Below are 57,671 nucleotides of genomic sequence, written 5' to 3' on the forward strand. Positions count from 1 at the left end.
ATAAGATAAGTACATGGAAAAGGGACCAAGTCCACTACCTAATATGTCTCTTGTCTCCTGTTGCTGAATCAAGCTGAGCCACATATCAAAATCACCACCCGCCTTCTGCCAAGCATAGATATTGCCGCTGCTCATACGTGAACCATCTTGGTCAATCTCTGCTAGCATTTCCAAAAATGCTGCCTTATCTTGTAAACTTGGACGTCGTAATTTCATCATTTCACCCTTTCTAGGTTAATCCAATAGCGCTCAGTCTCCCCAACCCGATTTTCCAACTGCCCACCTTGCGACAAAATCGTACGGCGACTGGCTTCATTATCCACATGACAGGTCACAAGTACGCGAGAGATGTTTTTGGACCGCGCTTCTAGCAACCCTAAGCGCAACTGCTCCTTGGCATACCCCTTCCCACGCTCGCTAGGGCGAATGCTGTAGCCGATGTGACCGCCGTGTTGTAGTAGTTTGTCATTTAACCGCAAACGAAGATTCAAAAAGCCCAACGCTCGGTTGCTATTGTCAAAAAAGACGTCCTGGATATAGGGCACAAAGCCAGTAGGAAGACCCAGCCCAATTTCCGTAGCAGCATTGCTTTCTAACCAGTTTTCATAGTCGAAATCCTCTCCGCCAAAAAAGCCATCCGTAGGACTATTCACACTACGAAATTCCCCTATCATCTCTACAATAGCCGCTTTATCTGCTAGCGTTAGTCTTCTTAGTTTCATCGACTCCTCCTTACGATACGAGGCTGGGACAATAGTGTCCAGCCTCGCTTCTTTTATAGATTTAACAGTTTGACGTATATCAATAGTCAGTGAAGTAACTATTGATACCTGAGCCTAAAAACTGAAAAGCGAAGCTTGTATGGCTTGTAGAATGCTGATAAATCAACAATCTATACGTAGGAAACTAACGTCGCTAGTCCTATTTCCAACCTCTCACAATTCTCAATTGTGTGAGCTAGTCAACTTGCGGGGTATTAACAGTCCAGTGGACTGTTAATACTTGAGCCTAGAAATGAGAAAGCGAAATTGACAAAATCGATTTCTTCGAAATCACGATTTTTGTCCCACTCCCATCATTATTTCCCTTGTTTTTTCAAAAATTGTTCCCGCAACTGGGCAATCTTATCTTTTTTATTCATCCCGCCCTTGGAATGCTTTTCGTGATAGCGCTCGACAAGTGCTTTTCCTTTATCGTCTAGTTGGTATTTTCCCATCTTAATCTCCTTTTATCTTTATCGTTGAGCCGTTCATGTGTTTGACACGCGCGGCTATTTCCTTGTGACGGCCATTGACCATAGGTCTCGCCTGCGGATTGCCTAAGTAGCCACAGGTCCGCTTGACCACATCGACCGTTTTCGGGTCTGTATTGCCACAATTTGGACACTTAAAGCCCCGCTCAGTCGGTGTAAAGTCCCCCTCAAAATGGCATTCATAACAGCGATCAATCGGTGTATTGGTCCCCAAATAACCCACACGGTCATAGGCAAAGTCCCAAACAGCCTCCAAGGCCCTGGGATTCTGCTGCAAGACAGGGTATTCGCAATAGTGGATAAAGCCACCTGTTGCCCCCGCCTCTGGATAATCCTTTTCAAATTCTAGCTTTTCAAACGGCGTTGGATTTTTCCGCACATCATAATGGAAGGAATTGGTGTAATATTCCTTATCCGTAATGTCCTTGACCAAACCAAATTTTTCTCGGTCAAGTCGACAGAAGCGATCTGTCAAACTCTCAGACGGCGTTGAGTAAATCGAAAAATGCACATCGTACTCATCCGACCACGCACCCACCTGCTCTTTCATGACCCGAATAATGTCGAGGGTAAATCCCTTGGCAGCTGGATTTGTCTCCCAATCGCTTCCATAAAAGACAGTCGCAACCTCATATAAACCGATGTAACCTAGAGAAATCGTTGCTCGGCGGTTGGTGAAGAGTTGTCCCACCTCATCGTTCTTCCCTAACCGATTTCCAAAAGCTCCGTACTGGTAAAGAATAGGAGCATTAGCTGGTTTCGCCTCCATGACTCGGTGCATACGGTAGACCAGAGCGTCTTTGACAATCCCCATCCGCTCCTCAAAAATATCCCAAAACTTGAGTATGTCACCGCCAGATTCCATAGCAATCCGAGGAAGATTGAGGGTCACGACTCCAAGATTCATCCGACCAGAATTGACTTCTTCGCCCTGTTCATCGACCCATCCTTGTAAGAAGGAGCGACAACCCATGGGCGCCTTGAACGATCCTGTCAAGTCAATAATTTTGTCATAGGACAAGACATCCGGATACATTCTCTTAGTCGCGCATTCCAAGGCCAACAGCTTGATGTCATAGTTGGGACTTCCTTCTTCCAGGTTGTGCCCACGTTTCAAGGTGAAAATCAACTTAGGGAAAATCGCTGTCCGCTCTTCACTACCCAAGCCCTTAATCCGAATCCGCAAAATCGCTTTTTGAATTTCACGTTCAAACCAAGAAGTCCCTAGACCAAATCCCAAAGAGGTAAAAGGCGTCTGCCCATTTGAGGTAAACAAGGTGTTGATCTCATATTCCAAGGACTGCATGGCATCATAGATGTCTTTTTTTGTCTTTTCACGCGCATAGTCTTCCTGTTTTTCAGGCAAAACCCACTGGCTTGCATCCTTCAAATGCTTTTGGTAATTCAATTCTGCATAGGGAGCCAGCAATTCATCCACCCGGTCTGCCGTACAGCCACCATATTGGCTTGAAGCAACATTGGCAATAATTTGCGAAATCTGCGCTGTCGCTGTCTGAATCGACTTGGGACTTTCTACCTCGGCATTGCCAATCTTGAAACCATTGGCAAGCATCCCTTTGAAATCAATCAAACAACAGTTGGTCATGGGCGTATAAGGGCTATAATCCAAATCATGAAAATGAATGTCTCCCTTTTGGTGGGCATTCGCTACATGAGATGGCAAGAGCTTGAGCCCGATTGACTTTCCGACAATTCCTGCTGTCAAATCACGTTGGGTGTTAAAGACATCACTATCCTTGTTGGCATTTTCGTTGACCACTGTCTGATCTTTTGTCAAGAGCTTCTCAATGGTAAAGTTGATGTCCATAGCCTGGTGGCGCTCAAAATCTCGCTTGGTCCGATACTGGATATAAACTTCTGCTAATTCATACAGGTGAGATTTGAGCAATTCCTGCTCCAAAATGGTCTGAATTTCATAAATCTGAATATCCTGATGAAACCTACGACCAATCTCTAGCAATACAGCCTCTATCACCTGTCGGAGTGCAGCTTCCGAGCAAGGATGCTCTAGCTCGGCGTTCGCCCGACCAAGAGCCGCTAAAATCTTATCCGCATCAAAAGCAACCATCCGTCCGTCTCGTTTTAAAACGAGCATGGTCTCTACCATTCCTATTCTTTCTTTATTTAAGGAAACCATTTGCTCCTCCAATCTACTCCTCCATTATAACACTCTCAACAAAAAAATCAACATCTTGTGTTAAAATTAGAAAAATTATATTTCAAACACAAGATATTGATTTGTTATTTTAGTTTATAGAGAGTAAAATGATCCAGCTCCAAATTCTCTTCTTGGTAGGATTCTTTTAATTCTTTTTGAACATCTGCTAACAAAGGAAGGTCACGATGGACAAGGATATAAACTGGATGATTTTGCGTGATTGCTTGAGCTAAAATCAAGCGATTCTCCGCTGTATCTCCGTAAAGGCTCGGAGTTAGCAGGGCACTTGCTGACAAATGACCACTTTCCTGATACAAATGCGCTGTCTTGTCCCACGCATAGATGCGATCCCCACTTTTGGCTTCTGCTTTAATATAAGCCGCAGCTTGTGCACGTTCTTTTCCCTCACTGACTAGAAAAGCATAGTGATTGGCAATAGGATAAACGATCAAGTAGAGGAGAGCAAGGACTGGTAACAAGAGATTTTTCTTAAAATAAGCTCCAAAAACAGAATGGGTTTGCTCCGCACGGCTGCTATGTCGTCCGCGCTTGGCATAACCCTCTTTCCCCAGCCAAATGGCAATGAGCACCATCAAAAACGGAAGAACAGGTAAGAGATGATAGGCTCCATCTTCTGGCAAGAAGAGCGAAAAGAGAAGAACAGCCACCACTGCAAGACTAGAAAAAATCTGCAAAACAATTTCTAGCTCTTTTTTTGCGCCCGACAGAGAGCCCACAATCGCTGTAAAAACTCCAAGCCCCATTCCCAAACCAAGGTAGAGAGGAGCATGGTTAAGCACATGACTACCCACACTCAAACTCTCCAAAGGATAGGTAATCTGACTAATGGCAAGACCGAATGTGCCATTTAAAACGGTGATATAACCCAAAGGATAAAAGACAATCGAAAAGCCTAAAATGCTTGCCAACCATTGATAAAGACCATGTGCGAATTTCTTGCTCCAGATATTGTAGACCATCAGAACAAGAAAGGCTAAGGTCGCAAACATGAGAGCAGTAAGAGGATCTAGTAAAAAGAGAGCAGCAAGTAAGGCTCCAAAACCTACAAAACTCTTATCTTCGGCTTCTCCTGCAACATAACGTAAGATAAAATAAATGCCTGCAAATACGACAGGAAAAGCAAATAAACTTGCATAAAATCCGCCCAAACCTAAACCCAAAGCCAGTAGATAAAACAGATGTAAAACTTGTTTTGCCAAGTTCTCCTTATGCATGAGCTGGTAGGCAATCTGAAACAGAAAACGTCCTGCAAACCACAAACAGATAAACTGCACCACTGCCATGACAATCGGTCCAAAAGCAAGATTTGACAGCCAATTTAGTAAATAATAGAGCAAGCCACTCGTGCCATAGATCTGCCCATACATGACGTCTCCTTGCGCCATAGCCCATCCTGCATAGAGATTTTGCGACTGAAGATTGGTCGCAAGCGAACTCAAAAATGGATTGGCAACACTAAAAACACTAAGTAAACCACTCCACAAAAGAGGAAGGGAAAAGGGCGGAGTTACTGGCTCCTTGAATTTAGGCGCTTCGTGCTTCTCCATCTCCATGCCTTCTAGCAGCTTTTCTCTATCGATTTTCTTATCGTACATACAGGACTCCTTGATTTATTCTTTTCTAGTATATCAAAATCACGCCTATCTGTCAGCTTGTTTCCGAAACTCTCTATCTAACTCTAGTAACAAGGCATAACGCTCCACCTCATAAAAGGAGTGAAACACCTGCTCCTCATACCTTTTCAAAAATTCCTGCTCTTCCTTGGTCATGGCAAATTCTCCTTTTCTAAACTATTCGAAAAAGAAAGAAAAAAACTGCTGTTCCTAGCAGAAACAGCAGTCAAATAATATCCTATTACAACATCGGTGCAAATAATTGCACAATATCTTTTATCAAGCGTTGGTACCAGCTGGTATGAATCGTGTGGGGATAGATTTCTTGCGATACTGCAAAAATTGCTGCAAAATCTGCTTTTAAATCCTCCATGGCAGGACTTTGATACATAAGCACTGCATTTTCATAATGATGCACCAAGCTACGATAATCAAAGTTAATCGTCCCCACCACTGCAAATTCGTCATCTGCTACCACATGCTTACTATGGATAAAGCCAGGCGTGTATTCAAAAATTCGCACACCCGCCTCTAAAAGATCAGGATAGGCCCCTCGTGTAACCAGCTGAATCAAGCGCTTATCAGGAATGTAGGGCGTTACAATCCGCACATCTACTCCTCTCATAGCAGCATTTTTAATATCCTCTGTCAAGTCATAGTCAATAATCCAATACGGGCTCGTAATATAGACATAATCCGTTGCCTGACTGATAATATTTTGATAGACTTTCTTGCCGACCTGCCCTTTATACATGGGCTTTGGTCCGCTCCCATAGGGAATATAAAGCCCTTGGTTTTCCACCGCTTGATTGTCCAGATGGTATTGGTCAAAGTCCGTGATTTCCCCACGGTTGACATACCAGTTGTTGAGAAAGAGACGGGTCATCGCCTTGACCGCTCGACCATCCAAGCGCACACCGCCATCTTTCCAATGCCCAAAGCGCTCGATATGGTTGATGTATTCGTCCGCTAGATTGACTCCACCTGTATAGGCAATCTGCCCATCAATGACTAAAATCTTGCGGTGATCACGGTTATTATAAGCCACGGTCATTCGTGGAATCACCTTGTTAAACTTATGGGCATTAATCCCCATGCTGCGTAATTGCTTGGGATAATCCCCTGCCAAGGTCGCCATACAGCCAATATCGTCGTAGAGCATCTTGATTTCCACGCCTTGAGCAGCCTTTTCCTTGAGAATCTCCAGGATGCTATCCCACATCACGCCCTCATCAACGATATAATATTCCAAAAAGATGAATTTCTCTGCGCGCCGTAAATCCTCTAAGATAGATTCAAACATCTCCTCGCCCAAAGCAAAATACTTGGCAGAAGTCCCGTCATAAACATCTGCATTAGGATCCATAGAAAGTAGCGACTTGATAATTCCATAGGCAGATTTATTTTCCTGCTTGAGCTCTTCTCGTAAATGCTTACTATTGTCCTCACGAAATTTCATCTGATTGAGATTATGGAGCTGCTTGAGCTCAGTCTTTGACAAACGCCTTTCTCCAAACATGAGGTACAAAAGAGGTCCAATAACAGGCGTAAAGGAAACTAATAACCAGGTTACCTTGCTTTCCGGCGTCATGGAACGATTGACAATAGATAAAACGGTCGCTGCACTGAGCAGAATCACTAAAATAATCCACAACAGCGGAGTCAGTCTTCCCAAAAGAAAGAATAGCCAAAAAATCAGAGCCAATTCTGCTAGCATAATGATAATACTAAAACCATATTTAGACATCAGTAGTCGAACTTTTCGAAAATTCATTGCTTCCTCCTTCTCGCTCATCTTATCGTTTAAAGTCATTTCGTTTTGATTTAGTACGGTGTAATAAGTCGCAGGCAGAACCTAGGTTAGACAAGAGAGTGGGACAAAAGTATCCAACCTTGTTACATTTTATAGTTCTAACAGTTTGGCGCAGTAGTTGTCTGATTTGTAGAATGTTGATAAATCAACATTCTACAAATCTAGTCAACCTTGCGGGGGGTGGGAGTAAAATAAAGAAGTGAGGCAAATCGATTTCTGTCCCACTCTCCTATTTCCAACCTCCAATAGTCTAGGAGACTGTTGGAGCAAGACGAGTTAACGACGTAATAAACGAACACTAAATGACTATATCTCACTACACATCGCTATATCCTCTAGTATAACGAGGTCATTTTCAGAATGCAAGCCTATTTTTGAAAATCATTTTATTTTCAGGTATAAAAAGAGGGAGTTTTCATCATCACGTTCCCCCTCTTCTCCTTATCCAGATTATTGCTTGGTTAAGACAATAGTATCTTTATCAAAGTCTTGATCCAATTCCTCAATCGTTAACTGATTACCATTGACAAGGTAGCGCTCTACGTCATCTCCAATGATGATTTGTTGATTCGCTGCATCTAATCTCACTTGCTTGATTTCTTGCTCACCGTCACGCTCAACCTTGGTCCACGTTCCTGTCTCCCCAGTCATCACCAAAGTAATCTCATCTCCCTCGTCCATTCCTTTATAGGTACCGTCAATACTAGATGGTTGAGCAGTTGCTTGGCTAGATGAGCTAGCAGCTGATGACTCACTGTTTACCATAGAGCTTGATATAGCCATTGAACTAGATGTAGAAGTCATCTCTGAGGAGCTCGCACTCGCTTGATTAGTTTGAGCTGGCTGATTGGCTTGATTTGAGCAAGCTGCTAAAACCACCATTCCTGCTAAAGATAGAAGTGTTGCAATCGTTTGTTTTTTCATGTTCATATAAAAATCCTTTCATCAATTAGGAGACTAAGCCCCTATCTTTATTATACCTATCTCACTTTCCTACCGTCAATCTTTTTGCTTAAAATAGTAAAAAAGACCTAACTTCTGAGATAAAATGAAGTGAACCTAGGATAAACAATACCTGCTGTTCATCCCTAGTCCTGCGAAATTCCTCTATGAACGCAGAATAAGACGGCACAAACGGCAATTTTTCCACATCCTCTGCTTGAAGCGCTCCATCTTCTGCAAAGGTTGTGACAGAAAGGGAGGCTTTAGGAAATGTTTTCTGTAAATAATCTATCATGGGTCTGTACTCTTTGCGTCGAAGAGCACCAAACAACAAGGTTACCTGTTCCTGTGGATAAGTCGAAATAACTTGTGCCACGCGCTCCAAAGCTGCCACATTGTGGGCACCATCCAGATAGATATTAGTTTCAAAGTACTCTAGGCGCCCTGCCCAGCGAGTCTCCCTCAAAGCTGATTGAACTTTTTCCACATGTATTGGGAGGGAATGTGACTCCATAAACGTTAAAAAAACTGCTAGAGCCAGAGCCGCATTTTCTTCTTGATGAGTCCCCCTCAAGCCCAAAGCAGGAATCGAAATTCTTTGATTCTCAGCCGAGAATATCCCATCAATCAACTGAAAATCTCTTCCATATATCTGTAAATCTGTGGATAAATCTTGTGCGACCTGTTGACAGACGGCTAAAGCCTCACTTGGCAAAGGACCTATCAAGGCTTGCTTGCCTGCCTTAAAAATCCCTGCCTTCTGCCGTGCAATTTCTTCCACAGAATTTCCCAAGGTTTCCTGATGGTCTAATCCAACTGAGGTAATCAACGCCAGCTCTCCTGTAACAATGTTGGTCGTATCAAGCAGCCCGCCAATACCCACTTCTAAAAGCACCACATCCACCTGCTGCTCTTTGAAATAAAGAAGCGCCATCAAGGTCAGAATTTCAAAAAAAGAGAGGCAATCCTGACTTTGCTGCAAAATCACCTCCATCTCCTCTACACGCCGCGCTAGACGAATAAAATCCTCATCTGAAATCGGCTCACCATCAATGCAGATTCGATCATGAATGCTCACCATATGAGGCGAGGTAAACGTTCCTACTTTCTGACCATGGGCGGTTAATAAAGACTGTAAAAAGGCGATTGTAGAACCCTTGCCGTTCGTTCCAGTCACATGGATAATCGGATAGGCTTCATCTGGCTCATCCAGCAACAAACGGGCTTGCTGAACTCTCTCCAAGCCTTTTCGAAAATTTAAACCCACACGGCTGTATAACCATTCTTCTATTTCTTGCATAAATTTCCTTTCAAAAAAAAGAGCGGGATAGTCTCTTTTAAGTGACACTAACGACCGCTCCTTTCTATCATCTGCTACTTGGTTAGCCGACAAAGTCTGTCGAACTCACCGAACTGCCCTTTCCTATTTTCCAGAAAATGGGCTACTCGCTCTTGCTTATTTTCAGGAGCGAGGCTAAAAACGTCCCCTGGATTGAATATTCCCTGTCCTTGTAAGTTTCTGGGTACAGGGGCTAAAAACGTCCCCCGGACATTCCTGTCCTTGTAAGTTTCTAGGGACAGGGCTAAAATAGCCCACTGGATTGAATATTCCCTGTCCTTGTAAGTTTCTGGGTACAGGGGTTAAAAACGTCCCCCGGACATTCCTGTCCTTTTAAGTTTCTAGGGACAGGGCTAGAAACATCCACTGGATGTTTTTACTCCTCCATAAAGCTGTTAAAGACTTCTTCAATCATATTCCACTCATCTTCTGAGTCTTCTGGGATTGGTTGAAGTTCACCTTCTGTGCCGTCTTCGTTTTCAACGAAAGAATAAGCTTGAATTTCTACTTCACCATTTTCGTCTTCTTCTGCATTTGCTGGGATGAGAAGAACATAGTTCTTACCAAATTCTTCCTTACCATCAATCGTCAAAAGGATTTCAAACAAGGTTTCATTGCCTTGCTCATCTACCAATGTAATCAATTCACGTTCTTCGTGATTATGGTCATGATTGTGATCGTGTGCCATAGTGTCTCCTTCTATCTTTAAAAATTTCTATCTAAATAATTTTGTAAAATCAGCTGGGCAGCTAATTTGTCAATGACTTTTTTGCGCTTGTTGCGGCTGACATCTGCCTGCTCAATCAACATACGCTCGGCAGCTACTGTGGTCAAACGCTCATCTTGATACTCCACTGGCAGATCAAACAACTCTGTCAATTTTTCTCCATAAACCTGACTGGCTTCCACGCGCGGACCGCTCGTATTGTTCATATTTTTAGGTAAGCCTACCACAAAGCGATCAACCCGATACTCTTTGACAAGCTCACTGATGCGCTCAAAGCCAAATTCACCCTGCTCTTCGTCAATCGAGATGATTTCCAAACCTTGGGCTGTAAAGCCAAGCGGATCACTGATTGCCACGCCAACTGTTTTAGAGCCGACATCCAGTCCCATAATTCTCATTATAGATCGATCCCTTGCCCTTTCAGATAGTAGCGCACCAATTCTTCTACAATTTCATCGCGCTCATACTTCCGAATTTGATTTCGTGCATTATTATAGCGAGGAACGTAGGCAGGATCGCCACTAAGTACGTATCCCACGATTTGATTAATCGGATTGTAGCCTTTATCATTCAAAGAAGTATATACATCTGTTAAGGTTTCACTAATCTCTTTCTTATTTGAATCATCAAGATTAAACCGTACTGTTTCGTCTGTAAATCCCACAATTACACCCTCTTTCATTAGAATATCTCTATTATAGCATATTCACAGCACTTTCACAAACCAAAGGGCACGCTTTCTCAGACTTTTCCACAGTCAAAAGCCACAAAGCAAACGCTTGGTTCTTTCTTATTCCCCTAAGTCTTTCTTCGCTTTTTGCAACTGCTCTCTAACTGAAGCAAATCCTGTCCCTCCATACGAAGTTCGTTTTTCCACAGCCACTGCCGCATCAAGCACTTCATAGACATCCTCCTCAATTAGGGGCGAAATAGCTTGATAGGTCACTAAGGGCACATCCTGCAAATAATGACCTGATTTGATACAATCAAGCACTAGCTTTCCGACAATTTCATGGGCCTTACGAAATGGAATTCCCTTTTTCGCCAGATAATCTGCTAATTCAGTCGCATTTGAAAAATCTTGCTGGGTCGCTGCTTTCATCTTCTCACCATGAACCGTCATCGAATCAAGCATCCCTGCCATCACAGCAAGGCAGGTTTTCACAGTTTTAACCGTATCAAATACGCCTTCCTTATCCTCTTGTAAATCCTTATTATACGCCAATGGGAGGGATTTCAACACTGTCAACAAACCAACTAAATTCCCATACACACGCCCTGTTTTGCCACGAATCAACTCTGCCATATCTGGATTTTTCTTCTGAGGCATGATAGATGATCCTGTGCTAAAGCTATCTGAAAGACTCACAAAACCGTATTCATGGCTACACCAATGAATGATTTCCTCACAAAAGCGGGATAAGTGCATCATCAAGATACTGCTATTGGATAAAAATTCCAAGACAAAATCCCGATCACTCACCGCATCTAAAGAATTGGCATAATTCTCTCGAAAACCAAGAGTGCTTGCTGTCTCCATACGATCAATCGGAAAAGTCGTACCCGCCAAAGCCGCAGACCCCAACGGAGACATATCCGTATGCTCCAAATTCCACGAAAAGCGCTCCTTATCTCGCTTCAACATCTGATAATACGCCAGCAAATGATGGGCAAAACTAATAGGCTGCGCATGCTGCAAGTGCGTGTAACCTGGCATAATCGTCTTCATGTGCTGATCAGCTAACTTTACCAAAACTTCTTGCAAAGCAGTAATCTTCTCTAACACCTGCTCGATTTGATCCTTGAGATAAAGATGGAGGTCTGTTGCCACTTGATCATTTCTCGAGCGCGCTGTATGGAGTTTTCCCGCCACAGGACCAATCGCTGCTGCCAAGAAACTCTCGATATTCATGTGAATATCTTCATTGACAAGCGAAAACGCCAACTCTCCCTTTTGACATTTATCAAGGAGGACTTCTAAGCCTTTTTGAATGGCTTGACTCTCTTCTTTCGCTATAATCCCTGTCCTACCAAGCATCTTGACATGAGCGAGACTTCCCTTGATGTCATAAGGCGCAAGCTGGTAATCAAATGGAATACTTGCCCCAAATTCTTCCACCCAGCTTTCTAAAGAAGCCTCAAATCGACCGCCCCATAATTTTTCTTGTTTCATCTCTTAATTTCCCTTATTTGTCGCATTTTGAACTTCTGCATGCACCTTGGTTGGTAATCCCCAGAGCTTGATAAAGCCAACTGCCGCATCTTGATCAAACGTATCTGCACTAGTATAAGTCGCTAGATTTTCATCGTATAAAGAATAAGGAGATTTCCGTGCAATGACCTTCGCTGTCCCTTTATAGAGTTTGACCTTAGCGACCCCTGTCACGTATTTTTGGGTAGATTTGATATAAGCAATCAAGGCCTCTGTCGCAGGATTGAACCACAGAGCATTGTAAATCAAATTGGACAACTCCTGCTCAATGATTGGTTTAAAATGAGCCACCTCACGAACGAGGGTCAAATCCTCCATCTCTTTATGAGCAGCAAGAAGCGTGACAGCTGCCGGACACTCATAGATTTCTCTTGATTTAATACCCACCAAACGATTTTCCACATGGTCAATCCGACCCACACCATGCTGACCTGCAATAGTATTTAGCTGGTGAATCAAATCTGCTAATTTTAATGGCTCGCCGTTTAAAGCAACAGGTACTCCTGATTGGAATTCTATTTCGACATATTCTGGCGTATCAGGAGCTTGCTCAGGCGCGGTTGTAATTCCGTACGCTTCCTCTGGTGCTTCATTCCATGGATTTTCCAAAACACCGCACTCATTGGCTCGTCCCCAGAGATTTTGGTCCACCGAATAAGGATTGTCCAAATCCGCTGGAATCGGCACATCATTTGCTTTAGCATATTCGATTTCTTCTTCCCGTGACCATTTCCATTCCCGCACAGGAGCAAGGACTGTGAGATTCGGATCAAGCGCTGCAATAGCCACCTCAAACCGCACTTGATCATTCCCTTTTCCTGTACAGCCATGAGCGATATAACTAGCCCCTGCTTGATGTGCCATCTCGACTAATTTCTTAGCAATCAAGGGACGGCTAAGAGCGGACACTAAGGGATATTTTTGCTCATACATAGCATGAGCTTGCAAGGCTACAAGGACATAGTCTTCTGCAAACTCATCCTCTACATCGATGACATGCGATTCGACGGCTCCCACTTTCAAGGCCTTATCATGAATAAAATCAAGGTCTTTTCCCTCGCCAACGTTCAAGCAAACTGCAATGACATCATAATCTTTCTTCAACCAAGTAATCGCAACGGAAGTATCCAAGCCACCTGAATACGCCAACACCAATTTTTCTTTTGTCATATCCCTACTCCTATCCTGTATTTTTTAAACATTATAAAGCATAAAAAAACATAAGTCAAGGATTTTTGGTAAAATATGCAAAAAAAGAAATTTTTCTGCATATTTTAGTTGTTTAGTTTTGATTTAGTACGAGACAACGAGTCGCAGGCAGAACTGGGATTAACTGGAGATTATTTCATAATCCTTATTTCCCACCTTCAACAGTCCACTGGACTGTTGAAGTAAAACGAGGTAACGACGTAATAAATTGAAACTAAATGACTATATTGCTGTTTTTAATCAAAAAAGCCTATGACAGATAGTCACAGACTTGCTATTCATCTTTAGTTAGGCGAAACGCTCGCTCCACCGGCTACTTGGTTGGTGATGTAATCAGCTGGCGGAATCTTAATAAATTCCTTCAAATTCAAACCTTTAAGCAATTCTAGCTGGCTTGCTTTGTCAATATCTAAGGTTTTGAAATCCAGCTTATTGACTCGTTTTAGCTGATTTTCATTGATAATCTCAATAGTTGCCGTAAATCCTGGTAAGTCTTTTGCCTTTGTAAAAGCCTCATCTTTGCTGAGTGACTCATCAAGCAACTTTTGAGTCTCAGGAATCCCAATCTCTGCAATAGCCTTTTTAATATCATCATTAGCTGGCGTGATTTGCTCAATCACCAATTCTAAGAATTGATTGTCCTTATAAGTCACAACCTGCTTTTGCTCTACTCCTTCAGCAGTTTTGGGGAAGGTGAGTGTTTTGGTAATCACGGTATTTTTTTCTGCATTTTCAAATACAGGTAAGGTCGTACTAAGAGGATCCTTCTTTGTTCCCTCTTTGGCAGCTTCTTTTTTTTGCCCACATCCTGTCAAGACAAGAGCGACAAGTCCGAGTAATACAATTGTTTTCTTCATATCTATGACACCTTTCTTACCACTCATTTTACCACATTTCTCCAGTTTTTTGGAATATTTTAGCGCAAAATGTCAAAAAATGGCTGTGAACTTTCATCTGAAAAGAACACAACCAATCCTCTATTATAAAGCTGCTCGAAGACGAGCCTCTGCATTTTCAACATTACGCACCGCACGCGGTAAAAAGGCACGGATATCATCTTCCTTATAGCCGACTTGCAGACGTTTGTCATCGACTAAAATCGGACTTTTCAAAATACGAGGGGTTTCCATAATCAAGTCAATCGCCTCGTTCACACTCAAATCCTCAATATCAACACCAAGGCTCTTTGCATAACGGTTTTTCGAAGAAACAATACTTGCCACACCATTTTCTGTCTTGATGAGGATATCTAGTAATTCTTCTTTGGTAATTCCTTCTTTTCCGAGGTTTTGTTCTTTATAGGTCAACTGATGGGCATTGAGCCAAGTCTTTGCTTTCTTACAGCTAGTGCAACTTGAGACAGTATAAATTGTAATCATGTAAGTACTCCTTTCGCTACACGCTAACAACACTATACTACAATTATACCACAAATCCTATCCGTCTTGCGACCTATTTTTCAATTTATTTACGATTTTCGGCTATTTTTTGACTATTTCTTGTGGTAATCGTGGAATTTTTTACTAGATATTGTGTTTTTAGGATAATTCTAGCATATATCTATTTGTAAAAAGAGCTAGCTTGACAGCTAACTCATTCTTTTTAGTCTTCAATTTCAATCGCGTCATCCAATTCAAGGGTGATTTCTTCGGTATCTTCTACCTCTTCGACTTCTACTTTTTCCTTGTCTTTTTTGCTCGCTTTTTTAGATTTTGTATCTGTTTCTCCTGCTTCTGAAGCATTTTCAGCTGGCTGTTCTGCTCCTGTTGGCATGCCGTAGTGTTCACGGACTAGGCGGTCAATTTCCTCAAAGACTTCTGGGTGTTCTACCAAGTATTTCTTAGCATTTTCAGAACCTTGACCAATCTTATCATCCTTGTAGGAATACCAAGCCCCTGATTTCTTGATGATATCCAAGTCTGTGGCAATCTTGATCAGCTCACCAGTTCGTGAAATACCTTCTCCATACATGATTTCGACCAAGGCTTCTTTAAACGGTGGAGCAATCTTGTTTTTCACGACCTTAATCTTGGTTTCTTTTCCGACATTGACATCTTTTTCGTCACCCGAACCTTTGATTTGGGTATTTCCACGAACATCTAGGCGGACAGACGCGTAGAATTTAAGGGCACGTCCACCAGGAGTCGTTTCTGGATTTCCAAACATAACGCCTACTTTTTCACGCAATTGATTGATGAAAATGGCAATCGTTTTGGTTTTATTGATAGAGGCAGACAGTTTACGCATGGCTTGGCTCATCATCCGTGCCTGCAAACCAACATGGTTATCCCCAATATCCCCATCAATCTCAGAACGTGGCACCAAGGCTGCGACCGAGTCGATAACCACCAAGTCAATAGCCCCTGAATCAATCAACTTCCCAGCGATTTCTAGTCCCTGCTCTCCTGAATCGGGCTGCGAAAGGAGCAATTCGTCAATATTGACACCAAGAGCTTGAGCATAGGCTGGATCAAGCGCATGCTCGGCATCAATAAAGGCTGCAATCCCACCTTCTTTTTGCGCTTGGGCAACAGCGTGAAGGGCAACGGTTGTCTTACCAGAAGACTCTGGTCCATAAATCTCGATAATACGACCTTTAGGATACCCCCCAGCTCCAAGAGCAATATCGAGAGCCAAACTTCCTGAGCTCATGACTTGTACTTTTTGCTCTGCACGTTCGCCAAGACGCATAATCGCGCCCTTTCCAAAGTCTTTTTCAATGTTTTTTAGAGCATCGTCCAAGGCTTTTTTTCGTTCATCACCAAATTTTTTGGTGATTTCTTCTAATTTTTTCTGTTTTTTTGCCATGATTGGTCTCCTTTTTCTTGCATAACTCTTCTATTATACCAAATCATTGGTATTTAATAAAGTTTTCCGTACGAGGTTTAGGGCATGTAAGACAGCGATATAACGAGTATCTTGCCGACTTCTTCCTGCGATTGTCACTAAAGTAGCCAGACTCTCTCGCTCGGTAGAAAGACCGATAAACACAGTCCCCGCAGGATGTCCTTCTAGACTATCTGGACCTGCAACACCTGTCAAACTCACTCCGATATCACTATCCGTTAGCCGTCTAGCCTGCTCTGCCATTTTTTCAGCTGTAAAGGCAGACACAACGCCATGAGTCTCCAAGTCTTTTTTAGGAATCCCTAGCATCTTGCTCTTTTCTTCCAAACTATAAGTGACAAAGCCACCCTTGAAAATCTGCGAAATGCCAGCTTGGTCTGCCAGACTAGCTTGGAGCAGCCCTGCTGTCAAACTTTCTGCAGCTGTAATGGTCAGATTTCTCTCTTTCAACAAAGCAACTGTCTCTTGTAAGAGAGAATTTTCCTCTCCATAGCCGTAGAGACAAGCAGCTACTTCGTCGTAAGCAAGGATTTTATCCTCTAGTTTATCAAGTTTTTCTTGAGCAAGTGCCTGCGTTTTTGCTTTCGTCGATAAACGCAAGGTTACCTCGCCCACCTTGGCATAAGGAGCCAATGTCGGATCTGTCTGCTGGTCAATCAAGTCTGCTAAAATCGTCACTAAGCGACTTTCTCCAATGCCAAAGAAACGAAGGATGCGCGAATACAGCTCCTCTCCTTGATCCAGCAAGGGTAAGAGTTCCTTAATCACCATAGACTTAAGCTCACTCGGCGGACCAGGTAAGACCACATAGGTCACACCATCTGTTTGAAGAAGTCCTCCTACTGCAAGACCTGTGTGATTTTGTAGCGGGGTGCTGCCTGAGAGAATCTGGGCTTGTCGCTCATTATTTGGCGTTCGAGCTTTAGAAGGTCTGTCTGCAAAAAAAGCGTCCAGTTTTTCCATAGCTTTTGGATCAAACACCAAGTCACATCCTAAAAACTTAGCCAAGGTTTGCTTGGTCAAATCATCCTCAGTCGGTCCTAAACCTCCTGTCAGAATCACCAAGTCACTCCTACTTTTAGCAATCGCTAACACAGACAGGAGCCGCTCTTCATTGTCTCCGACCGCTGTTTGAAAATAAACATCAACCCCAATCCCTGCTAGTTTTTCAGATAAAAATTGGGCATTGGTATTAACGATTTGCCCTGTTAAGATTTCTGTGCCAACCGCAATGATTTCTGCCTTCATAAAACCTCCTACCTGCTTATTCGTAAAAATTGAAAATTATATTATTTCCTTTTGATTTAATACGAAGCAACGAGCCACAAGCATAACTAGAGTTAGCAAGGCAAGTTAGCAACGTAATAAATGAACACTAAACGACTATATAAATCAATGATCTACTCAAACTTTCTTAGCTCATAATCCAACATGGTTACGATTTCCCCACGTAAATTCTTTGCCCCCTCACGGCGTCTAGCCAGAGTCATGCCTAACTTTTTCATCACTTTCTCACTGGCACTATTTCGAGAATCACAGGAAGCAGTTAAGACTTTTAAATCGGCAATTTGCCAGAATAACTCCTTCAAAGCCAGGGCAGCTTCGATGGCATAACCTTTATGGTGATAGTTTGCATGTAAGGTATAGCCAATGGTCGCTGACTCTTCTTCCTCATTCAAATAGAGGACAATATTGCCAATCATTCGTTGCTGTTCTTTTAGCTCTATTGCGTAACGACCAAGAGGACTTGCCATATTGTACATGACGAGGCCTTCCAAACTTTCCTGCTTGTCTTTATGCGCATGGTAATTATACTTCAAAAGCTCATCGTCAGATGTGAACGCATGATAGTCCTCCAAGTCTGCTACTGTCATTGGGCGCAGTAGCAAGCGCTCGGTTTCAATATGGGTGTGCTGAGCAAAAGCGACCAAGGGTTTTACAGTTATTTCATTCATCAATATCTCCTTTACAAAAGCACTCTACTTCATGGTCATTGACAAGCCCTGCTGCCTGCATGTAAGAGTACACACAAACAGGTCCGACAAAGGAAAACCCTCGTTTTTTCAAGTCTTTAGAAATTGTCTCAGACAACACTGTCTTGTTAGGGACATCTTTATAGTCCTTTAAAGGATTGTCAATCGGTGTAAAGTCCACCCAAGACCAGAGATAAGCAGCAAAAGTGCCGTATTCTTTTTGCACTCTTCGAAAGGCAGCAGCATTCTGCCGTGTTGCAAAAATCTTAGCCTTATGGCGGATAATGGCTGGATTGTCAAGGAGCTTTTCTAGCTCATGATCTGACATTTGGGCGACTTTTTCCACATCGTAGTTGTAAAAGGCTTCTCGGAAAGCAACTCGTTTATGGAGCACGGTCTCCCAAGACAGACCAGCTTGGTAACTTTCCAAGCAAAGGAGTTCAAACAACACCTGATCATCTTTAACAGGTCGTCCCCATTCCTCATCGTGATAAGCGACATACAAGGGATTGTTTTCCTTGACCCAACCGCATCGTTTCATCTAGCTCACCTACTTTACAAGCATTTTAAGGGCTGATTTGATGTAGTTTTCAGCCGTATCGGTCGTTCCTTCAAAGAATTTCTTAATCTTCTTGAGTTCTGTTGCCTTATAGCCCAGTGCGAGCATCGCTTCCATGGCTTCTTCCAAGGCTTGATTATCATCCTTTTGAGGAGTTGGACTTTTCTCGCTTTGTCCGGCTACGCTTGAAACCTTACCTTCCAAATCCAGCACCATCTGCTGAGCAGTTTTCTTACCAATCTTTGGAAATTTGGTCAGATAAGTGATATTTTTCTCATCAATCGCACGCACCAATCCCTCATTATCATCAGCTGCAATAATGGCAAGAGCTGATGTCGGACCAATCCCTGAAACGGAAATAAGACTGAGAAATAGACTTTTTTCGTCTTCTGACAAAAAGCCGTACAAGGTCTCTGCATCTTCTCGTACTACTTGATGAACATAGACTTGGATGTTTTCTTGAAGCTTATCTGAATAAGCATAGGGATTTGCGACATTGAGCAGATAGCCAATGCCATTCACCTCTACGACAATATATTTCGCTGTAATCTTTGTGATAATTCCTTTAAAATATTCGTACATGTTTCCTTACTTTCTATGTAATTTCGCTGCTTTTACAATCAAACCAAGACTGACTGCGACAATAACCATAAAGCTGATATGTAAGCCAATCGAACCTGTCACAGCAGTCAAAGACACCATCATACCGGCTAGGATATTTCCCAAAGGCTGCGCCAAAGACATAAATCCCGAGTAGGAACCAAGCTTGTCCTCGTCCATCATCTCGATCCGCAACAGTTGACTGGCTGGAACCTGCAACATCTCGCCTATCGTGTAAACCACTGCTGCAAAGGCAATTCCAAGCAAGGTCTGAAACTGCATGGCCAGAAAAATCCCTGTCGCAAAGATCAGAAACCCAATCACATACTGGGGCAATACAGGCATTTTCTTGGTCCATTTGCCCACACGGGTCATGAGAAAGACCACCATAAAGGTATTGATAAAGACCGATAAACTCAGCATTTTAGGACCTGTAATCGTGACACCAAACAACTTCGTTACTTGAAAATCCTGAGTATAATGGATGGGTAGCCACGTGTCAATCTGCAACCAAATGCAGGCTGATCCTACACAGCCCGCCACATAGAGGAGAAAGACCTTATCTTTCAAGATTCCACCGTAGTTTTGAAAGAGATCAAAAACCCCTGTACCGTGTGTAAAGTCCACATCTGCTGGTCTTGTTTCTTCAAAGTTTTTCCACATGTAGAAAAAAATGAAAAGATAGAGCAGAGTCATAGCAAGGAGCAACTCGAAAAAGTGACTTTCGTAAAAGAGACCAGCTAAGGCAGAACCCAACATAATGGCAATATTGATTAACCAATAGCTAATCGTATAAACAAACTGCCGATTGCTCTCATCTGTCAAATCAATCAACATGGCTTCATAGGCAGGCTGCGAAAAGTTGTGCATAGCTCCTACCAAAAGAAATCCAACATAAGTGAAGACTGGCAAGGTATGATGAGGGATATTTGCCAAAAGAACCACAACAAAGCCTAGACAAACACCTAAATTTCCAAGGTCAGCCACCTTTTTTCGCCCCATAGAGTCTGCCATGTGTCCGCCGTACAGGGTTGACACGAAGTTGACAAGCTGGGTGACAATCAGCAAAATTCCGGTCCAGAAATTCCCAAAATAATGGGAATAATAAAGTGCCATAAAAGGGAAAATGGTATTTCCCAACATGGCGGATAAAAATTTGAACCCCTCACGGATTTGAATCTGTTTGGGCAGGGCAAAAAACTCTTTCATAACCATCTCCTTAATGGCTTAATACTTGCCTAACTCCCGAAGACTCGTATGATTTTCCTGAATCCGTCGGAACATTTTCTCCATATCTGACTTAGTAAACTGGACCAAGACCGGACGACCATGCGGGCAATTATAAGGATTATCACACTGAGACAGCTGATAAATCAAATCACGCGCAGAATGGTCATCCAGAGAATGATTTGCCTTAATCGAACGTTTACAACTCATCATAATCGCTAGCTCAGCCCGATATTTCTTAATGGACACTTCCTTGGTCAAAAGAAGCATGTCGCACATCTCATAGACGCCTGTCTCAATCTCTTCTTCCTTAAACCAGATAGGATGCTCTCGAAGGATAAATTGATTTTCTCCGTAACGCTCTAAGAAAATCCCGACTTCTTCTAAAAGGGGCAAGCGCTCTTCTAAGCGAATCATGTCATCAGCTGGAAATTCGAATAAATAAGGCACTAATAATTGCTGCTGACTACTGTCAACATCACCAATCTTTTCACGATAGTATTCATACTTGACCCGTTCCTGAGCCGCATGCTGGTCAATGATATAAAGCCCTTCCTTGCCTTGAGCAAAGAGATAAGTCCCATGCATCTGCCCAAAAAATTCCAATTCTGGGAAGGTTGAGGTCTCTTCATGACTCAGCTTAACAACTGCTTTTTCAATGCTAGCTTGGTCTAGCTCTGGATGATCCAGTTGACCATAATCAGATGTTTTTCGCTCGGCAAACTTAATGGAAACAGGTCTGTCAACTTCCTTGTCAGCATTGTCAATCTGCTTGTCAGACTTGTCAACTTCTTTTAAACCAAGCGGTTCTTCTGCTACTTCTGGTTGCGTAAAAAAGTCCGAGCGTTCCTTATCATAGTAGAGTCGATTTTCTTTTAATGGAAGAGTTGTCTGCTCTGGCTTTTCCAGTCGTTTAATAGTTGATTTTGCGAGATTTTCTAAGGCATCTGGAATCAAATCCTGCTCTTTTAAACTCGCTGCAATGGCACTTGAAATCAAGCCCATCAGTTCCTTTTCTTTGGAAATCCTGACCTCTTGCTTAGTCGGATGGACATTGACATCGGCTAGATAAGGGTCAATCTGGATGTTGACAACCGCAAGCGGAAAACGCCCAACCATGAGCTTGCTGCCATACCCATCTAAAATCGCTCGATTGAGCAAGAAATTCTTGATATAACGACCATTGATGAGAAGAGTGATGTAGTTGCGATTGGCTCTTGTCAGCTCTGGAAGACTGACAAATCCATTCACTTCAAAATCCAAATCCGAAGCTTCAATCTCAACCATTTTCTTGGCTGTCGCAAGTCCATAAATCCCAGCAATAGCTTGCTTGAGATTACCTGTTCCTGCGGTTCGCATGAGCTCACGCCCATCATGAATAAGAGTAAAAGCCACTTCTGGATGCGCTAAGCTCAAACGATTCATCACATCGACAATATGAGACAGCTCTGCCTGCTGACTCTTGATATATTTAAGACGAGCTGGAGTGTTAAAAAAGAGGTCTTCGACCGTGATCTTTGTTCCGACAGGACTGGTAGCTAGCTCACAAGACTCCACCTGCCCCCCACGAGCAATCAACTTTGTGCCATGACTTCCAGCCTCAGTCGCAGTGACAATCGTCAGCATACTGACAGAAGCAATCGAAGGGAGAGCCTCGCCACGAAAACCAAGAGTCCGAATCCGAAACAAATCCGCTTGATTTTTTATTTTACTCGTTGCATGGCGACGAAGAGCAAGCTCGACTTGGTTATGGTCAATCCCTTCCCCGTTATCTGTAATTTGGATTTTTTTCAGTCCTGCTTCTTCAATCTCCACTGTAATCTGCCGACTTCCAGCATCAATAGAGTTTTCCACCAACTCCTTGACTACACTGGCAGGTCGCTCAATCACCTCACCAGCCGCAATCTGATTAGCAAGGACTTCTGGTAATTCGATAATAGTTGCCATAGTTTTTATTTTCACCCTTTCTAAAGGTTGATAGAATAGCCTTTTGATAAATCTATCTCTTTCATTTTCCTAATTTGTCCACCTTTTTGTGAACTAAAGTGAATTGATAGCTTTCTCAAGATATGAAACAGACTCTTTTTCTTTGTCTTTGGATAGATGAGAATTTCTCCATTTCTCTAATGGCTCTATTATATCACAAAATAAAGGTCCAGAAAAAACTGGACCATTTAGTCTTTAGTCTTGATAAAATGAAATATCGCAAGTAACATCAAGATAATCGTCAAGGCTGTCCCTAAACCAAGAGGCATTGTGAACCCTACTTTTAAAATAGCATATATGCCAAAGCCAAAGAGAACAAAACCTAGCACTGCATGAACCAGATAAGCACGACGAAGCACTGTTAACCGACCATTTTTTTCTGCTAAATAGTTTCCTAAATACTGAAAGTAAACATAAGAAAGATAGTAGGCTTGAAAGAGAAAGGCACTTTTTTCTAACTGGAGCTCACCTGATTGCCACTCCGCATAGACGCCAATAGGCATAAGCACCGCAACCAGCACCATAAATATCGTTCCTAAAAATAACCAAATCTTTTTCACACTTTTCTCCTTTTTTTACCCGGCGAATTGTCAAATTAAGTGCACATTTATCCCATAAAAAATTTCATAAGGTGTTTTCCAGTTTAGACATTTTCGTGGTCTGTTGTTTAATTTATCTTCCCATTCCTGAATGATCAAGTGTTCTACCTCTGTTAAGTCACTTCCTTTTGGAAAATACTCTCGCAATAAGCCATTTGTATTCTCGTTTGTTCCTCGTTGCCAAGGAGCATGAGGATCAGGAAAATAGACTTCGACATTTAGTTTCTCGGTGAGTTCAGGATGTCCTGAGAATTCCTTACCTCTATCAGGAGTCACTGTTTCTTTTGGTAGGGACTCTAACATATTTACCATGGCTTCTATAACCAATTTACTTTTCTTGACAGCTACTTTCTGAATTTTGAGGAAGCGGGAATGCCTATCAGTGAGTGTTACTAGGCAAGCTTTTCCAGTCTTTCCAGCAACAGTATAGGCTTCCCAATCACCTATTCTCGAGCGTTCATTAGCTGCTGTTGGCCTCTCATGAATGGTATGAGAAATAGGAATTTTTCCTCGCTTTTCCACATGGGATTGTGTATGGCGTGTTTTACCATGGTGACGAAGTTTGCGAACAACCCCACGAGCACCATGTGAAAGAGGCGTGTCGTCAAAGTGACCGCGATAGATAGCTCTATAAATGGTTTGATAACTAATGACGGGTCTTTCTCGTTCTAAACGTAATCGCCCCTCAATTTCTTCTGGCGACCATTGACACTCAAGAAAAAGATGCTTGACGGTCTGACTGAGTTCAGTGTCTATTTCTAATTTCCTTTTTCGCCCACAATGCGATTTAGCGAGATGATAAGCTGTTTGTGCCCTACTAGGCGAATAGTTGCCTTGTTTTGAATGACGTTTTAATTCACGACTAATACTTGAGGGGTGCCGATGTAATAGTCGTGCTATTTGAGAAAAGGTCATCCCTTTAGTACGATAAATCAGAATACTTTCTCGTTCATCTATGGTAAAATGATGGTAGCTCATAAGATTTCCTTTCGTAAGATGTTTGTTCAGTTTTATTTTACTAGAAAAAATCTTATGAGTTTTTATTGTGCACTTATATTGTAAATTCAAGCCTATAAAAATCAAACTCTGACTAAGCAACGAAACCACAGATAAAACTGAAGTTCAGCAAGGGAAATTAACAACGTCAGATTTTAGTTTTTGACGAGTCTGAGTAATCATCATACAATCGCACCCACATCAGCACCAAGACTAAGCCATAGAACAGACGAAATTCAGTCCTGCTCTCCCATAGAATCGCAAGTCCTAAAACCAGAGACAGGAAAGTGCCAGCAAATCTCTTGACGGCAGTAATTCATCTTCTTTGACAAAATCAAGAAATGCTCCTATGACCGTCACTTCTGAAAAATGGCTGCTATCTACCAACTCTGGAGTGAATGCTTTTTCGACCAATACCTTTACAGTCCATAAAGACATGGCTTTCCTCTTTTTTCCTTTTATATACATTTAGTATAGCACTTCCCCAGCTATTCTACAAGGAAAACCAGATAAACACTAAAAACAACCAAATGTGAAAAAGCTCTTGTATTTCACATCCAAAAAGAGTTTAATAAAGAAGAAAGAAGGCTACTATGAACATCCAAATCCACATCGACCCCCATCTTTCTCAAGAAGAAGTTCACATTTCCATTCGGGAGCTAAATAAGGAATGGGAAGACATTCTCAATCTTATCCACAAGATGAAGACCCCAAAACTCACTGCCCATAGGGGAAAGGAAATTCATTTTTTAGATATCAAGGATATTTTCCACATTGTCACGGAAAATAAAGTCGTTCTCGCAAAGACAGAAAATCAAACCTATCAGCTGGAACAGCCGCTTTATCAGCTAATTGACCTACTTCCCAAGACTTTCTTGCAAATCTCCCAGTCAGAAATCATCAATAGCGAGAAAATTCGCTCGCTGGAATTTACCAAAAATGGATTAGTGAAGATTTTTCTGACCAATGGCACCTATACTTTTTCATCTCGTCGCTACCTCAAATCTATCAAGGAGGCTTTAAACTTATGACCAAGCAAAAACTTTTCCATGATGCCCTTGTCGGTATTTTTATCGGACTTATTCTCTCGATTTTCTTTTCACTAGGAAACAGCGAATTCTACTATCCTCTTAGTCCCTTTTCTCAAATCGGAGCCTTTTTCATGATCCATCAGATTCACCCAGCCTTGGTGCTCCTTTACTCCATGGCTTGTTGGGCTTTGATTGGTATTCTCTTTAGCTTTAGCAGTCGTATTTTTGAGAAAAACTGGAGTCTGCTTAAGATGTCCTTAACCCACTACGGCATCACCCTGCTAGGATTTTTCCCTATCGCTACACTAGCAGGCTGGTTTACTATTCGAGGAAAGGATATTATCGGGCTTATTCTCATCTTTACACTGATTTATATCCTGATTTGGTGCACGTCTTATTTTATCGAATACCGCAAGGTAAAGGCTATCAACCAGCAGCTCAAAGAACGACAAGAAAAAGACAGCAAGTAATACTCTTTAAAAATCAAAATTAGCATTTTTGTTACTTTCTTAAATAGTGCGGACGCAAGCAACCTCCTTCGGAGTTTCATTGCTAAATTTTGAGCCAAAAGTCTCAAAATTTCCGTTATTCGCAACAGCGAAAGTAACCCTATATTCATCAAAAGTCACATCTTGTTTGAAATAGTCGCAAAACTGCTATTTTTAAAATTCAATGAGTATAATCATCAAAAAGACCTCTGGCTAGGTAAAACCTAGACCAAAGGTCTTTTTCATTTATTGTTGTTTTAACGCTTGCTGCAAGCTCTCAACGGCTCTCACCACATCAAGCGGTGTCATGTTATAGATGTCTAAGTTGCGTAGTTTTTCGGTCACTTCATCTGGTAATTGTGGCTCTTCAAACAAATTCATCTGTTCATTGATTTCTATGGAAGTAGGAAGCGTTTCTTTTTTCTCCTGACCTTCCAAATGACTGAGGATCTGATCCGCCCGCTCAAGCAAATCTTCTGGCATGCCTGCAATCTTTGCCACATGAATTCCGTAAGATTTGTCAGCTGGTCCCTGCTCAATCTTATGAAGAAAGGTGACTTGACCATCTTTTTCCAAGGTGGCAACGTGAACATTTTCCAAGTGTGAAAGAGTTTCTGACAAGTCTGTCAATTCATGATAGTGAGTCGCAAAGAGAGTCTTAGCCCCTGTGCGATCATGAATGTATTCGATAATGGCTTGCGCCAAAGCCATTCCGTCATAGGTAGCCGTACCACGCCCCAACTCGTCAAAAAGGATGAGAGAATGCTCCGTCGCATGGCGAATAGCATGATTAGCCTCCATCATCTCCACCATAAATGTTGATTGCCCACTGACTAGATCATCTGCCGCACCGATACGGGTGAAAATCGCATCAAAGATCGGCAAGACCGCGCGCTCAGCTGGCACATAAGAGCCAATCTGTGCCATGACCGCAATCATAGCCAACTGCCGCATGTAAGTGGACTTCCCGCTCATGTTTGGCCCTGTAATCAGCTGAATATTGGTCTCCTCACTCATCGATAGGCTATTAGGGATGTAACTCTGGGCTCCCATGACCTTCTCGACCACCGCATGTCGTCCTTTTTCGATGGTAATCGCAGATTTCTCGGTAAACTCAGGTCGTACCAAATGCTGCTTTTCTGCGACTGATGCAAAACTTTGCAAGACATCAATCGTCGCCAAGGTCTGAGCCAATTTTTGCAAGCGTCCGATATATTTGCCAACCTCTGTGCGAATCCGCATAAAAATCTCATATTCCAAATTGGACGATTTCTCGCGCGCTTCTAGCATCTCGCCCTCAATCCGAGCCAGCTCTTCTGTCCCATAGCGCTCTGAATTTTTCAGTGTCGCCTTGCGGAAGAAATGCGCTGGAACATTTGCCAACTGTGAATTGGTCACATGGAAATAGTAACCGTCTTTTTTGTTGTAATCCACCTTCAGATTAGCAATACCACTCGCCTCTCGTTCACGGGCCTCCAACTCAGCAATCCAGCTCGTCCCATCACGAAGCGCCACACGGTACTTATCTAGCAACTCATCAAATCCAGTCTGGATGATATTGCCATCTGTGATACTATTTTGAGCCTCAGGGGAAATAGCAGAGCTGATTAAGCTAGCCAACTCTGGAATGGCGTCTAGGCGTTCAATCAAGAGGGCAAGAATCGGATTTCCAAGCCCTTCTAAAATGGACTTAATCTGAGGAACATTCTCCAAGGTAGCCGCCAACTGCAAGAGGTCTTTAGGACTGGTCTTACCAAAAGAAACCCGACTCGCCAAGCGTTCAATGTCATAAACCCCTTTCAAGCTATCTGCCAAGTCACTCCGCTCAAAGAAATTCTCCAAAAAGACTTGCACCACATCTTGTCGATGCGTAATTCTCTCCTCATCAATCAAAGGATTTTGAATCCAAGTCCGCAAAAGCCGTGTTCCCATAGCTGTCTTCGTCTCATCTAATAGCCAATAAAGACTCCCGTGTTTCTTACCTGTCCGTGCATTTTCTGTCAAATCAAGACTACTCTTTGTCGCAAAATCCATTTGTAGAAAATCACGAATCTCATAATGATGAATCTTCTTCAAATGACTCAGCTCACGCATCTGCGTCCGATGAACGTACTCCAACAATTTCCCAGCCGTCTGATGCTCAAGCGGCGTCAAACGGTCTCCTAGCAAGCGAGCATCGTCTAACACCACATCGACCTGCGATAAAAGCAGATTCATCTGCTGAGATAAAATAACTCTTTCTGTTTCTTCCAACTCATAGCCTAGCACAATCTCCTTGGCACGGAGATTGCGAATCTCGCCACAGACCATGGAAAAGTCCGTCAGCGTCGTCACTTGAAATTCCCCTGTCGCTACATCCATGTAGGACAAGCCGTACTGACTACCTTCCTTATCCAAGGCCACCAAAAAGTTATTTTGACTGTCTGGCTTACTAGAATCCACCACTGTCCCTGGGGTGATGACCTGTACAACCTCACGTTTCACCACACCGACCGCCTTTTGCGGATCTTCAACCTGCTCAGCAATGGCAACCTTATAGCCTGCCTCTACCAAGCTATCAATGTATTGCTGAGCTGAGTGATAGGGTACCCCCGCCATCGGGATCGGATTTTCCGCATTCCGATTTCGACTGGTCAGAGAAATCTCTAAAATCTGGGCTGCATTAACCGCATCCTCATAGAATAATTCATAAAAATCTCCCATTCGAAAGAGGAGAAATGCATCTGGATAATCCTTTTTAATCCCCAAATACTGTTGCATTCCTGGTGAAATCTTTTCTGTCGCCATTCTCATCCTTTCTTTTATGGTTGTTTAGTTTTGATTTAGTACGAGATAACAAGATGTAGGCAGAAGTTAGAACCTATATTCATCAGCGAAGTCTTCTAATCGGGAGCTTATTTTACGATTATCAACGCATTTTTTTGAAGGAATACTGACTGTATTTCAAGAAAAAGCAAGGCTGAGTTGCGCAAAATAAACCCTGAATAGAGTTGCTGAGCTATGAATACAGATTCTTAGGTTAGGCAAGACAAGTTACCGACATAATAAATGAAAACTAAATGGCTATACTGCTATATTGTGCTCCATAATAGAGAAAGAGCAAGTTGCCCTACTCCCTTTTTCCTCTTAGAGTTCATTCATTTTTGCCAACAAACGCTCTTCCATCTGTTGCGCTGCCGCTACATCTCGGCAAATCAAGAGCAAGGTATTTGCCCCTGCTAAAGTCCCTAAGACAAAATCATCACGGTTTTCATCAACGACATTGGCAAGCACTGCAGCCTCTCCCAGACGTGTATGAAGGACCAAGGTAAACTCTGCCCTCGCCACTCCCTGCAAATGATAAGACAAAAACTCCACCAAATCAATCTTAGCTGTCTCATCTGCCAAAACATAATAAACCTTGGAGTCTTTTTTCATCTTGGTCAAGCCAATTTCCCTCAAATCTCGCGAAAGTGTCGTCTGAGTCACAACAATCCCTTCTGCCTCTAAGCGGTCTTGGATTTCCTTTTGTGTTCCTAACTGTTCTTCCTTAATCATTCGTTTAATCAAGTCATGACGCTTACTTTTTTTCATTTTACCCTCATTGTGTGTATATTTATACTACTCATTATAACAAAAAAATTGGTTCTTTTCATCAACTTGTGATAAAATAGTAAGAAAGATTCTGTCATCGATTATGGCAGCCTAGATACACTTTAAAGGAGAATCCTATGGATAATAAACAAATGGTCGCTGAGGCTCTGGCAAACGTCATTCCAAGCCTAGACGTCGTAGCTATCACCAACTTGCTCGAGCAGCCAAAAAGCTCTGATTTAGGAGACATTGCCTTTCCTGCCTTTTCACTTGCAAAAGTCGAGCGCAAAGCCCCTCAAATGATTGCAGCAGATATTGCTGAAAAGATTGACGCAACAGACTTTGAAAAAGTCGTAGCAACAGGACCTTATGTCAATTTCTTCCTCGATAAAGGCGTGATTTCTGACAAGGTCTTGCACCAAATCATCACAGAAAAAGAAAACTACGGGCAAACAAATGTCGGACACGGGGAAAATATCACCATCGACATGTCTAGTCCAAATATCGCAAAACCTTTCTCTGTCGGTCATCTTCGCTCAACGGTTATCGGAGACGCTTTGTCCAATATCTTCCAAAAAGTCGGCTACAATACCATCAAAATCAATCACTTGGGAGACTGGGGTAAACAATTTGGTCTTTTGATTACAGCCTATAAACTATGGGGTAGTGAAGAAGCGGTAAAAGCAAATCCAATCGACGAACTCTTGAAACTCTACGTTCGTATCAATGCCGAAGTCGAAACCAATCCAGAACTTGATGACGAAGCACGTCTATGGTTCAAAAAATTGGAAGACGGAGACAAGGAAGCAACCGAACTCTGGCAATGGTTCCGTGATGAAAGCTTGGTCGAATTCAACCGTATCTATGACCAACTTGGTGTCACCTTTGATAGCTATAATGGTGAAGCCTTCTACAATGACAAGATGGATGAAGGGATTCAAATCCTTGAAGACAAGGGCTTGTTGCTTGAGTCTAAAGGAGCGAGCATTGTGGATCTCGAAGACTACAATCTCCCACCAGCTATGATCAAAAAATCAGACGGCACTACTCTTTACATCACTCGTGACATTGCAACAGCAATTTACCGCAAACGCAACTATAATTTTGTTAAGAGCATTTATGCCGTTGGGCAAGAGCAAGCCAACCACTTCCGCCAGTTGAAAGCCGTTTTGAAAGAAATGGGATTTGACTGGAGCGATGATATGACCCATGTAGACTTTGGGCTCGTCACAAAAAATAAACAAAAACTCTCCACGCGTAAGGGAAATATTATCCTGCTTGAGCCAACTATCGCTGAAGCTGTGGAACGTGCGAAAAACCAAATCGAAGCGAAAAATCCAGACCTTGAAAACAAGGAAGAAGTGGCACAAGCAGTCGGTGTCGGCGCTATTAAATTCTACGACCTTAAAACAGATCGCAGAAATGGCTATGACTTTGACCTTGAAGCTATGGTATCTTTTGAAGGAGAAACAGGACCTTACATCCAGTACGCTCACGCGCGGATTCAGTCTATCCTTAGAAAAGCTGACTTTACACCAAATAAAGACGCTCATTACCAACTCAATGACCCTGAAAGCTGGGAAATTATCAAACTCTTGCAGGACTTCTCTCGTATCATTGAGCGGGCAGCAGATAACTTTGACCCATCGCTTGTGGCAAAATTTGCTATCAACTTGGCACAAAGTTTCAACAAATACTACGCCCACACACGGATCTTGGATGACAGTCCAGAACGTGACAGCCGCCTAGCTTTAAGCTACGCAACAGGTCTTGTCCTCAAAGAATCTCTCCGCTTACTTGGCGTAAAAGCACCAGAAAAAATGTAACGATCAAAAAGAGCAGACTCTCTGCTCTTTTTTCTATGGTTGTTTAGTTTTGATTTAGTACGAGGCAACGAGTCACAGGCATAACTTAGGTTATCTGAAGATTACCTATTTCCAACCTCCAACAGTCTGGGAGACTGTTGGAGCAAGACGAGGTAACGACATAATAAATGAAAACTAAATGACTATCTCTTACGCAAGACTGTAAAAATCTTATGAGTCTAAGCCATACAATGCCTCAATCGTTTGTCCAATGCGCTTGATGTCATCTTGCATGCCCCGCAATTCAAAAGTATCAAGGACAGGAAATCCAAACCTCTCAGCGTACTGCTTAGCTGTTAGGCAATATTGGTGATTGAAATTACGGTTCCCAGACCCCACAATCCCTAGACACTTGTCTTGGTTATTTTCAAAAGCGATAAAACGACCCAAATCATTGGTCAAAATCTCTACATCTCCATTGTCTAAGCCATTACCGCCCTCTAAGTAGGTCGGCAAGAATGCTACAAATGAATTCTCCATAGGATAAAAGGGATGGTCGTACTTGACCATATCCTTGATGTTGATTTGTTCCACCTCCACATCAGGATGTCTGTCTTCTAAAAAAGTGCTCAAGCGTTTGACAAAACTCTCCGTATTGCCACTTAAGCTAATATATACAAGGGAAATTTTCATGAATTCTCCATTCTAATCAAAAACATCTATCACTCTAAATTCTAAAGTGATAGATGTTTTTTGTCAACTATTTACCAAAATACTATTCTTCCGTAGTATCTGCTGCTTTTTGTTGCTGCCAGAGTTTGTAGAAAACGAGAATAATCGGAATTAGATAAACCACAACGGTCACGATAAGCGTCACTCTACTTCCTTGGATACTTGCATCAATCATATCTTGATTACCTGCATAGACAGAACGTGCGATACTGGTTGAGCCTACAAAGCCATAAATTCCTAGCACTACTTTAAGAAGGAGGTAAGCCAGATAGGAAAGATTTGCCTGTAAGACCTGCTTTTTAAGGAGTAGGAAAAGGGTAATGAGGAGTAGCACCAAACCAACCACTACAAAAGCTTTATGGACGGTATTCAGATTAAATTCTATGGTCTTGCGAAAAACCTTCATGAGCTCTTCAGTCTGAGCATTTGGAATATTTTGCTTTTGATAGGATTCCTTTATGACGGCAAGGACTGAATCAGGTTTCGTCGTAAATTGACTAAAAACGCCCCATAAGGTCAAAGCCCCTGAAATCACCAAAAGCACATATAAGTAAATCGGTTTCTTTTTCATCATCATTCCCTCCATTTCTACGAAAAAGATTGATTTCATTATAGCGCAATCATGTTAAGATATCAAGTTTATTTAAGGGATGATTGTGTAAATTCTTCTCTATAAAATAGACAACATTCTAGGGATTAAAACTACTGTATCTATCAAAAGTAAAACTCTTGCCACTAACAGAGCTAATAAAATGACTCGCAAAGTCTTTGATAATTTGAATACGGGATTCTTGATATGAAATCATTGGCTGTTTCTGTCCTCTCCTAAAAATTATAGACTATTATAGCTTAAAATACAGATTTTTCTGAATTTTTAGCCATATAAATAGTAAATGTCTATCATCGCTACACAAAATCCCAGCCTCAAGATAAGGCTGGGATTTGTTCATTTTATTAGCAAGGTAAGATTGAAAGGAAAGAAATCAATTCAAATGCCATACATCTTCATTGTATTGAGCGATGGTGCGGTCTGCTGAAAAGAACCCAGCTTTGGCGATATTGACCAATACTTTCTCTAACCAGCTATCGCGCTCTTCGTAGTCTTTTAGCATACGCTCTTTCGTTGCGATATAGTCTTCAAGGTCAATCAAGGTCATGAACCAGTCTTTATTGAGCAATTCATAATACAAGCGCTCCAATCGTTCGCTTTGCCCAACGGCTCTTACTGTATCGCTCACGATAAAGTCCACCAATGGTTTAATCGCTTCGCGCTCATAGTAATCGCGTGAGATGTAGCTACTATGTGCATAGTGCTGGATGATCGTCTCGCTGTCTTCACCGAAGATATAGATATTCTCATCGCCAACCAACTCATGAATTTCAACATTTGCACCGTCAGATGTTCCCAAGGTAAGGGCACCATTGAGCATGAACTTCATGTTTCCTGTACCAGATGCTTCTTTAGAAGCGAGGGAAATTTGCTCTGAGATGTCTCCTGCGGCAATCAAGAAACTTGCTGCAGTAACGTTGTAATTTTCCACCATCACGACTTGCAAATGCGGTGCTACATCTGGGTCATTTGCAATAACCTCAGACAAGCAAAGAATCAAGTGAATGATGTCTTGTGCAATCGTGTAGGCTGGTGCTGCTTTTCCACCAAAGAAGATGGTGACTGGACGAGCTGGGATATTGCCTGCTTTGATGTCCAAATATTTATGAATCACATAAAGAGCATTCATTTGTTGACGTTTGTACTCATGGAGACGCTTGATTTGGATGTCAAAGATCGAATCTGGGTTAATCTCTACATGTTGGTGCTCTTTCAAATGGCGGACTAATTTCCGTTTATTGTGAGCCTTAATCTTCTCAAGCTCAGCTTTCACATCGCTATTGCCAGAGAAGTCAAGCAAGTCTTCCAATTTCGCTGCATCATAGTGCCAATCCTTGCCAAGAAGACTATCAAGATAGTGAGAAAGGCGTGGATTGATATGCATGAGCCAGCGGCGGAAGGTAATACCGTTTGTTTTATTATTAAATTTCTCAGGATAAATGTCGTAGAAAGCCTTCAACTCAGAATTTTTCAAGATTTCTGTATGAAGAGCTGCAACCCCATTGACACTGTATCCGTAGTGGATATCCATGTGCGCCATGTGTACACGGTTATGTTCATCAACGATTTGCACCGCAGGGTCACTATAGGTTTCTTTGATACGACGATCCAATTCACGAATGATGGGTACCAAGTGAGGAACCACTTCTTCCAAGAAGTCGATTGGCCATTTTTCAAGCGCTTCTGCTAAGATCGTGTGGTTGGTATAGGCAGTCATATTCTTCACGATCGTGATCGCCTCATCTAGCTCAATGCCACGCTCAGTCAAGAGACGAATCATTTCTGGAATAACAAGAGATGGGTGGGTATCATTGATTTGAATGACTGCGTAGTCTGCTAGATTATGAAGATTGCTACCTTTAGCCAATGCCTCATCCAAAATCAACTGAGCACCATTTGAAACCATGAAGTATTGTTGGAAGATACGGAGCAGTTCTCCTTGACGGTCGCTATCGTCTGGATAAAGGAACAAGGTCAAGTTATGGGCAATATCTGTCTTGTCAAAGTCAATCCCGTCATGGATAATGCTAGCGTCCACAGAATCAAGGTCAAACAAGCGCAAGCGATTTTTCTTTTCCGTCTTGTAACCTGGGACATCAATATCGTACAAGGTTGAGGTTAGCGTGAAGTTAGCAAAGGGTACTTGATAAGACTTTTCAGACTTGATGAGCCAGTTTTGCTCAGAAAGCCAAAAGTTTGGCACGGTCGTTTGTTGGTTATTTTGCAGCACTTGGTGGAACAGTCCGAAATGGTAGTTAAGACCAATCCCGTCTCCATTTAAGCCAAGAGTTGCAATCGAGTCAAGGAAGCAAGCTGCCAAACGTCCCAAGCCTCCATTTCCAAGAGAAGGCTCTAGCTCCACTTCTTCCACTGCAATCAAGTCTTTGCCAGCTGCAGCAAGTTCTTGTTTGATGTCATCGTACAAACCGAGATTGATGAGGTTATTAGACAAGAGTTTTCCGATGAGGAATTCTGCTGAGATGTAGTAGAGTTTTTTCTTGCTATCGTTGACTGGCTTTTTTGCACTGTATTCTTTGGTATAGTTTAACAAGGCAATATACAATTCTTCGTTGTTACAAGCCACAAGGTCTTTTTGATAATTTTTTTGGATATATTCTTGTAAGTTTGACATAGTTTCTCCCATATTCGTCTTCGTTTTTCGTGATATAGTCTTTTAATTTTATTTTACATAGAGTGGCGGGGAAAAGCAAGTTGCCTGTCCACAAGGCCTTAAAATAGAAACTAATTGGCTAAATATTCGTTGATTCGACGGTAGGTCGTAGTTAAGCCAAGCAATTCTGATTCAATTTCTGGAGTCAATTCGTCTGCCGTCATGCGCCATGACCAGTTGCCACCGATAGTAGATGGTAAGTTCATACGAGCAGAGCCATCTAGCTCTAGCAAGTCTTGCATGGTTGCAATAGCCATATAGCTGACAGAGCTAAAGATGGTGCGAAGCATAGCGTGTGGTACGGTTTCGTACTCTTTACGGTTGGTGTAAAGCTCCATGTAAGCACGAGTCTTGTCATCAATCTCATCCTTGTACCAACCCATGATGGTATTATTATCATGCGTACCGGTATAGATGACAGAGTTGTTTGGTGCAAGGTGTGGGCTATCAATGCTTTCATCATCTGGATTATAGGCAAATTGAGTGACCTTCATACCAGGGAATCCTGTTTTTTCACGTAACTCAATCACTTCATTTGTCATAAATCCAAGATCTTCTGCGATGATATTCAAATCACCCAAGGCCTCTTTGACTGCTTTAAAGAGGGCATAGTCTGGACCTTTGACCCATTTACCGGTTGATGCAACATCAGAGTCAGCTGGGATTTCCCAGTAAGACTCAAAGCCACGGAAGTGGTCAATCCGTACAACATCGTAGATTTTAAAGCTCTCACGTAGACGGTCAATCCACCAGCTATAACCGTCTTCATCCATCGCTTTCCAGTCATAGATTGGATTGCCCCAGAGCTGACCTGTGGCTGAAAATTCATCTGGTGGGCAACCTGCAACAGCTGTTGGACGACCCACTTCGTCTGTTTTGAAGAATTGTGGTTGTGACCAAACTTCACAGCTATCTGCTGCCACATAAATCGGCATATCGCCGACAATCTCAACATGGCGTTCATTGGCATAAGCTTTTAAGGCAAGCCATTGTTTAAAGAAGAAATATTGAGTTACACGGTGATAGGTCAATTTATCCGCCAAATCTGTACGGTATTTTTCAAGAGCTTCTGTATCGCGTCTTCTGGCTGCTTCATCTGGCCACTCCGTCCAAGCTAGCAAGTCAAAATGTTCTTTAATGGCCATGTATTCTGCAAAGACTTCAAGCCAAGCATGGTTGTCAGCTACAAACTGCTCATAGTCTGAAAGCTCTCCTTTTGCAAGGAAGTTTTGAACAGCTTTCTCTAAGACAGGACGACGTGCTTCAAAGACCTTGGCATAATCTACTTGATGAGGATTATCCCCAAAATCACGATTTCCCACATCTTCTGATGACAAAAGCCCTGCTTCCATCAAGAGGTCAAAGTCAATAAAATGGGTATTTCCTGCAAATGCTGAGAAAGATTGGTAAGGAGAATCCCCATAGCTCGTAGTGCCTAGAGGCAAGATTTGCCAATAGCGTTGCTTGGTGCGAACCAAAAAGTCTACAAAATCATAGGCACTTTTTCCGAAAGAACCAATGCCATACTTCCCTGGAAGAGAAGAAATGTGCATGAGAACTCCGCTTTGTCGTTTTTTCATATCATCACCTCAATGAATAATTCTGTTTGCAAGCGTTGATTTCCATGAAAACGTTTGCGTTGATTTGATTATAACTTAAAACGCTAAGAAGTGCAACCATTTTTAGAAACTTTTTTCTATTTTTTAAGCTAGCTATGTTTTATCTATGCGTTTTAGCCTTAATATAGCCAAAAATTTACAGAAAAAATTTTCTTACAAATTTTTAACAAAAAGACTTGCAAACGCTTTCTATTTCTGATATACTAAATATAGTTTAAGAAAACGTTTGCGTAAACGAATTCAATTTCTTATCCCATATTTTCTAGGAGGAAACTCAATCATGAAACATAGATTGTTTAAAGGTGCTGCAGTTCTTGGAACTGTTGGTTTGGCTAGCTTGATGTTAGTCGCTTGTGGAGGAAAATCCACAGATAATGCAGGAGGAGATGGTAAGAGTCTTACTTTCTACGTAGAAGAGCAATACAAAGACTACGCTGAAAAAGCGGCAGCTGCGTTTGAAAAAGAAAGCGGCGCAAAAGTAACCATCAAAACCGGAGATCAATTAACGGGTCTTGAAAATCTCTCTCTTGACAACCAATCTGGAAAAGCACCAGATGTGATGATGTCTCCATATGACCGTGTTGGTAGCCTTGGTACAGATGGTCAGCTAGCAGAAGTCAAGCTAGAAAAAGAAGGCATGGCTGATGATACGACCAAATCTCTCGTAACAGTTGGCGGAACAACTTACGGTGCTCCTGCTGTTATCGAAACATTGGTCATGTACTATAATAAAGACTTGATTTCTGAAGCGCCAAAAACATTTGCAGAAGTTGAAGAACTTGCTAAAGATAGCAAGTATGCCTTTGCCGGCGAAGACGGCAAGACAACTGCCTTTCTTGCAGATTGGACAAACTTCTACTACACTTATGGACTTTTAGCTGGTAATGGTGGCTACGTCTTTGGTGACAATGGAAAAGATCCTAAAGATGTCGGACTTGGAAATGAAGGCTCTATTAAAGGGATCGAATATGCCAAAACTTGGTATGCAAAATGGCCAAAAGGAATGCAAGATACTGAAGGTGCTGGCAACTTGATCCAAACTCAATTCCAAGAAGGTAAAACAGCTGCGATTATCGATGGACCTTGGAAAGCTTCTGCCTTTAAAGATGCGAAAATCAACTACGGTGTTGCAACCATTCCAACTCTTCCAAACGGCAAAAACTATGAAGCCTTTGGTGGAGGAAAAGCTTGGGTCATCCCTGCTGGTAGCCAAAACCCAGAATTAGCTCAAAAATTTGTGTCATTCTTGACAACAACAGATCAACAAAAAGCCTTTTACGATGCAACCAATGAAATCCCTGCAAATACAGAAGCTCGTACATACGCAGAAGGTAAAAATGATGAGTTGACAACAGCCGTTATCAAACAATTCCAAGCTGCTCAACCAATGCCAAATATCTCTGAAATGAGCACTATTTGGGATCCAGCAAAAACGATGCTCTTTGACGCTGTAAGTGGCAAAAAAGATGCAAAAATGGCTGCTGGAGACGCTGTGAAATTGATCAAAGATACGATTGATCAAAAATTCGGTGATAAATAAGCTGATAAACAGCAGATAGCAGGTAAGACTCGATAGGCACTCCCAGTCGAGTCTTATCTTTATCTTGTGCTAGACTCTCTCGATGATTGCCTTTTCACACTCATCAAGGCTTAGAACCTATATTCACAACTCAGCAACTCTATTCAGGACTTATTTTCGCTACTCATCGTTGCTTTTTTTCGAAATACAGTCAGTATTCCTTCAAAAAACGCCTTGATGATCATAAAATAAGCTCCCAATTAGAAGACTTCGCTGATGAATACAGGTTCTTACAAAGGAGATTTTTATGACGACACAACAAAATCCAAGTAAAGCATTACTGCTCTCCCTGATTCCAGGACTTGGACAAATCTACAATAAGCAAAAGGCTAAAGGATGGATATTCCTTGGTGTCACGCTTGTTTTTCTGGTTTACTTAATCGCTATTGCTAGTCCAGAATTAGCAGGTCTTGTGACCTTGGGAACGCGACCATTTCGTGATAATTCCCTCTTTATGCTGATCCGTGGCGCTTTCCATTTGATTTTGGTAGTGGTTTATGGCATTTTTTACGCTTTGAATCTAAAAGACGCCTATACCGTTGCCAAACGGTGGAATGACGGCTTTAAAATCCCTATCACCTTAAAAGATATGGGCAAGGAAATTTACAGCAATGGATTTCCCTATCTTTTAATCATTCCTTCTTATATTGCTATGACAGCGGCTATTATCTTCCCTGTCGTGGTGACGCTGCTCATTGCCTTTACCAACTATGACTTTAAACATCTGCCTCCGACCAAGCTCTTAGACTGGGTGGGATTTAGCAACTTTTCAAACATCTGGCGTCTAAGTACTTTCCGCAGTGCCTTTGGCTCTGTCCTTTCTTGGACCATTATTTGGGCTTTAGCAGCTTCAACCGTGCAGATTGTCATTGGTATCTTTACCGCTATCGTAGCCAATCAACCGTTCATCAAAGGAAAACGAATCTTTGGCGTTATCTTCCTCCTTCCATGGGCAGTACCTGCTTTCATTACCATCTTGACCTTTAGCAATATGTTTAATGACAGTATCGGTGCTATCAATACACAAGTTATTCCTTTGCTTGGTAAGGTTCTGCCTTTCCTAAATGGTCATATCATTCCTTGGAAGACCGATCCGACTTGGACAAAGATTGCCCTCATTATGATGCAAGGCTGGCTAGGATTCCCTTATATCTATGTATTGACGCTAGGAATTTTACAATCCATTCCAAATGATCTCTACGAGGCTGCCTATATCGATGGGGCAAATGCTTGGCAGAAATTCCGCAATATTACCTTCCCGATGATTTTAGCGGTGGCAGCACCAACCCTCATCAGCCAATACACCTTTAACTTCAACAACTTCTCCATCATGTACCTCTTTAATGGTGGAGGCCCTGGTAGTGTCGGCGGGGGCGCAGGCTCAACAGACATCTTGATTTCATGGATTTATCGCTTGACGACAGGAACGGCTCCGCAATACTCTATGGCAGCAGCCGTGACCTTGATTATCTCTCTCATCGTCATTTCCATCTCCATGATTGCCTTCAAGAAACTACACGCATTTGAAATGGAGGATGTATAAGATGAATTCTGTAAAATTCAAACGTCGCTTCAGTCATTTTTTGACCTACTTTTACCTGATTGCCTTATCCATCATTATCCTCTATCCGATTTTGATTACCATTTTATCGGCCTTTAAAACAGGGAACGTCGTGGCCTTTAAATTGGATACCAATATCAACTTTAGCTTGGATAATTTTAGGAGGCTCTTTTCTGAAACCCTCTACGGGACTTGGTATCTCAATACCCTCATCATTGCTTTCTTGACAATGATTGTGCAAACCAGTATAGTAGTATTAGCTGGTTACGCTTACAGCAGGTACAATTTCTTGGCAAGAAAACAAAGCTTGGTATTCTTTCTCATCATCCAAATGGTGCCGACCATGGCAGCTCTAACAGCCTTCTTTGTCATGGCGCTCATGCTAAACGCTCTAAACCATAGCTGGTTCCTCATCTTGATTTATGTCGGTGGAGGAATTCCGATGAATGCTTGGTTGATGAAAGGCTACTTTGATACCGTTCCGATGTCTCTTGATGAATCCGCAAAACTAGATGGTGCTGGTCATTTCAGACGTTTCTGGCAAATCGTGCTTCCCCTCGTACGTCCGATGATTGCCGTGCAAGCTCTCTGGGCATTTATGGGACCATTTGGAGACTATATCTTATCAAGTTTCTTACTGCGTGAGAAAGAATATTACACAGTGGCAGTTGGACTCAGAACCTTTGTCAGCGATGTGAAAAACCTTAAAATCGCTTTCTTTGCGGCTGGAGCCATCCTTACTGCTCTTCCGATCTGTATTTTATTCTTCTTCCTGCAAAAGAACTTTGTATCTGGCTTAACAAGTGGTGGCGACAAGGGATAATCTTGTCCCACCCTGTTTTTTGATAAGAACCTTTCCTGCCTAACCTTTAAACCTCACAAATCAAGACCTGACTAGCATTTATAGTCATTTAGTCTTCATTTATTACGTCGTTAACTCGTCTTGCTTAAACAGTCCAGTGGACTGTTTAAGGTTGGAAATAGGGATTAAGTAATAATCCTCAACTAAGTCCACTGGACTGTTGAAGGTGGGAAATAAGGATTATGAAATAATCCTCAGTTAACCTAAGTTCTGCCTGCGACTCATTGCCTCGTACTAAATCAAAGCTAAACAACTATATCATGACTGACGATATAGCTAGAACTTGATTTGTCACCAGTATTATCCTGTGAGTTTGGGGAAATATCTCCACTCTCCATTAGAAAGTACGATTATGCTTCCTTATCCATTTTCTTATTTTGCAGCTATTTGGGGGGTTAAACGTCCCTTTGCCTATCGCAAATCCTTGAGCTGGTTTCAGCTGATGTTTACCAGTGTCTTTTTGATTGCACTTTTGTTGATTCCTGTGTCTGTCCAGCAGGCGGATCGCACGTCTTATCCGCTTTCGACCTTTATCGAGCCAGTATTTGAACCTCTGACCGATGAGGTCATGCAAGATTTTTCTCAGCATGCACAGATCAGCAATCATCAGCTGAGCTATACAGGCACTCTTGCTACACATAGGAGTCCTTTGGGTGATGTATTAATTGGACAAGACCAGACAAAACCGCAGCAAAAGCTGACTCTAGCTTTTGAGCCTAACCGACTCGTCATCAGCCAAGCTGGAGAGGAACTCGCCAATCTAGCCTATCAAGCTATTGACAATGAAGCATTAAAGAGTAAGGAACGTTTGATGGAAGCCATTAACCAAGACTGGTTTCAGCAAAATCGCTTGGCTATTAGTCTCTTTCTCATCGGATTATCTGGAGCTTTATTAACGTTGAACTTTTTCATCGTGGCAATAGGGGCAACTTTCTTTTTGTATCTCACTAAGAAATCACGCCTTTTCTCTTTTCGAACAGTCAAGGAATGCTATCATTTCATTCTCAACTGTCTGGGGATGCCTACGATGATCGCCCTTATCTTAGGCTTACTAGGGCAACCCATGACGACGATGATCACTTGTCAGAATATTTTGTTTGTCCTTTATCTCGTGATTTTATTTTACAAGACACATTTCCGCGATGATGCGACGGAGCAATAGGAGGTTTTTATGCGTGTTACCATCAAAGATGTCGCTAAATTAGCTGGGGTTTCCCCCTCGACAGTCACCCGTGTGGTGCAAAATAAATCAAGCATTAGCGATGAGACCAAAAAACGAGTTCGCAAGGCTATGAAAGAACTCAACTACCACCCCAATCTCAATGCCAGAAGTCTGGTCAGCAGCTACACTCAAGTCATCGGACTGGTCTTACCTGATGACTCGGATATTTTTTACCAAAATCCCTTCTTTCCATCTGTCTTTCGAGGTATCGCACAGGCTGCCGCAGAACACCACTATGCCATTCAGATTGCCACAGGGAAGAACGAAGAAGAGCGCATGGAAGCCATTTCTCAAATGGTTATGGGAAAACGCGTGGACGGCTTGATTTTCCTCTATTCACAGGAAAATGACCCTTTGATTCAGATGGTGAGCGAAGAGCAGTTTCCTTTTCTCATCCTTGGGAAATCTCTCTCTCCCTTTATCCCCTTGGTCGATAATGACAATATCCAAGCAGGAATTGATGCGGCGGAATATTTTATCCAAAAAGGCTGCAAACACATCGCTTTCCTAGGGGGAAATAAAAAACTCTTTGTAACCCAAGACCGCTACCAAGGCTACCAAGAAGCCCTCAAACAGCACGGACTGGCTCTTGACCATCACAGCGTCACCTTTGCGAGTGAATTTTTAGAGGACAAGGGCTATCAATTTACCAAGCGCCTGCTCAAGCACAACCCTGAAGTTGATGCTATTATCACGACAGACGCCCTTCTTGCCGAAGGAGTTTGCAAGTATATCGAATCCCATAAGCGAGACGTTCCTGTTTTGACCTTTTCATCGCTACGACCAAAATTGGAGCTTTCCGCCCATATCGACATCAACACATTAGAGCTTGGACGGACATCCTTTAACACGATTTTACAAATCATCAACGACGCCAAAGAAAATCGTCAGATTTGCTACCGCCAGCTCATTCCCCACCAAATTATCGAACATTAGAAAGGAAACGTATGGTTTTCCGTATTTTTCAGGCTTTTTTAGACGATGAGGATCTCATCCGTATCGAGATGGATAAAGCCTTCTTTTCAGACAACCTTTGCTTTAGCTTTGAAAATCCAGAACAAAAGCTTTTACCGATGGATTTGACCCACAAGGACGAGCAAGTCCACTTGACCTTAAAAAGTGCTCACAAACTCTCGTTAGACGCGACTTACTGGATTTATGATCAGGATCGCAACAAGTCATTCCTCTATTTCCGAGATATTGTCCGCCAGCCTATTTTTGATGAAGTCTTTGCCTATGAGGGGGATGATTTGGGCGCAGCGTACAGCCCGACTCGGACTCGTTTCAAATTCTGGGCACCAATGTCAGAGCAGGTCTTTTTACTGCTAGATAGCAAAGCCTTTGCCCTTGCTCGTGGTGAAAAAGGCGTCTGGCAAGCGATTATCGAGGGCGACCTTGAAGGGCATCCTTACAGCTACCTCCATAAGGTCCAAAACGAATGGAAAGAGGTCCACGACCCCTATGCTCTGTCTTCTGAGACAAATTCTAATCGCAGCTTTGTCATTGACAAGCGCAAGATTACAAAGCCTATCACACGCGCAAAAAGCCAAATCAAGCCGACTCAAGCTATTATCTATGAGATGAGCGTGCGTGACTTCTCCATGCAAAAAGAGACTGGATTTCAGCATGCGGGGAAATTCCAAGGCTTGCTAGAAAGTCCAACTCTAGCAGGACAACGTATCGGCATGAACTACCTCAAAAACCTTGGGATTACTCATATCCAACTTATGCCCCTTTATGACTTTGGCAGTGTGGACGAAACTCATCCCAATCTAGCCTACAACTGGGGCTACGACCCTGTCCAATACAATGTCCCAGAAGGGAGCTTTGCCTCAAACCCACAAGATCCATACAGCCGTATCACCGAGTTGCAAGAGGTGATTGCCAGCTACCATCAAGCAAATATCAGTGTCATCATGGACGTGGTCTACAATCATGTCTACAACTCTAAAACCTACGCTTTTGAGCAAATCGTCCCTGGCTACTTTTTCCGCTATGATGATGAGCGTAACCTCACCAACGGCACCTTCTGTGGCAATGATGTCGCAAGCGAGCGTGCCATGGTCCGCTCCTACATCAAACAATCTGTCAAACAATGGGTTGAACTCTACGGTTTTGATGGTTTCCGCTTTGATTTGATGGGAATTTTAGACATCATCACCATGCAGGAAATCGCAAAGGAACTCAAAGAACTCTACCCAAACATCTATCTCTACGGCGAGGGCTGGGAAATGCCGACAGGGCTTGAAACGCAACAGCTCGCCCATCAATTCAACGCTGAGCAACTCCCTAACTATGGCTTTTTCAGTGACCATTTTAGAGATACGGTCAAGGAAACCATCCTACACGGGCACAGGCTTGAGAAAGACTATCCCGCCCACCAGATGGAAAATGTCCTAACTGGCAATATCGGAATAAATGGTCACGCGCATTTCGTGCAACCTCAGCAAGCCATTAACTATGTCGAATGTCACGATGATGCGACAGCCTTTGACTACTTTAAAATCCACAATCCTGAGATTAGCGAGGAAGAACGCTACGCAAACAGCCGCTTAGCACTTCAGATCGTACTCCTCTCTCAAGGCGTGCCTTTTATCCACAGCGGACAGGAAGCCTTTCGGACCAAGGACTTGATTGGCAATACCTACAATAGCCCTGATGCCATCAATCGCCTAGATTGGATCCAGATCTGCGAGCATGAGAAAGATGTAAACTTTATCCGTGACTTGATCGCCTTTCGAAAAGCGCATGGAAGCCTCAGCCTAGAGACACAAGAAGAGATAAAACATGCCTGCGACGTCAAATGGCTCTCAGAGAGTCTCCTCTCCTACACCATTTGCACCAAAGAGGACCAGCTCACTATCCTCATCAACTTCTCTGATAAGGATGTCCACTATGACAATCTCGAAAAGAAAACACTGGTGCTTTGCTACCCCCATGTCGGGCTTAACGAACAAACAGACAGCTTTCTCATCCCTGCTAAGCAGGCGGTGGTGCTGAGATAAGAAAAACATCCTAGAAGGAGAACCTTCTAGGATTTTATCAATGCTTAATTATTAACGAGGCCAATGGACATCATACTAATCATACAAGTATCATCATGTGTGTTATCTTCGCGAACATATTCGCCAGCCCATGAATTAACTGCGAAATGTACTGTTTGATTTTTACCATCTACCATCATTGAACGATAGTGTCCCGGTGAGTTTTTCCATTCTTCAAACATTTGTTTCGCGAGGTAACGTTCATTCAAAATTTCAAACACACTTAAATCACCGTAGCTATTAAATGCGTTTTCATTTACCAAGTCAAATTTAGCACGTTCACTTGGTGTGTATACAGTGCTAAACTGGCTACCATCTGGACGTTTGTGTTTACCAGACTTCTTAGCTTGATAACGGCTTGAACCATAGTGTGCCATTTCTTTCGCACGTTGCGTTGCTGCACGTTGCAATGAACTGTTTTTACCCGCATAAACTGCAGGTTTTAAACCTTTCTTAGCACGTTCTTCGTTGAGCAATTTGAGGAATTCTTCATTCAACTTATCAACATCAATGTACTTCATCAAACCATCCAATTGTGCTTGCGTCATGTCGTCCGTACTTGCATAATCATGGGCATTACGGTTTTTACCATCTACGTCTGCATTTGGGTCAAGACCAAGGCGAATCTTTTCTTTTTCATCAAGTGAGAGTTGCGCAAATGCAAGAGCTGACTTAGGCAAACCTTGGTACCAAGGGCGGTCTTTACCGATTGCCACATCGTTAGCGTTCAACAATACAGAACCTGTACTTGTAGTAGGTGTTGTAGGTGCAACGGGTGTGGTATTTACAACAGGAGCGCTTTGTACTGGTGTTACAGGTTGCACGGGAGCAGGTGCTGGTTTAGGTGTTGCAACTGGACGTTTTTTCGTACCTTTGTAGATGATGGTGTTTTTCGCATCTTTGCGGTCAACCACACGACGAGATACCTCAGTCTTTTGACCAGTCAATCCACTCACGTTGTATGTCACTTCGTACGTCACGTAACCATCGGAACCTTCCTCAGTACGTGTTTCGCCCTCGTACATGTTGTTGTCGAACGTAGTCACAGTACCATGTGTGATTTTGTCAGTGATGCGACGAGTTTCTGTTGTATCTTTTGGTGCTTCATAACCACCAATTGCTACGATTTTAGCAGTTGCTGCGGTGGTTGAAACTTTTGTACGAGATTTTTCTGATTGATGGCCTGTCTTAAGGTCTACCTCATTTGTCACTTCGTACACGTCTTCACCATCTCTACCAGCTTGGATAACTTTAGTTTGACCTTTTGGAAGGCTGAAATCCGTGAATGTCGTTGTTTCGTAAGGAATCGCTTTCTTAACTGTTGTTTTTACAGTTTGGTAGCGTTTTTTCGTACCGTATTTCACAACTTTGTTAACGGCAGGCGCTTCATCCTCACCAATTTTTTCACGTGAAAGCACGACGCCATCAGCATTGAGGTTTTCACGGTAAACAGTTGTACGCACACCTTTTCGACCGTTAGTTGCTACTACTTCGTCGCCTTCAAACATGGTATCATCTGCGACACGTTCAGTTTTGAAGTCAATCAACGTTTGCTCGGTGACGTCTTTATGACTTACAACTTTAGTAGGGTCGTTTGTAGGTTTTTTGTTGTCATCATTGCTAGGTGTGTTTGGTACATTTGGTACATTTGGTACATTTGGTACATTTGGCGTTGGTGCTGAATTTGCATCACGTTTTTTCGTACCGTATTTGACAACTTTGTTGACAGGTTCTTTTATCGTCTCTTGCTTGATAATATGACGTTCAAAAAGATAACCTACACCATTTGTCAGATCACGATAGGTAATCAATCGTTTCCCTTTTTGTCCTTCAGTGACGACTACTTCCTCACCCTCAAACAAGCTACTATCAGCCACACGTTCTACGGTAAACTCAATATCTTCCTCAAGATAAGAAGGGTCGATAGTCGTTACTGCTGGTTCTATGATAACATTAGCACTACCTCCTTGATTTGTATCTAGAGACGGAGAAGTCGGTATATCTGCTTCAGTTGGAGGAGTGGGGCTATCTTGGTTACTTGGAATAGTTGGATTTACAGCTTCCAAGGGATTTTCCGGTGTTGGGGCATCCTTATCTTTCATAGAAGCGACTGCAATCTCTAATCTCACCGTATTTCCAGATTCATCTTTTCTCAAATAGTCATCGGAAGAATTCGTTTGTGATGTATCGACAATAGCCTTATGTGGTTGTACTTCCATGGCTTCTTTGGCACGTTCAGCTTTTTGCTCTTCGGTGATGTTTTTCCAAGCACCATCTTGCTCTTGAAGGACGGTTACAGACTTATCCTCGTTTGTGTAAGCTACGATTTTATTTTCAGCGTCAATGTATAATTGATTTCCTGCCACGATGAAGTTTGCATCGGCAATTTCATTTGTAGCTTGCAAACCTTCTACAGAAAGACCTGATGCTTGCGCGATCGCTGAGAGTGTGTCACCCCATTTAATGGTGTAGACATGATTGTCTGCAGCTTCTTTCTCCAAGTCTGCTCGAATCTCTGGGACAGAGCGCGCCATCCACTCATCTGCGTGTACATCACTCGACGCAGACAAAGCAGCACCTCCTAAAGCCAGCATGACTGCTCCTACAAATAGCAATTTCCCTGTCCGTGTTTTGCGAATTTTATAAACTGTATGTTTCATATCCTATCCTTTCTTTTTTTACAATCTTAAAAATCCAATCACTCCTAAATACTCTCTACCTCTTTCAGCTCCCTTCTTTACGATGGTACCTTGTAATGCAAACATCACAAGTGTTCCAAAAAACGTTCGTTAGATGGAACACTTGAAAACACAAAAAATCCACTTCATCAGTAACCGAAGTTACGCATAAAGTGGATGATTTATGTGTCATTTTTCCCTGTTTCGATAAACGAACGTTTGTCGAAACAATATCAACACCGATATTTTACCATAAAAAGATAGAAAAGCAAGTCATTTGATGTTATTTTTTGAACGTAATGGTACTTGATGTCGATTGAGTACATTGTAAATCGTAGAGGTTGAAACCTCTAATTTCTGAGCCATCTTGCGAATGGACAGATGATTTTCTTGGTACATGGAGAGGATTTGTGCTTCCTTGTCTTTTCCAATGCCTTTATTGCCTAATTGCACCCCTTTTTCACGTGCTTTTTGTAAGCCTTCCTTGGTTCGCATTCGGATATTTTCCAACTCCATCTCCGCCACATAGCCCAAAATCATACACAGCAGTTTTCCAGTCAATGAATCTGTCTCTATCTTTTCTTTCAGACTAATCAAGGTGATTTTGTGCTGATTCAACTCTTCAATAATCGCAAGTAGCGTCAGCATTTTGCGAGTCAACCTGTCTAGCTTATAAATCATCAACGTAACCTGCTTTCCTTGCTGACTCAGCTCTTTAGCAAGCTCAATCGCTTTTTTCAACTGCGGTCTATCGTCATCACTCCCTGAGTGTTTCTCATAAAATAGACAATCGCAAGCACACAGAGCTGACTTCTGAACTTCTAAGCCTAACTCTTGCCGATTGTCCATTGAACTCACACGCGCGTATCCGATGATTACTGTCTCCATGATTTCCTCCCTTGATTCTATGCACTTAGTCTAAAGTTTTTTGAAACAAAGGAAAAGAAACAGTAGAAATAAAAGTTATAGTTGTTTAATTTTGATTTAGTACAAGGCAACGAGTCACAGGCAGAACTGGAACTACTGAGGATTATTTCATAATCCTTATTTCCAACCTCCAACAGTCTCCCAGACTTAGCTGAGGATTATTTCATAATCCTTATTTCCAACCTCCAACAGTCTCCCAGACTGTTGGAGCAAGACGAGTTAACGATGTCATAAATGAAAACTAAATGGCTATACCTATCAAAAAAAAGTTGGAAAATTATTCCAACTTCTAGCTTATTCTATATCATTTGAGTTGTTCTGAGCTTATTGCAGCCGTCCTCACTGATCCTCCTCCACAAACCGTCCTAAAATATGGACATTATCTGCGACCGAGACAAAGGCATGGGGGTCTGTTTTTTGCATGATGTACTTAAACTCCGCGTACTCTGCCCGCGTGATAATCGTGATCAGCACTGCCTTTTCCTCATGATTATAGGTGCCCTCAGCGCCATGGATGATGGTTGCCCCACGGTGCAAGCGGGTATGAATCTTCTTAATCACTTGCTCAGGCTGATTGGTGATAATCATAGCCTGCATGCGCTTTTGCTTGGTGAACACTGCATCCGTCACGCGGCTTGAGACAAAAATGGTAATCATGGAATAGAGCGCATATTTCCACCCAAAGGTCACACCAGCAATCAGCATAATCATACCATTGACCAAAAATGAGATACTGCCGACATTACGTCCTGTGCGCTTACGAATGGTCAAGCTGACAATATCTGTACCCCCACTTGAGATGTTGGAACGCAACGCAAAACCAATTCCAGCACCCAGAACCACACCCCCAAACAGGGCATTGATAATCGGGTCATTGGTCAGCGTGACCTCTGGTACGATATGGATAAAGAAGGAGCTCATGGACACCGTGATAAAGGTAAAGATGGTAAATTTGTGACCAATCTGATACCAAGCCAATACCATCAAGGGCAGGTTAATCAGATAAAAGGTCAAAGCTACTGGCAAATTCACCCCTAAAAACCGTGTACTCAGAGCCGACAAAATCTGGGCTAGACCCGTTGCGCCACTGGAATAAACATGCCCCGGTTGAAAGAAGAAATTGACCGCTACCGCAGACAAAAATCCGTAGAGAATGGAGGCAGAAATCTTCTCATCATACTTTTCTCGAGAAATGCTCTGGAGCACACGAACCAGCTTAAATCGACGCGCCAAGCGTCGCAATCCGTAGCGGAAACGCTTGTATAATTTAGTTTTCTTCATGACTTTCTACATGTAATGACAACTCGTTAAGCTGTTTAGCTGATACAGGACTTGGTGCCTGCGTCATTGGGTCTGACGCCTTGTTATTCTTTGGAAAGGCAATCACTTCACGGATGTTTTCTTCACCTGCAAGGAGCATAACAAAGCGATCCAAACCAAGCGCCAAGCCACCATGTGGTGGGAAACCATAGTCCATGGCTTCTAGCAAGAAACCAAATTGCTCATGGGCTTCTTCATGGGAGAAGCCAAGCGCTTTAAACATGCGCTCTTGCATGTCTTTTTGGTTGATCCGCAGACTTCCACCACCTAGTTCGTAACCATTTAAAACAATATCATAGGCAATAGCACGAACCTTGCTCAAGTCCCCTTCTAACTCATGACTTGTCTCACTTTGTGGCAAGGTAAATGGATGGTGGGCACTCATGTAACGATTTTCTTCTTCAGACCACTCAAACATTGGCCAATCCACAACCCACAAGAAGTTAAAGGCATTGGTATCAATCAAATCTAGCTCTTTTGCGATCCGTAAGCGAAGAGCTCCTAGCGTTGCATGTGCGACTTCTGGAGTATCTGCCACAAAGAGCACCAAGTCATTTTCAGCCAAAGCTAAATTTTCTGTCAAGCTATCTGACACATCTGCCAAGAATTTCGCTACTGGACCGTTCAAGCTAGCATCTGTGTATTTGACCCAAGCAAGACCCTTAGCACCGTACTGCTTAGCCTGCTCTGTCATCTTGTCAATATCCTTACGAGAATAGCGGTCAGCCGCATTTTTGACCACGATCGCTTTGACCACGGGTGCTTCCGCAAAGACTTTGAAATCTAAGCCACGCACCAACTCTGTCACATCTTGCAAGAGCATCTCAAAACGTGTATCTGGCTTATCACTACCGTAGAGATTCATCGCATCATCGTACTTCATCCGAGGAAACGGAAGGCTCACGTCAATCCCTTTGGTATCCTTCATAACCTTTGCAATCAAGCCCTCGACAATATCTTGGATTTCTTGCTCATCAAGGAAAGAAGTCTCCAAATCGACCTGGGTAAACTCAGGCTGACGGTCTCCACGAAGATCCTCATCACGGAAACATTTGACGATTTGGTAGTAACGGTCAAATCCTGCATTCATCAAGAGTTGCTTGGTGATTTGCGGACTTTGTGGCAGCGCATAGAAATGCCCTTCATGCACCCGACTTGGCACCAAATAATCACGCGCCCCTTCTGGCGTTGACTTAGAAAGAAATGGCGTTTCAACATCAATGAACTCGAGAGCATCTAAATAATTACGAATGCTGTGGGTCACTTTTGCCCGCAGTTTAAGATTTTCCAACATCTCTGGACGACGAAGATCCAAGTAGCGGTAGCGAAGACGAGTATCATCGCTGATTTCCACACCATCTTTGATTTCAAACGGCGTTGTTTTCGCTGTATTTAATACGGTAATAGCCGTCACATGTAGCTCAACCTGACCTGTCGAAAGCTTATCATTTGCCTGCTCACGAAGAGCCACAAGCCCTGTCACCTCAACCACATACTCACTACGCAAGCTCTCAGCTGTCTCCATGACAGAAGGAGTAACACTCTCTGGATTGATGACTAACTGCATAATCCCTTCACGGTCACGCAGGTCAATGAAAATCAAGCCACCCAAATCACGGCGACGAGCCACCCATCCTTTCAAGGTAATTTCTTGACCGACATGTTCCGCCCGAACACGCCCAGCATACATTGAACGTTTCATTCTTCTTTCTCCAAACTTTTATTTCTTCTTTCTATTTTAACATAAAAAGCCTCAAAAAGAGCCGTATTTCTCTAAATTCTTACAATCTAGCAAGAAAGCGCTATAATAAAGAAAAACTCATAAAAGGAGGGTCTCGATGCTTACAAAATCTTGGCAAAAATATCTAGTTGCTTTTCTCACATGGTCTTTCTCAAGGCGCATGTGGTTTTTACTGAGCCGTGGAAACCTCTTCTTTGATTGGCTAGGCGATTTTGCGATTGTCTTGATCGTTGCTGTCATCTATCTGATGTATAACATCATCCAAAACAAAAGGGAGTAGGACAAAAATCGTGATTTCGCAGAAACCGATTTTCCTCACTCCTTTGTTTCTAAGTTCGGGCTAAACTAATCCACTGGATTAGTTTACTCCCACCCCCGCAAGTTGACGCTTTCACAATTGAGAATTGTGAAAGGTTGGAAATAGGGCTAGCGAAGATAAGTTCGCTAGCTTCTTTTAATAGAATATTGATTTATCAATGTTTTACAAGCCCGACAACTACTGCGTCAAACTATTCAAACTATAAAAATAAAGAAATTGGATACTTTTGTCCCAACCTTTTTGCATCTCTAAGTTAGGGCAATGACTGCTCAGCTCCAAAGCTAATAACCTGCATTCATAAGCAAAGTCTTCTAATTGGAATCTTATTTTACGATCATCAAGGCGTTTTTTAAAGGAATATAGTTATTTAGTTTTGATTTAGTACGAGACAACGAGTCGCAGGCATAACTGGGGTTAACTGAGAATTATTTCATAATCCTTATTTCCCACCTTCAACAGTCCACTGGACTGTTGAAGCAAGACGAGTTAACGACGTAATAAATGAAAACTAAAGGACTATACTGACTGTATTTCGAGAAAAAGAAAAGCTGAGTAGCGAACAATAAACCCTGAATAGAGTTGCTGAGTTGTGAATACAAGTTCTAATCTTCTTTATTCTCTTCTGGGCGCATGAGTTCTAAAAAATACCCACCTGCAAAACGGACGAGAGCCGCTGCCCCACCTAAAAGAGGCGCCAAATAAGCATAGAAAAAATCTCCGCGCACAAAGAAGCACAGACTGCCGATGATGACAAAAAGTACCAAACCTTGGATCAGCGCTACAAAAATGATCTGTTTCATCGTTTCCTCCATGATTCTTATTATATCGATTTCCCACAAAAAAAGCCACCGAATTTGGTGACTTTTATGGGAGATTATTATGAAAAAGTTTAGGATTCTATCAAATAAAGTTAGGAGGTCTTCATTTGATGGTTTTATTATAACGCCCCCAGCTTAAAGTTTTCTTAAGCTTTTAGCTTTTCAAAAATTTCTGCGAAATTTGTGCTTAATTCTGCAAGAGAAACTGTGATTTCTTCCCTTGTTTGGTTATGCTTGACAGTGATTTCACCCTTTTCTACTTCGCTCTCACCAAGGGCGATGACAAGGGTTGCGTTCAGCTGGTCAGCAGATTTGAACTGGGCTTTTAGCTTGCGCCCTAGATAATCACGCTCGACCTTGAAACCTTGATTGCGCAGAGCTTGAGTCAATTCCAAGGCTTTGCCATTTACTTCTTGTCCTAAAACCGCAATATAAACATCTAAGCCGTCTGCCACAGGCAATTCTACACCTTGCTTATCAAGTACGAGAAGGAGCCTTTCCATTCCCATACCAAAGCCAAATCCTGGTGTCGCTGGTCCGTCAAAATACTCAACCAAACCATCATAGCGACCACCCGCACAAATGGTCAATTCACTGCCCGCAATCTCTGTTACGAACTCAAAAATCGTGTGGTTATAATAATCAAGGCCACGCACCATATTGGTATCAATCACATAATCAATCCCTAGATTATCTAACATCTCACGAACGCTGTCAAAATGCGCTTGACTCTCGTCGTCCAAGTAATCAAGAATTGACGGAGCATTCTCCACAGCTACCTTATCCTCTTTTTCTTTACTATCGAGGACACGCAGTGGATTTTCTTCCAAACGACGCTGACTGTCTTTTGACAAGATCTCTTTGAGCGGTGTCAGATAGTCAATCAGAGCCTTGCGATAAGCTGCACGACTCGCGCTGCTACCCAAAGTATTCAAATGTAGGGTGATGTTTTGAATACCGATTTCCTTGAAGAATTGTGCCGCCATGGCAATAGTCTCCACATCCGTCGCAGGATTGCTAGATCCAAAGCACTCAACCCCAATCTGGTGGAACTCACGCAGACGCCCTGCCTGTGGACGCTCGTAGCGGAACATAGAACCCATGTAGTATAATTTCACAGGCTTTTGCACCTCAGGCGCAAAAAGCTTATTTTCTACATAAGAGCGCACAACTGGAGCAGTTCCTTCCGGACGAAGCGTGATGTGGCGGTCTCCCTTGTCATAGAAGTCATACATTTCTTTACTAACGATATCCGTCGTATCTCCCACCGAGCGGCTAATCACTTCATAGTGCTCAAAAATCGGCGTGCGGATTTCTTGGTAATTGTACTTGCCAAAGGTCTTACGGGCAAACTCTTCCACATACTGCCACTTAGCAGACTCTTTCGGCAAAATATCTTGGGTACCTTTCGGTTTTTGTAATTTCATACATTTCTATCCTTTTCAGAGTGTCATTACCCCTATTTTATCATATTTCAGAGGACAAGAAAAGGCAGACCTCAGATTTCCTAGACAAAGCTTACCTTGTTTGCTATCCTAAATATAGGATTATCAGAAAGGAGACGAGCATGGAGACCTACTATCTCAGCAAGCCTACGGAAAAAGACTTACCCTTTATTGAGACATTCAAACAGGAATTTAGCGAAAAACACCAGCATCTCAACGGTGGCTCACGCCTATCAGAAATGCCTGACCTCGCTGCTTGGCTCAGCCACATCAAGCAGCAAGAAGAACAACCAAAGCCTGACCGCGCACCCTCAACAACCCTGATTTTCAAACGTCAAAATGAGGATAAAATCATCGGGATTGTCAATATCCGCCATCATATCGAGCAGGATTTTCTAGTGAATGTAGCCGGTCACATCGGCTACTCTATTGCACCAAGCGAACAAGGAAAAGGTCTTGCAAAAGTCCAACTAACACAAGCGCTTGAGTTTTGCAGACATCTAGGATTGACAAAGGTTTTAGTGACCTGTGCAAGCTGGAATGTCGCTTCCAGACAAACAATTCTAGCCCAGCCCCATTGCCACTATGAAGACAGCAGACTAGCTCCTGATGGTGATACCATGGAACGCTACTGGATTGACTTGAAAAAATAATCAGAGCTTTACATGAATTTTTCAAAATAATACGTTTTCATCATCAAATCCCTTGCAAAAATGTCAGAATTGTGAGAAAATAACAACAATTCAGTTCATGGGAGGGATTGCATGCGAGACGATATTCAGATAAATGACCGAGCGCTAGCGCTCAAAGACCAGTTGATTGAAAGATTAGAGCGAATTTATGACCCTGATGTCGAGCTAGATATCTACAATCTCGGCTTACTCTACGAGATTTCTCTTGATGAAAATGGGCATTGCAAGGTGGTGATGACCTTTACAGACACCGCCTGTGAATGTGCAGAGACCATTCCGATTGAGATTGTGGATTCGCTCAAGCAGATTGAGGGAATTGAGACGGTGACGGTTGAAATTACTTGGTCACCAGCTTGGAAAATCACACGTATCAGCCGTTTTGGCCGCATTGCCTTGGGGATTAGTCCTAGATAAAGAAAAAAATAGGCAGGAATAAGGCCCTGCCCCCATAAAGTGAGACCAAAGAAAAACACTCCATGAATTCTACTATAATAGAATTAGGAGTGTTTTCTTATGGTCAAAAAAGCATATTCACTAGACATAAAACTAGCTTGTATCGAAATGAAAAAAGCAGGTAAATCCAACAAGGTTATCATGGAAACCCTAGGGATAAAGAATGATAGTCAAATTTACACATGGTGGAAATGGTATCAAAACAATGAACTTCACCGCTTCTACCAACCTGTCGGAAAACAATATACTTACGGTAAAGGGATGACAGAATTATCTGAGGTTGAACAATTAAGATTAGAGGTAAAGCTGCTAAAAAAGTATCGCAGCTTGATAAGGAAATCGATAAAATAGCCCTTATCAAGCTTGTAGAAGACTATAAAGCTGACTATCCAATCCCGATGATTTTGGCTTGTTTTGGTGTGGCAAGATCCACCTACTATCGCTGGAAATCTGAGCCAGCAACGGTAAAAACGATGGATGATGTCACTGAGAAGATTGAGATATTATGCCTTGAAAATGGCTATATTTATGGTTATCGAACCATTACACGGCTTTTAAAAAGCAGATATGGTTTGACAGTGAATCATAAGAAGGTCTATCGTATCATGAAACAAAATGGTTGGCTTTGCCGTGTCAAAACAAAGAAGGTCCCAAAACTTGGGAAATCTTACTATGTCACTGAAAATAAGCTCAATCGGGATTTCCAAGCCAAACAACCCCTTCAAAGATTGGTTACGGATATCACTTATCTCTATTTCGGAAACTGTAAACTTTATCTCTCGTCCATTATGGATTTGTATAACCGAGAGATTGTAGCTTATACAATTTCAGATAGTCAGGATACAGACTTTGTTTTAGATACGTTAAATCAGTTGGATTTACCGAAAGGAACACTCTTACACAGTGATCAAGGTTCAGTCTATACCTCTAAAGCCTATTACCAAACATGCACAGAAAAAGGCATTATCCGCTCCATGTCTCGAAAAGGAACACCCGCAGATAACGCCTGTATTGAATGGTTTCATTCCGTCTTAAAGTCTGAAACCTTCTATCTCCATAACTGGAGAAACCTAACTAAAGATAGTATAACAGATATTGTCAAAAATTACATCATATTTTATAATGAAACGAGAATTCAACGGAAATTAAAAGACCTATCTCCTATAGAATATAGGAAACAGGTCTCAAAATAGTGTTTTTCTTAGGTCTCATTATTGGGGTGCAGTGCCAAAAATTCCTAACCGTTTTTTATAGTACAATACAGTCTTGTCCAAAACATTGATAAAACCAACGTTCTATTAACAAACTAGCGAGTAACTCTTCGATAGCCCTAGTTCCACCCCTTCACAAATAAGAATGATGAAAGCTAGTCAACTTATAGGGATGGGAGGCAATTTAGCTCGAACTCAAAAAGAAAGGAGTGAGGAACAGCGATTTCTACGAAATCACAATTGCCCCCCACTCCCTTTTTTTATTTTTTACCTGTTTCTTCTGGTTTCCAGAAATCTGTAACCGCTCCTTTAGAAGATGAGGAAACGATATGGGCATACTTACCAAGCACACCACGGCTGTATAGTGGTGGCAATTCTGTTTCTGCCTTGCGTTTTTCCAATTCTTCATCCGATACGCGCATGGTTAATTCCTTAGTATCCTGATCAACTACGACAATATCCCCATCACGCAGATAGGCAATCGGACCGCCATCTTGGGCTTCTGGTGCGATATGACCGACAACAAGACCATAAGTACCACCCGAGAAACGTCCATCGGTCAAGAGGGCAACTGATTCTCCTTGTCCTTTTCCGACCAGGATAGATGATAGGGAAAGCATTTCTGGCATACCAGGACCGCCTTTAGGTCCGACATAGCGAACCACCACAACATCGCCGTCCACAACTTCATCTCGAAGAACCGCATTTACTGCGTCTTCCTCAGTGTTAAAGACTTTGGCTGGACCCTCGTGACGACGGACTTTCACTCCTGATACCTTAGCAACTGCCCCATCTGGCGCCAAGTTCCCATGAAGGACGATAAGTGGACCGTCCGCACGTTTTGGCTGTTCAAGCGGCATGATGACTTTCTGACCCGGTGTCAAATCTGGTGCATCTGCCAAATTTTCTGCCAAAGTCTTTCCTGTACAAGTCAAGCAATCACCGTGTAGGAAACCACGTTCGTACAAGTATTTCATCACAGCCTGCACACCACCGACATTATACAAGTCTTGGAATACATATTTTCCCGATGGCTTCAAATCTGCCAAATGTGGTACTTTTTCTTGGAAATCATTGAAATCATCCAAGGTCAACTCCACATTTGCCGCATGGGCAATGGCAAGCAAGTGCAAAATCGCATTAGTAGAGCCGCCTAACGCCATAACCACTGTAATG

52 protein-coding genes (2 of these 52 cut by a window edge) are annotated in these 57,671 nt (G+C 42.4%); 13 read left to right on the plus strand and 39 right to left on the minus strand.

Annotation, left to right across the window (positions count from 1 at the left end; genetic code table 11):
- From AB1I63_07550 to AB1I63_07675, 26 genes are all read right to left on the minus strand, one after another.
- Positions 1-219 carry the start of a GNAT family N-acetyltransferase gene (locus tag AB1I63_07550; protein ID MEW4354725.1) on the minus strand. It extends 297 nt beyond the left edge of the window, so 219 of the gene's 516 nt are visible here — the first part of the coding sequence; the start codon lies at positions 217-219; its stop codon lies beyond the left edge, outside the window.
- Complete coding sequence (locus AB1I63_07555; protein MEW4354726.1) at positions 216-722, minus strand: GNAT family N-acetyltransferase; 507 nt, start codon at positions 720-722, stop codon at positions 216-218. The genes AB1I63_07550 and AB1I63_07555 overlap by 4 nt, the downstream gene beginning before the upstream one ends.
- Before the next feature lie 356 nt (positions 723-1,078).
- Positions 1,079-1,216: a hypothetical protein gene (locus AB1I63_07560; protein MEW4354727.1), complete on the minus strand. Its 138-nt coding sequence runs from the start codon at positions 1,214-1,216 to the stop codon at positions 1,079-1,081.
- A 1-nt stretch (position 1,217) separates the two neighbouring features.
- A complete protein-coding gene (gene nrdD, locus AB1I63_07565; protein ID MEW4354728.1) occupies positions 1,218-3,410 on the minus strand; it encodes an anaerobic ribonucleoside-triphosphate reductase in 2,193 nt (730 codons plus the stop codon).
- Between the two features lie 104 nt (positions 3,411-3,514).
- The gene (locus AB1I63_07570) at positions 3,515-5,047 is read right to left on the minus strand and encodes a heme transporter CcmD (GenBank protein MEW4354729.1); all 1,533 of its coding nucleotides are present in this window, start codon (positions 5,045-5,047) and stop codon (positions 3,515-3,517) included.
- 45 nt (positions 5,048-5,092) lie between these two features.
- Entirely contained in the window at positions 5,093-5,221 is a 129-nt protein-coding gene (locus AB1I63_07575; protein ID MEW4354730.1) for a hypothetical protein, read from the minus strand.
- 85 nt (positions 5,222-5,306) lie between these two features.
- Complete coding sequence (gene cls / locus AB1I63_07580) at positions 5,307-6,839, minus strand: cardiolipin synthase (protein ID MEW4354731.1); 1,533 nt, start codon at positions 6,837-6,839, stop codon at positions 5,307-5,309.
- 489 nt (positions 6,840-7,328) lie between these two features.
- Entirely contained in the window at positions 7,329-7,808 is a 480-nt protein-coding gene (locus AB1I63_07585) for an SP_0198 family lipoprotein (GenBank protein ID MEW4354732.1), read from the minus strand.
- Positions 7,809-7,890: 82 nt separating this feature from the next.
- A complete protein-coding gene (locus AB1I63_07590; GenBank protein ID MEW4354733.1) occupies positions 7,891-9,120 on the minus strand; it encodes a folylpolyglutamate synthase/dihydrofolate synthase family protein in 1,230 nt (409 codons plus the stop codon).
- A gap of 415 nt (positions 9,121-9,535) precedes the next feature.
- Entirely contained in the window at positions 9,536-9,847 is a 312-nt protein-coding gene (locus AB1I63_07595) for a DUF1292 domain-containing protein (protein MEW4354734.1), read from the minus strand.
- Between the two features lie 17 nt (positions 9,848-9,864).
- Positions 9,865-10,284 (minus strand): Holliday junction resolvase RuvX, encoded by a 420-nt coding sequence (ruvX, locus tag AB1I63_07600; GenBank protein ID MEW4354735.1) that lies wholly within the window; start codon positions 10,282-10,284, stop codon positions 9,865-9,867.
- Positions 10,284-10,550 (minus strand): IreB family regulatory phosphoprotein, encoded by a 267-nt coding sequence (locus AB1I63_07605; GenBank protein ID MEW4354736.1) that lies wholly within the window; start codon positions 10,548-10,550, stop codon positions 10,284-10,286. The genes ruvX and AB1I63_07605 overlap by 1 nt, the downstream gene beginning before the upstream one ends.
- A 126-nt stretch (positions 10,551-10,676) precedes the next feature.
- Positions 10,677-12,059 (minus strand): argininosuccinate lyase, encoded by a 1,383-nt coding sequence (gene argH / locus AB1I63_07610; protein ID MEW4354737.1) that lies wholly within the window; start codon positions 12,057-12,059, stop codon positions 10,677-10,679.
- A 3-nt stretch (positions 12,060-12,062) separates the two neighbouring features.
- Positions 12,063-13,268, minus strand: coding sequence for an argininosuccinate synthase (locus AB1I63_07615; GenBank protein MEW4354738.1), 1,206 nt, complete (start codon positions 13,266-13,268; stop codon positions 12,063-12,065).
- 323 nt (positions 13,269-13,591) lie between these two features.
- Positions 13,592-14,164: an SP0191 family lipoprotein gene (locus AB1I63_07620; GenBank protein MEW4354739.1), complete on the minus strand. Its 573-nt coding sequence runs from the start codon at positions 14,162-14,164 to the stop codon at positions 13,592-13,594.
- Between the two features lie 123 nt (positions 14,165-14,287).
- Positions 14,288-14,686 carry a transcriptional regulator Spx gene (gene spx, locus AB1I63_07625; GenBank protein MEW4354740.1) on the minus strand — a complete coding sequence of 133 codons (399 nt, stop codon included), beginning with the start codon at positions 14,684-14,686 and terminating at the stop codon, positions 14,288-14,290.
- Between the two features lie 223 nt (positions 14,687-14,909).
- Positions 14,910-16,115, minus strand: a complete 1,206-nt coding sequence (gene recA / locus AB1I63_07630; GenBank protein ID MEW4354741.1) for a recombinase RecA — start codon at positions 16,113-16,115, stop codon at positions 14,910-14,912.
- A 33-nt stretch (positions 16,116-16,148) separates the two neighbouring features.
- Positions 16,149-17,402: a competence/damage-inducible protein A gene (locus AB1I63_07635; protein ID MEW4354742.1), complete on the minus strand. Its 1,254-nt coding sequence runs from the start codon at positions 17,400-17,402 to the stop codon at positions 16,149-16,151.
- A gap of 152 nt (positions 17,403-17,554) precedes the next feature.
- Complete coding sequence (locus AB1I63_07640; GenBank protein ID MEW4354743.1) at positions 17,555-18,109, minus strand: GNAT family N-acetyltransferase; 555 nt, start codon at positions 18,107-18,109, stop codon at positions 17,555-17,557.
- Positions 18,102-18,668, minus strand: coding sequence for a DNA-3-methyladenine glycosylase I (locus tag AB1I63_07645; protein ID MEW4354744.1), 567 nt, complete (start codon positions 18,666-18,668; stop codon positions 18,102-18,104). The genes AB1I63_07640 and AB1I63_07645 overlap by 8 nt, the downstream gene beginning before the upstream one ends.
- A gap of 9 nt (positions 18,669-18,677) precedes the next feature.
- The gene (ruvA, locus tag AB1I63_07650) at positions 18,678-19,268 is read right to left on the minus strand and encodes a Holliday junction branch migration protein RuvA (protein ID MEW4354745.1); all 591 of its coding nucleotides are present in this window, start codon (positions 19,266-19,268) and stop codon (positions 18,678-18,680) included.
- 6 nt (positions 19,269-19,274) lie between these two features.
- Positions 19,275-20,495, minus strand: a complete 1,221-nt coding sequence (locus AB1I63_07655; GenBank protein ID MEW4354746.1) for an MFS transporter — start codon at positions 20,493-20,495, stop codon at positions 19,275-19,277.
- 18 nt (positions 20,496-20,513) lie between these two features.
- A complete protein-coding gene (gene mutL / locus AB1I63_07660; GenBank protein MEW4354747.1) occupies positions 20,514-22,460 on the minus strand; it encodes a DNA mismatch repair endonuclease MutL in 1,947 nt (648 codons plus the stop codon).
- Positions 22,461-22,687: 227 nt separating this feature from the next.
- Positions 22,688-23,059: a hypothetical protein gene (locus tag AB1I63_07665; protein ID MEW4354748.1), complete on the minus strand. Its 372-nt coding sequence runs from the start codon at positions 23,057-23,059 to the stop codon at positions 22,688-22,690.
- A gap of 30 nt (positions 23,060-23,089) precedes the next feature.
- Positions 23,090-24,076, minus strand: a complete 987-nt coding sequence (locus AB1I63_07670; GenBank protein MEW4354749.1) for an IS30 family transposase — start codon at positions 24,074-24,076, stop codon at positions 23,090-23,092.
- A 285-nt stretch (positions 24,077-24,361) separates the two neighbouring features.
- Positions 24,362-24,532: a hypothetical protein gene (locus AB1I63_07675; GenBank protein MEW4354750.1), complete on the minus strand. Its 171-nt coding sequence runs from the start codon at positions 24,530-24,532 to the stop codon at positions 24,362-24,364.
- A 155-nt stretch (positions 24,533-24,687) separates the two neighbouring features.
- Between AB1I63_07675 and AB1I63_07680 the strand changes: the two genes are divergently transcribed.
- Together AB1I63_07680 and AB1I63_07685 are read left to right on the plus strand one after the other, a co-directional pair.
- The gene (locus AB1I63_07680) at positions 24,688-25,125 is read left to right on the plus strand and encodes a LytTR family DNA-binding domain-containing protein (protein ID MEW4354751.1); all 438 of its coding nucleotides are present in this window, start codon (positions 24,688-24,690) and stop codon (positions 25,123-25,125) included.
- Positions 25,122-25,595, plus strand: coding sequence for a DUF3021 domain-containing protein (locus AB1I63_07685; GenBank protein MEW4354752.1), 474 nt, complete (start codon positions 25,122-25,124; stop codon positions 25,593-25,595). The genes AB1I63_07680 and AB1I63_07685 overlap by 4 nt, the downstream gene beginning before the upstream one ends.
- A 264-nt stretch (positions 25,596-25,859) precedes the next feature.
- Here the strand turns inward: AB1I63_07685 and mutS are convergent, their stop codons facing one another.
- Positions 25,860-28,400 (minus strand): DNA mismatch repair protein MutS, encoded by a 2,541-nt coding sequence (gene mutS / locus AB1I63_07690; protein ID MEW4354753.1) that lies wholly within the window; start codon positions 28,398-28,400, stop codon positions 25,860-25,862.
- Between the two features lie 339 nt (positions 28,401-28,739).
- Positions 28,740-29,186 carry an arginine repressor gene (argR, locus tag AB1I63_07695; GenBank protein MEW4354754.1) on the minus strand — a complete coding sequence of 149 codons (447 nt, stop codon included), beginning with the start codon at positions 29,184-29,186 and terminating at the stop codon, positions 28,740-28,742.
- A gap of 137 nt (positions 29,187-29,323) precedes the next feature.
- Between argR and argS the strand changes: the two genes are divergently transcribed.
- Positions 29,324-31,012: an arginine--tRNA ligase gene (argS, locus tag AB1I63_07700; GenBank protein ID MEW4354755.1), complete on the plus strand. Its 1,689-nt coding sequence runs from the start codon at positions 29,324-29,326 to the stop codon at positions 31,010-31,012.
- Between the two features lie 210 nt (positions 31,013-31,222).
- Here argS and nrdI read toward each other — a convergent pair whose 3' ends face one another.
- The 4 genes from nrdI to malQ all read right to left on the minus strand — a co-directional run bounded on the left by nrdI (position 31,223) and on the right by malQ (position 36,584).
- On the minus strand, positions 31,223-31,684 hold the full coding sequence (gene nrdI / locus AB1I63_07705) for a class Ib ribonucleoside-diphosphate reductase assembly flavoprotein NrdI (protein ID MEW4354756.1): 462 nt from the start codon (positions 31,682-31,684) through the stop codon (positions 31,223-31,225).
- An 82-nt stretch (positions 31,685-31,766) separates the two neighbouring features.
- The gene (locus tag AB1I63_07710) at positions 31,767-32,297 is read right to left on the minus strand and encodes a hypothetical protein (protein ID MEW4354757.1); all 531 of its coding nucleotides are present in this window, start codon (positions 32,295-32,297) and stop codon (positions 31,767-31,769) included.
- Between the two features lie 409 nt (positions 32,298-32,706).
- Entirely contained in the window at positions 32,707-34,965 is a 2,259-nt protein-coding gene (locus AB1I63_07715; protein MEW4354758.1) for a glycogen/starch/alpha-glucan phosphorylase, read from the minus strand.
- Positions 34,966-35,075: 110 nt separating this feature from the next.
- Positions 35,076-36,584: a 4-alpha-glucanotransferase gene (malQ, locus tag AB1I63_07720; protein ID MEW4354759.1), complete on the minus strand. Its 1,509-nt coding sequence runs from the start codon at positions 36,582-36,584 to the stop codon at positions 35,076-35,078.
- 319 nt (positions 36,585-36,903) lie between these two features.
- On the opposite strand from malQ, the gene AB1I63_07725 reads away from it, so the two are divergent.
- From AB1I63_07725 to pulA, 6 genes are all read left to right on the plus strand, one after another.
- Positions 36,904-38,163 carry an extracellular solute-binding protein gene (locus AB1I63_07725; GenBank protein ID MEW4354760.1) on the plus strand — a complete coding sequence of 420 codons (1,260 nt, stop codon included), beginning with the start codon at positions 36,904-36,906 and terminating at the stop codon, positions 38,161-38,163.
- Between the two features lie 286 nt (positions 38,164-38,449).
- The gene (locus tag AB1I63_07730) at positions 38,450-39,745 is read left to right on the plus strand and encodes an ABC transporter permease subunit (GenBank protein ID MEW4354761.1); all 1,296 of its coding nucleotides are present in this window, start codon (positions 38,450-38,452) and stop codon (positions 39,743-39,745) included.
- Positions 39,738-40,586, plus strand: coding sequence for a sugar ABC transporter permease (locus AB1I63_07735; GenBank protein ID MEW4354762.1), 849 nt, complete (start codon positions 39,738-39,740; stop codon positions 40,584-40,586). The genes AB1I63_07730 and AB1I63_07735 overlap by 8 nt, the downstream gene beginning before the upstream one ends.
- 391 nt (positions 40,587-40,977) lie before the next feature.
- The gene (locus tag AB1I63_07740; GenBank protein ID MEW4354763.1) at positions 40,978-41,787 is read left to right on the plus strand and encodes a DUF1189 domain-containing protein; all 810 of its coding nucleotides are present in this window, start codon (positions 40,978-40,980) and stop codon (positions 41,785-41,787) included.
- A 9-nt stretch (positions 41,788-41,796) separates the two neighbouring features.
- Positions 41,797-42,783 (plus strand): LacI family DNA-binding transcriptional regulator, encoded by a 987-nt coding sequence (locus tag AB1I63_07745; protein MEW4354764.1) that lies wholly within the window; start codon positions 41,797-41,799, stop codon positions 42,781-42,783.
- 11 nt (positions 42,784-42,794) lie between these two features.
- Positions 42,795-44,852 carry a type I pullulanase gene (gene pulA, locus AB1I63_07750; GenBank protein MEW4354765.1) on the plus strand — a complete coding sequence of 686 codons (2,058 nt, stop codon included), beginning with the start codon at positions 42,795-42,797 and terminating at the stop codon, positions 44,850-44,852.
- A gap of 44 nt (positions 44,853-44,896) precedes the next feature.
- Here the strand turns inward: pulA and AB1I63_07755 are convergent, their stop codons facing one another.
- The 4 genes from AB1I63_07755 to aspS all read right to left on the minus strand — a co-directional run bounded on the left by AB1I63_07755 (position 44,897) and on the right by aspS (position 51,518).
- On the minus strand, positions 44,897-47,551 hold the full coding sequence (locus AB1I63_07755; GenBank protein ID MEW4354766.1) for a G5 domain-containing protein: 2,655 nt from the start codon (positions 47,549-47,551) through the stop codon (positions 44,897-44,899).
- Positions 47,552-47,842: 291 nt separating this feature from the next.
- Entirely contained in the window at positions 47,843-48,457 is a 615-nt protein-coding gene (locus AB1I63_07760) for a recombinase family protein (protein ID MEW4354767.1), read from the minus strand.
- A 378-nt stretch (positions 48,458-48,835) separates the two neighbouring features.
- Positions 48,836-49,777 (minus strand): YitT family protein, encoded by a 942-nt coding sequence (locus AB1I63_07765; GenBank protein MEW4354768.1) that lies wholly within the window; start codon positions 49,775-49,777, stop codon positions 48,836-48,838.
- Entirely contained in the window at positions 49,764-51,518 is a 1,755-nt protein-coding gene (gene aspS / locus AB1I63_07770) for an aspartate--tRNA ligase (protein ID MEW4354769.1), read from the minus strand. The genes AB1I63_07765 and aspS overlap by 14 nt, the downstream gene beginning before the upstream one ends.
- Positions 51,519-51,654: 136 nt before the next feature.
- On the opposite strand from aspS, the gene AB1I63_07775 reads away from it, so the two are divergent.
- Entirely contained in the window at positions 51,655-51,837 is a 183-nt protein-coding gene (locus AB1I63_07775) for a hypothetical protein (protein ID MEW4354770.1), read from the plus strand.
- Between the two features lie 641 nt (positions 51,838-52,478).
- Here AB1I63_07775 and AB1I63_07780 read toward each other — a convergent pair.
- Complete coding sequence (locus AB1I63_07780; protein MEW4354771.1) at positions 52,479-52,676, minus strand: hypothetical protein; 198 nt, start codon at positions 52,674-52,676, stop codon at positions 52,479-52,481.
- A gap of 164 nt (positions 52,677-52,840) precedes the next feature.
- Positions 52,841-54,121: a histidine--tRNA ligase gene (gene hisS, locus AB1I63_07785; protein MEW4354772.1), complete on the minus strand. Its 1,281-nt coding sequence runs from the start codon at positions 54,119-54,121 to the stop codon at positions 52,841-52,843.
- Between the two features lie 140 nt (positions 54,122-54,261).
- Between hisS and AB1I63_07790 the strand changes: the two genes are divergently transcribed.
- The 3 genes from AB1I63_07790 (at position 54,262) to AB1I63_07800 (ending at position 56,477) form a co-directional block, all read left to right on the plus strand.
- Positions 54,262-54,792, plus strand: a complete 531-nt coding sequence (locus tag AB1I63_07790; GenBank protein ID MEW4354773.1) for a GNAT family N-acetyltransferase — start codon at positions 54,262-54,264, stop codon at positions 54,790-54,792.
- Positions 54,793-54,903: 111 nt separating this feature from the next.
- A complete protein-coding gene (locus AB1I63_07795; GenBank protein MEW4354774.1) occupies positions 54,904-55,245 on the plus strand; it encodes a metal-sulfur cluster assembly factor in 342 nt (113 codons plus the stop codon).
- Positions 55,246-55,344: 99 nt separating this feature from the next.
- A protein-coding gene (locus AB1I63_07800; GenBank protein ID MEW4354775.1) for an IS3 family transposase occupies positions 55,345-56,477 on the plus strand; the annotation gives its coding sequence in 2 pieces (ribosomal slippage) (positions 55,345-55,615 and positions 55,615-56,477; 1,134 coding nt in all).
- A 278-nt stretch (positions 56,478-56,755) separates the two neighbouring features.
- On the opposite strand, the gene ilvD is transcribed toward AB1I63_07800, so the two are convergent.
- Positions 56,756-57,671, minus strand: partial view of a dihydroxy-acid dehydratase gene (ilvD, locus tag AB1I63_07805; GenBank protein ID MEW4354776.1) — the 3' portion only. The gene runs 791 nt beyond the window's last position; the window shows 916 of its 1,707 coding nt (coding positions 792-1,707); its start codon lies off the right edge, out of view; the stop codon is at positions 56,756-56,758.

It is taken from the genome of Streptococcus pneumoniae (assembly GCA_040719455.1).
GTDB classification, from domain to species: Bacteria; Bacillota; Bacilli; order Lactobacillales; family Streptococcaceae; genus Streptococcus; species Streptococcus pneumoniae_G.

Excerpts from the sequence above, each read along its gene's own strand:
- hisS (MEW4354772.1), bottom strand. The coding sequence starts at position 54,121 with ATGAAATTACAAAAACCGAAAGGTACCCAAGATATTTTGCCGAAAGAG.
- AB1I63_07745 (MEW4354764.1), top strand. The coding sequence starts at position 41,797 with ATGCGTGTTACCATCAAAGATGTCGCTAAATTAGCTGGGGTTTCCCCC.
- AB1I63_07760 (MEW4354767.1), bottom strand. The coding sequence starts at position 48,457 with ATGGAGACAGTAATCATCGGATACGCGCGTGTGAGTTCAATGGACAAT.
- AB1I63_07595 (MEW4354734.1), bottom strand. The coding sequence starts at position 9,847 with ATGGCACACGATCACAATCATGACCATAATCACGAAGAACGTGAATTG.
- AB1I63_07740 (MEW4354763.1), top strand. The coding sequence starts at position 40,978 with ATGCTTCCTTATCCATTTTCTTATTTTGCAGCTATTTGGGGGGTTAAA.
- AB1I63_07790 (MEW4354773.1), top strand. The coding sequence starts at position 54,262 with ATGGAGACCTACTATCTCAGCAAGCCTACGGAAAAAGACTTACCCTTT.
- AB1I63_07715 (MEW4354758.1), bottom strand. The coding sequence starts at position 34,965 with ATGTCAAACTTACAAGAATATATCCAAAAAAATTATCAAAAAGACCTT.
- AB1I63_07685 (MEW4354752.1), top strand. The coding sequence starts at position 25,122 with ATGACCAAGCAAAAACTTTTCCATGATGCCCTTGTCGGTATTTTTATC.
- AB1I63_07620 (MEW4354739.1), bottom strand. The coding sequence starts at position 14,164 with ATGAAGAAAACAATTGTATTACTCGGACTTGTCGCTCTTGTCTTGACA.
- nrdD (MEW4354728.1), bottom strand. The coding sequence starts at position 3,410 with ATGGTTTCCTTAAATAAAGAAAGAATAGGAATGGTAGAGACCATGCTC.
- mutS (MEW4354753.1), bottom strand. The coding sequence starts at position 28,400 with ATGGCGACAGAAAAGATTTCACCAGGAATGCAACAGTATTTGGGGATT.
- AB1I63_07675 (MEW4354750.1), bottom strand. The coding sequence starts at position 24,532 with ATGTCTTTATGGACTGTAAAGGTATTGGTCGAAAAAGCATTCACTCCA.
- AB1I63_07755 (MEW4354766.1), bottom strand. The coding sequence starts at position 47,551 with ATGAAACATACAGTTTATAAAATTCGCAAAACACGGACAGGGAAATTG.
- AB1I63_07570 (MEW4354729.1), bottom strand. The coding sequence starts at position 5,047 with ATGTACGATAAGAAAATCGATAGAGAAAAGCTGCTAGAAGGCATGGAG.
- AB1I63_07670 (MEW4354749.1), bottom strand. The coding sequence starts at position 24,076 with ATGAGCTACCATCATTTTACCATAGATGAACGAGAAAGTATTCTGATT.
- aspS (MEW4354769.1), bottom strand. The coding sequence starts at position 51,518 with ATGAAACGTTCAATGTATGCTGGGCGTGTTCGGGCGGAACATGTCGGT.
- malQ (MEW4354759.1), bottom strand. The coding sequence starts at position 36,584 with ATGAAAAAACGACAAAGCGGAGTTCTCATGCACATTTCTTCTCTTCCA.
- AB1I63_07635 (MEW4354742.1), bottom strand. The coding sequence starts at position 17,402 with ATGAAGGCAGAAATCATTGCGGTTGGCACAGAAATCTTAACAGGGCAA.
- AB1I63_07575 (MEW4354730.1), bottom strand. The coding sequence starts at position 5,221 with ATGACCAAGGAAGAGCAGGAATTTTTGAAAAGGTATGAGGAGCAGGTG.
- AB1I63_07585 (MEW4354732.1), bottom strand. The coding sequence starts at position 7,808 with ATGAACATGAAAAAACAAACGATTGCAACACTTCTATCTTTAGCAGGA.
- pulA (MEW4354765.1), top strand. The coding sequence starts at position 42,795 with ATGGTTTTCCGTATTTTTCAGGCTTTTTTAGACGATGAGGATCTCATC.
- recA (MEW4354741.1), bottom strand. The coding sequence starts at position 16,115 with ATGGCAAAAAAACAGAAAAAATTAGAAGAAATCACCAAAAAATTTGGT.
- AB1I63_07735 (MEW4354762.1), top strand. The coding sequence starts at position 39,738 with ATGTATAAGATGAATTCTGTAAAATTCAAACGTCGCTTCAGTCATTTT.
- ruvA (MEW4354745.1), bottom strand. The coding sequence starts at position 19,268 with ATGTACGAATATTTTAAAGGAATTATCACAAAGATTACAGCGAAATAT.
- AB1I63_07590 (MEW4354733.1), bottom strand. The coding sequence starts at position 9,120 with ATGCAAGAAATAGAAGAATGGTTATACAGCCGTGTGGGTTTAAATTTT.
- AB1I63_07795 (MEW4354774.1), top strand. The coding sequence starts at position 54,904 with ATGCGAGACGATATTCAGATAAATGACCGAGCGCTAGCGCTCAAAGAC.
- nrdI (MEW4354756.1), bottom strand. The coding sequence starts at position 31,684 with ATGAAAATTTCCCTTGTATATATTAGCTTAAGTGGCAATACGGAGAGT.
- AB1I63_07560 (MEW4354727.1), bottom strand. The coding sequence starts at position 1,216 with ATGGGAAAATACCAACTAGACGATAAAGGAAAAGCACTTGTCGAGCGC.
- argS (MEW4354755.1), top strand. The coding sequence starts at position 29,324 with ATGGATAATAAACAAATGGTCGCTGAGGCTCTGGCAAACGTCATTCCA.
- AB1I63_07645 (MEW4354744.1), bottom strand. The coding sequence starts at position 18,668 with ATGAAACGATGCGGTTGGGTCAAGGAAAACAATCCCTTGTATGTCGCT.
- AB1I63_07725 (MEW4354760.1), top strand. The coding sequence starts at position 36,904 with ATGAAACATAGATTGTTTAAAGGTGCTGCAGTTCTTGGAACTGTTGGT.
- AB1I63_07655 (MEW4354746.1), bottom strand. The coding sequence starts at position 20,495 with ATGAAAGAGTTTTTTGCCCTGCCCAAACAGATTCAAATCCGTGAGGGG.
- cls (MEW4354731.1), bottom strand. The coding sequence starts at position 6,839 with ATGAATTTTCGAAAAGTTCGACTACTGATGTCTAAATATGGTTTTAGT.
- AB1I63_07775 (MEW4354770.1), top strand. The coding sequence starts at position 51,655 with ATGCTTACAAAATCTTGGCAAAAATATCTAGTTGCTTTTCTCACATGG.
- argR (MEW4354754.1), bottom strand. The coding sequence starts at position 29,186 with ATGAAAAAAAGTAAGCGTCATGACTTGATTAAACGAATGATTAAGGAA.
- AB1I63_07640 (MEW4354743.1), bottom strand. The coding sequence starts at position 18,109 with ATGAATGAAATAACTGTAAAACCCTTGGTCGCTTTTGCTCAGCACACC.
- AB1I63_07780 (MEW4354771.1), bottom strand. The coding sequence starts at position 52,676 with ATGAAACAGATCATTTTTGTAGCGCTGATCCAAGGTTTGGTACTTTTT.
- ruvX (MEW4354735.1), bottom strand. The coding sequence starts at position 10,284 with ATGAGAATTATGGGACTGGATGTCGGCTCTAAAACAGTTGGCGTGGCA.
- AB1I63_07555 (MEW4354726.1), bottom strand. The coding sequence starts at position 722 with ATGAAACTAAGAAGACTAACGCTAGCAGATAAAGCGGCTATTGTAGAG.
- spx (MEW4354740.1), bottom strand. The coding sequence starts at position 14,686 with ATGATTACAATTTATACTGTCTCAAGTTGCACTAGCTGTAAGAAAGCA.
- AB1I63_07680 (MEW4354751.1), top strand. The coding sequence starts at position 24,688 with ATGAACATCCAAATCCACATCGACCCCCATCTTTCTCAAGAAGAAGTT.
- AB1I63_07730 (MEW4354761.1), top strand. The coding sequence starts at position 38,450 with ATGACGACACAACAAAATCCAAGTAAAGCATTACTGCTCTCCCTGATT.
- AB1I63_07710 (MEW4354757.1), bottom strand. The coding sequence starts at position 32,297 with ATGATGAAAAAGAAACCGATTTACTTATATGTGCTTTTGGTGATTTCA.
- argH (MEW4354737.1), bottom strand. The coding sequence starts at position 12,059 with ATGAAACAAGAAAAATTATGGGGCGGTCGATTTGAGGCTTCTTTAGAA.
- mutL (MEW4354747.1), bottom strand. The coding sequence starts at position 22,460 with ATGGCAACTATTATCGAATTACCAGAAGTCCTTGCTAATCAGATTGCG.
- AB1I63_07765 (MEW4354768.1), bottom strand. The coding sequence starts at position 49,777 with ATGAAGAAAACTAAATTATACAAGCGTTTCCGCTACGGATTGCGACGC.
- AB1I63_07615 (MEW4354738.1), bottom strand. The coding sequence starts at position 13,268 with ATGACAAAAGAAAAATTGGTGTTGGCGTATTCAGGTGGCTTGGATACT.